This is a genomic window from Devosia sp. (assembly GCF_035944845.1).
Classification (GTDB): domain Bacteria; phylum Pseudomonadota; class Alphaproteobacteria; order Rhizobiales; family Devosiaceae; genus Devosia_A.
This window is the reverse complement of the sequence record NZ_DASZAW010000081.1, coordinates 1-47,741: the sequence shown is the minus strand read 5'-3', so window position 1 is coordinate 47,741 and position 47,741 is coordinate 1. Positions and strand designations below refer to the sequence as shown.

The window sequence follows — 47,741 nt, the reverse complement described above, 5'->3', positions numbered from 1 at the left end:
GATCAACTTCTACATGGGTGGCCCGACCACCGCGATCGACGCGGTCAAGGAAGGCATTCCGACCATCACCATCGCCTCGATCTTCCAGAAGGACCCGCAGGTGCTGCTGGCCCATCCGGATGCGGGCTTCAAGACCTTCGCAGACCTCGCAGGCGCCTCCAAGTACATCCTCTCCAAGGATGGCTTCATCTCGTATTTCAGCTGGATGAAGACCGCTTACGAGGGCTTCGTCGACGAGAAGTTCGAGCCCTATACCTTCAACCCGGCGCCGTTCATCGCCGACAAGATGGCGATCCAGCAGGGTTATCTGACCTCGGAGCCCTACGAGATCGAGAAGCAGGCCGGCTGGGTGCCGCAGGTGTTCCTGCTCGCCGATAACGGGTTCGAGCCCTACTCGACCACCATCGAAACGATGAAGCCCTGGTATGACGCCAACAAGGACGTCGCCAAGCGCTTCGTCGAGGCGACCATCATCGGCTGGTACAACTATCTCTATGGCGACAACGCCGCGGCCAATGAGCTGATCAAGAAGGATAACCCGGAGATGACCGACGGCCAGCTCGCCTACGGCCTCGCCAAGATGAAGGAGTACGGCATCGTGGTTTCCGGCGACGCGGAAGCCAACGGCATCGGCTGCATGACCGACGCACGCTGGAAGAGCTTCTACGAGCAGATGAAGGCGGTGGGGCTGTTTGCCGACGGCATCGACTACACCCAGGCATTTACCACTGAACTGGTGTGCCACGGGCTTGGCAAAGAGCTGGTGAAGTAAGCTAAGACCTCCGCCAACCAACTCGGCGCGGGCAATCCCGTCCGCGCCGTTCGACCCTAACGTGGGCTAACGCACTTGACTGATCTTTCTCTCGCCGAGCCGGCGACCGCAGCGAAAGCGACACAGACCGTCGTCTCAATGCGCAACGTCTCGAAAGTCTTCTCCAATGGCACGCTGGCGCTCAAGGACATGTCGCTCGACGTCGCGCGCGGCGAGTTCCTGAGCCTGCTCGGCCCATCGGGCTGCGGCAAATCCACGGCGCTCAGGATCATTGCCGGCCTCGGCGGCCCGAGCTCGGGCAGCATCGACTGGCCCTCCTCCAAGATCAATTCGCGTGGCCTGCCCGAAGGCGATGTCGGCTTCGTGTTCCAGGAGCCGACGCTGATGCCTTGGCAGACGGTGTTCGGCAATGTCTACCTGCCGCTGCGCCTCGAGGGCATCGGCAAGACTGCGGCACGCCCCCGCGTCATGGAAATGCTGGCCTCTGTCGGCCTTGCCGATTTCGCCGATGCCTATCCCCGGGAATTGTCGGGCGGCATGAAGATGCGCGTCTCGATCGCCCGCGCCTTGGTCACCAAGCCGAAACTGCTGCTGATGGACGAGCCATTCGCGGCGCTCGACGAGATCACCCGGCAGAAGCTCAACGACGATGTGTTGCGGCTGTGGAAGCAGTCGGGTGTCACGGTGATCTTTGTTACCCACTCGGTGTTCGAGAGCGTCTACCTTTCCAATCGCATCGTGGTGATGAAGGCCCGCCCGGGCCAGGTGTTCGCCGACCTGCCGCTCAAGACCAGCGGAGCGCGCGATGCAGAATACCGCACCTCGGAAGAATACCGAGCCGCTACGCATGACGTGTCGCACGCGCTGCACGAGGCCATCCACGCCGGCGGGGGGACGCACTGATGAGCAACGTCGTGCAAACCGCCCCCGACGACGAAGCCGGGACTGACAGCGCCGTCGCCATTCTGCGGCCGCGCACCTCCAACACGGAGCGGGTGCTGCGCGTCGTGGTGCCAATCGCCATGCTGGTGCTGGCGGTGATCGCCTGGCACTTCACCGTGGTGCTCAACGGCATCCCGAAATACATCCTGCCTACCCCGGGCGATGTGGTGAACTCGCTGCTCAACGACTGGCCGACGCTGCTACCCGCCCTGCTGGTGACGCTGCGGATCACCTTCACGGCGCTGATCCTCGCTCTGATTGGCGGCGTCGCCATGGCGATCATCCTCGTCCAGAGCAAGTGGGTGGAACTGGCGCTGTTCCCGTTCGCAGTGATCCTGCAGGTGACGCCGGTCATCGCCATCGCGCCACTGCTACTGATCTATGTGCCCGACACCCAGACGGTACTGCTGATCATCGCGTTCCTCGTGGCGTTCTTCCCAATCCTCTCCAACATGGTGACGGGTCTGAAGAGCGTCGACCATAACCTGCTCAACCTCTACGATCTCTATGGCGCGTCGCGCTGGCAGACGCTGGTGTTCCTGAAGCTACCGGCCTCCCTGCCCTACTTCATGGCGGGGCTCAGGATCGCGGGTGGCCTGGCGCTTATCGCAGCAGTGGTGGCCGAGTTCGCCGCCGGTGCTGCCGGCCAGGGCTCGGGCCTGGCGTTCCGGCTGCTCGAATCGCAATACCGGCTCAACATCCCGCGGTTGTTCGCCGCGCTGATTCTGTTGACCGGCACCGGCGTCGCCATTTTCGGCATCACCTCGTTCATCGCCTGGCTGTCGCTGCACCGCTGGCACGAGAGCGCGGTCAAGCGGGAGAACTGAGCGTGCTGACTGAGAGAGACGGCCCCCTCCCATCCTCCCCCACAAGGGGGGAGGTGCCGCATCCAGTGTTTGGTACGATCGAGCCACGGCCCCAACTCTTCACCTCCCCCTTCATGGGGGAGGCCGGGAGGGGGCCGTCTGCTTCAGTCGGCAGTGACGCGACTCCGGAAGTCTCCTGATGCACGGCACCCCTGCCCTTTCCACCGGCACAGTGACCCTGCGCAACGCTCGTGTGCCGAGCGCGGCGCGCGGCAAGATCGGTAGCGGCGACATCGAAACCGTCGATCTCGACATCGTCGACGGCCGCATCGCCGCCATGCGCCCCGCCGGCTCGGCGCCGGTCACCGGCCCGAGCCACGACCTCGATGCCGGTCTGATCCTTCCCGCCTTCGTCGATATCCACACCCATCTCGACAAAGGCCATATCTGGCCGCGCAAACCGAACCCTGACGGGACCTGGCTGGGTGCCCTGCTCGCCGTCGGCGCCGACCGCGAGCGCAACTGGGCCGCTGCCGATGTCGAGCGGCGCTTCGATTTCGCGCTCCGCTGTGCCTATGCGCACGGCACCGCCGCGATCCGCACGCATCTCGACAGCGCGCCACCGCAGCACGAGATCAGCTGGGCATTGTTTGAAGAGATGCGCAGGCGCTGGGCCGGCCGCATCGAACTACAGGCGGTGTCCATTGTCGGGCCGGACACGCTGGTGAACCCCGGCGAGCTCGATGCCGTGGCGCAGCAGGTCAAGGCCTCGGGCGGTATCCTCGGCGGCTCCGTCGCCGAATATGCCCGCTCCAAAGAAGCCATGTTGCGGGTGGTCGAGAAGGCCGGCGAGCTTGGCCTCGACCTCGACCTGCACACCGACGAGACCGGCGACCCCTCGGCGCATGCCCTGCTGCACCTTGCCGAGGCCGTGCTCGAGACCGGCTTCACCGGCAAGGTGATGGCCGGCCATTGCTGCGTGCTCACCGTGCAGGACGAGCGCACCCAGCGCCTGACCATCGACAAGGCGGTCGAAGCCGGCATTGCCATCGTTTCGCTGCCGATGTGCAACATCTACCTGCAGGACCGGGTGAACGCGAACGGCACCGTCCGCACCCCGATCCGCCGCGGCGCCACGCTGCTCAACGAGTTCAAGGCGGCCGGCGCGGTCGTCGCCATCGCCTCGGACAATACCCGCGACCCGTTCTACGCCTACGGCGATCTCGATGGTGTCGAGGTGCTGCGCGAAGGCGCGCGGATCCTGCAGTTCGATCACCCGCAGGACCAGGCCTGGGATTGGGTGCGCGCCGTCGGCTCGGCTCCGGCTGCGCATGGCGGCTTTGCCTACAAGGCAGTGATCGAGGTCGGCGCACCGGCCGATCTCGTGCTGTTCCGGGCCCGCAGCTGGACCGAACTCAACGCCCGCCCGCAACATGACCGCATCGTGCTGCGCGCCGGCAAGGCGATCGACACGAGCCTGCCCGATTACCGCGAACTCGACGACCTGATGGAGTAGACCATGGATATTACTGGCTTTCGCGCCGCGCTCGGCGACATTCCGGTCGAAGACAACCCGCGCATCGTGCAGCAGAAGAGCCGCGACCACTACTGGTATTCGCCGCGGCTGAAGCAGCAGCTCGAAGGCGTCACCGCCGAGATCGTGGTGTCGCCGCGCTCGGTCGACGAGGTGGTCACCGTGCTGCGCGAGGCGTTCAAGTATGAAGTGCCGGTGACGCCACGCGGCGCCGGCACCGGCAACTACGGCCAGGCGATGCCACTCTCCGGCGGCGCCATGCTCAACCTGATGAACCTCAACAAGGTGATCAAGATCGAGCAGGATCGGGTGCGCGCCGAAGCCGGGGTGATCCTCGAGCAGCTCGACGAGCAAACCATCCATGCGGTCAATGGCGAGCTGCGCTTCCACCCCTCGACCTATCGCATGGCCTCGCTCGGTGGCTTCATCGCCGGTGGTTCGGGCGGGGTGGGTTCGATCCGCTGGGGCGGGTTGCGCAATTTCGGCAACATCCTCGGCCTGAAGGTCGTGACCTGCGAGGCCGAGCCGCGGGTGCTCGATCTGCGCGGCCCCGATATCCTCAAGGTCGCGCACGCCTACGGCACCAACGGCATCATCGTCGAAGCCGAAATGCCGCTGACCGCCCATTACGACTGGGTCGACATGATGGTCGGCTTCGATTCGATCATCGATGCCTGTGCCTTCGCCGAGCAGGTGGCGCTGCAGGATGGCCTCTTGTGCAAGGAAATCTCACCGGTCGCGGCGCCCGTGGCGCATGACTATTTCAACCGCCACCGCCCCTATATCCGCAGCCGCGAGCAATCGGTCGTGCTGTTGATGGCGGCGCCGGCGGCGGTGCCGGCGCTGGTCGATTTCGTCGCCTTCCACGAAGGCGACCTGCTCTATCGCGCCGATACGCTGACGCCCGAGGAAAAGGCAAAGCTGCCGCCGATCTATGAGCTCGCCTGGAACCACACGACGCTGCGCGGGCTGAAGATCGATCCGACCATCACCTACCTGCAGACCCAGTACCCCGACCTCGCCCACGTGAAGTGGGCGGTGGAGACTTTTGGCGACGAGATGCCGATGCATATCGAGATGACGCGCTTCGACGGCCGGGTGGTGTTCTCCGGCCTGCCGATCGTCCGCTACAGCTCGGAAGAGCGGCTCGAGGAGATCATCCGGCTGCACGAGGAGAATGGCTGCCTCGTCTTCAATCCGCATCGCTACACCCTCGAGGAAGGCGGCATGAAGCGCACCGACCGGGCGCAGCTGCAGTTCAAGAAGGAAGCCGACCCCAAGGGCATCCTGAACCCCGGCAAGATGATTGCCTGGGACGACCCGGATTTCGATTTCGAATCCGGCCGCACCTGGCTGTTCACCGGCCTTTACACGCTCGGCGGCGCGGCCGAATGAAGGTCCTCGTCGTCCACGCCCACCCGGTCGAAACCAGTTACAACCGCGCGCTGTTCCATGCGGTGTGCGAGGCGCTGCGGGCCAAGGGCGACGAGGTCGATGCGCTCAACCTCTACGAAGAGGATTTTCAGGCGGCAATGAGCCGGGCCGAACGGCTCGAGTATCACGACGTTCCGGGGAACCTCACGCCGCTGACCAAGCCCTATGTCGATCGGCTGCGTGCCTGCGACAAGATCGTCTTCGTCCACCCGGTGTGGAACTACGGCTACCCAGCCATCCTCAAGGGCTTCTTCGACCGGATCTTCCTGCCGGGCGTTTCCTTCGTGCTGGAAGGCGGTGACGCGCCGGACAAGGGCAAGCTGATCCCGGGGATGAAGAACATCAAGAAGGTCGCCTACGTCACCACCTATGGCGGCGATCGCCTGCGCACCATGATCATGGGCGACCCGCCCCGCCGCCTCGCCATGCGCTGGGCCTGGGCCACCTTCGGTACACTGATGCCGCCGACCTACCTGGCGCTCTACGACATGAACAATCAGACCGAGGCGGGGCTGAAGGGTTTCATCGACAAGGTGAAGCGGAAGATGGCAGCGTTCTGAGGGGATACAATCGCGCCCTCCAGCGCCCCCACTCTTGGAATTCTCCCCGCCATTTGCACTGGAGTATCAGTCGGGACTCTCCCCCTTGGCGGGGGAGAAAGCGAAAATATGGGCTTAGCGCAGTTAAGTCCTTAGTTTTCGCAAGAGAGGGGGTCTGGGGGCACGTACCCAGAATAATCTCAACCCCTTATCAGCCGAACTTCCAGCCACGCTTGAACTGATAGAAAACGTGCATGCCGATCTTCACGTTCTTCTTCATGCGGGGGGCCCAGTGCGGGTAGACGTAAGTGGCATGGTAGTGGGTCGAGTAGCCGACCTCGGTCAGGTATTCCTTGCCCGAGATCACGTCCTTGGCGATGGCCATGGCCTGCTTCCACGATTTCTGGTCGTTCACCGTCTCGGGAATGCCGTCGCAGGCGAAGGAGAACTGGCAGGCGTTGCGCTTGCTCTGGTTCTGGTAAACCACACCGCAGATGCTGTCGGGGTAGAGTTTGTGGGCAACGCGGTTCATCACCACCTGCCCCACCGCCACCTGGCCGCGATAGCTCTCGCCGCGGGATTCGAAGTAGATGGCCGTGGCCATGCACCAGACTTCCTTGTCGGAAACCTTCTTGCCCGACTTGTTCAGCACCGACCCATCAAACACGGTCGCCGGCAGGTCGGCGCGTGCGTAAGCGAGCTTCTGGGACATGGTGTGCGGCATCGGCACATCGCTGCCGGTGCCGGCAAGACCCTCGATGGCGTCGAGCGCCGGTGTGGTCCAGGCCGGGTTGAGCGCCGCGACGGCGACCGGAATGTCCGTGGGAAGCTTGGTGTCGCTCTTGGTCAGATCGGAAAGTTCCGCCTTGGCGGTCTCCACTGTCGCCGGCGTACCCCCCTTGGGGTTGCGGGCCGCGGCAATCCTGGCGCGAATGTCGGCGAAGCTCGCGGTCAGTTCCGCCAGTTCTACAGTGGGGCGGGCGCGGTCCTGCTTGATGGCGCGGTTGGCGCCGACAAAACTCTGCGACAGGAAAATGTTGTCGATCGACCCGGTGATGATCACATCGGTACCGGAACGACTGAGCGTCGGCCGCGTTAGGCTGGCTTCATAGGCCGAGAGCGAACCGCCATCAGGGGCGTGCGCAGCGCCGGTCAGGCCGGCGACGGCGAAAATCGCGAGCGCAAAACCTGCGCACAGCTTGAGCACGGCGAGCTCGTTGCGAGCCCGGCGCATCGGGGTGGTCCGGTATTGGGCCATCAGAACGCTTTACTATCCACGCGAACGCAACAAACGACGCGCCGGCAATCTAGATAAACTGTGACGCAAATGCCGGCTTTCGCGATAATGCGGGTTTAGGGTTAGCCGACCGTAAACACGGGAAACTTGGCGTCAGGGCGGGCTGGAAATGGCCGAGGCTGGGCCATATGCAGGCAAAATCGGGCAGCCAAGTTGACTTAAACTGTTCCGCATCGAAGCCGTCGCAACGCCCCCTTGCGGGAGGGAAAACGATCCTTGCGGTCCACGGTCAGTGTTATCCGCGTGCTCGCGCGGCTGCCTAGATCGTGCAACCATGCCGCCGACTTGGCGGAGCAAAGAGTGACTTGACGCAGCAATGGTGGGTCGTCAGGCGGATCAGGAACTGGGCGGCGCGCGGCCTCCGGCGCATTTCGTTGTCCCAGCGCTTCTTTCTCATCGCCCTGTCGGTCGTGCTGGCCGCGATGCTGATCCTGGGGAATTGGACCAGTAGCTATGTCAGCGAGAGTATCACCAAGGGGGTCGCCGGTACGGCCGCGGCGAGCATTGAGGCACTGATCTCGCAGAGTCTCGATGGCGCGATGCTGTCACCAGATCGACGCGCTGCACTGCAGGCAGTATTCACGGTTGGCAACAGCGCCGACGCTACCCGTCTGCTGCAGATCAGGGTCCGCGATATCGCGGGGAGCGTCGTGTTCGAGTCGCTGGGCGGCCTCGAGGATGTGGCCGCACCCGAGGATCTGAGCGACGCGGCGGCAGGCGTGTTGAACGCTCATCTGGTCGATGTTCCGCTAAAACCAGTCGGCTCGCTGCCGCGCTCGACCCTGCCGATCATCAAGATCTACACGCCGCTGCGACGGGCTGAAACCGGCGAAGTGTTCGGTGTGGCGGAGCTCTATTTCAGCGCGAGGACGGTCCGCGAACTGCAAGCGCAGGCCCGCTCAGACGTCTGGATCATCACCGCACTGATCGGGTTCGTCTCCGTCGGTACGCTGGCTCTGCTCGTCGACGTGACGGGCAATATCATCACGCTGCAACGCCAGCGACTTGCCAAAACGCTGCGAGAGACCCGCTCGCTGCTGCGACAGAACGTGGCGCTGCGCGCCGCATCGGAGCAGTTGCGGGTAGAGTCGAGCCTTGCCAACGAGCACGTGCTGGCTCAGGTGGGCTCGGACATCCACGACGGGCCGGTCCAGTTGTTGACCTTGCTGATACTTCGCCTCACCCGTTCGGGAGCGGAAGGATCAGAGCCAGATGCGCCAGCGGACCCGAGCGCCGAGCTGGCGCGTGAGGCGCTCGAGGACCTGCGGGGTATTTCGGCCGGCCTGGTACTGCCCGAGCTGGCAAAGCTAGGCGTTGGCGAGACGATTGCGCTGGCGACCTCACGCCATGAGAGCCTCACCGGAACAGAGGTCAGGCGCGAGCTGGACATCCCCAACAGCACGCGGACACCGATCGCCGCCAAGATCTGCGCCTATCGCGTGGTGCAGGAGGCCCTCAACAACGCCTACCGGCATGGGGGCGGGCAGGATCAGCGCGTGAAGGCAGCCGTCTACAATGGCTGGTTACGGTTGGAAGTGACCAACCGCGTGAGCGACGCATCGCGGCAAACGTCCTCGACAGATCAGACGGGGTTGCGCGCCATGCGCTTTCGCGTCGAGTCCCAGGGCGGCATCCTGGCGGTATCCTTTGAAGCAGAACTGGCTCGCATCGATGCCCGGATTCCGCTTGATAGCAGGGGCTAAATGTCGCCGTCGGCGCGGTTCGGCATTTCGATATCGTATGGCGCCCGCAGCCGCTGGGCCGCCAGCACCACTTCGAGGCGGCTCTTCACCTTCAGCTTGTTCATCAGGTTGGTCATGTAATGTTTGACCGTTTTTTCGGTGAGGTTGAGGGCTCGAGCAATTTCCTTATTGCTCTTGGCCTCAAACAGGCACTGCACCAGTTGCTGCTCCCTGGAGCTGAGCTTGGCGGCTGACCGCTCGCGCTCGCGGCGAGTGCGGTTGCGGAACCCCGCAATCAACTTGGCGGAGAAATCCGGCGAAACGTAGAGTCCGCCTGTCTTGACCGTCTCGATGGCGGCGAACAGGTCCTCGGACGGCCGCCCTTTGAGCACGAAGGCATTCGCACCGGCATCGAGCGCCTGCAAGGCCAGGTCGACGTCGGCATAAGCGGTAAAGATGATCAGGCGGGTGAGCGGCGACAGTTCCGAGATCGAGCGGATCGCCGCGAATACGTCGCCGGGCATGCTCATGTCGAGCGTCATAATGTCGGGCCGGCCGGACCGGGCCAGCTCCACGGCGCCAGCGGCCGAGGATTCCGTGCCGACGATGGCGTAACGGGCGTCTGACGAAAACAGCGCAGCAATTCCCATCAGCAGCGTCGGGTGATCGTCGACGAAGGCAATCCGGGTCGGCGGCGCGGCGACCGCCGTGTTGTCACTTGTTGTTGCCGTTGCCATTGCCGTTTCCATTGCCGCCGCCACCCGCGTTGCCGTTGCCGTTCTCGCCCGAGTTGCCGTTACCGTTCCCGCCACCGTTGCCGCTCCCGCCGGAGTCGCCATTCCCATTGCCGCCGGAATTGCCGTTTCCGTTGCCGCCGGAATTGCCGTTCCCGTTGCCACCCGAGTTGCCGTTCCCGTTGCCACCCGAGTTGCCGTTGCCATTGCCACCCGAGTTGCCGTTGCCATTGCCGCCCGAGTTGCCGTTGCCATTGCCGCCGGCGTTGCCGTTGCCGTTGCCGCCCGAGTTGCCACCGGCGTTGCCGTTGCCGCCCGCATTGCTGTTTGCACTGTTTCCCGGCGCTGTCGTGGCAGTGGCCTCGGTCAGTGTCACATCTTCGCCGGCGACCGCCGTCTGTTCGGCGTCGGTAACGAGATCGCGGATGACGGCCTTGCCGATCTCCACGACCACTGTCCCGGCATCGCCTGACACTCGCAGCCTCGAGTGTCCGGCACTCATGGCGACCGTCATGGCCGAGGTCCTCAACGTCAGGCGCTGGCCCGAGCGCAATTGCGCTTCGACTTCGACCGTACCGGCGAACTGAGTGATGAGCGTCAACCGCTGCGTCGGCTGATCAACCTGGACGGCGCTGTTGGGTCCGAGCTGAAGCATGACATCGCCGCGGCTGAGGGAGACACGTGCGCCCTGCAAGGTGCGCACCGGAACGCCGATGGGCAGTTCCGAGCCGGCGGGCAGCTCCGACCATTGGCTGCCAACCATGGACAACACGGTGCCCTTTACCGACTTGGCAACCCAAGCTTGCGCCGCGATCACCGGTCCCGCGAGCAGCATCAGCAGGATCAGCACCGCCGAAACGGTCACAAAATCGCGATCTAGGCGCATCGTCGATTACTGATGACGGTCAAACCACAGCAAAACTTTGTCGTGCCGTAGTGGTTTCCGCGCAGTCGATCAGTCGGACTACGCTGCGCCATGACAATCAAATCCACCCCATTGCCCGGCCATCTCGCGCGATTCCCTTCGGTTTATCTTTGATCCCGAACCCCGACCAGTCCAGCTCCCGCCTTAACCTTTACAGCGAGATATGTACCGACCCAAGACCGACCGGCCAATGGCGACCTTAGCCCGTAGCGCCGACCCGGCCAGCTTGGTTACAAAAACATTAATTCGCAACAGCCAGATGGGTATCCAGCGACATAACACCAGACCAATCCTGCCACCGACCGGAGGCCAACCCAGGCGGCAGGTATTGTCCACAATAATCTAGCGTTATTCGTTCGACGTGCGGCCGTCGTAATACTTCCACCAGCTGACACTTGTTTAGTGCTACGTCAGCGCCAGAGGTAATCATGGCCGCATCAGTTACCAGCCTAAGAACATACCCTACTGGCAGAAGCAAAATTGCAGTCGTTGCAGGCGGCGCTGGTTTTGTAGGATCACATCTCTCCGAACAGCTGCTGGGCCAGGGCTACCGCGTGGCCTGTGTCGATAACCTGCAGACGGGCCGGGTGGAGAACATCCAGCATCTGCTGGCCCACCGAGACTTCGAGCTGTTCCACCATGATGTCATTTCGCCGCTGAAGCTGCCGTTCGAGCAGGTCGCAGAGGTTTACAACCTGGCGTCCGCCGCCTCCCCGCCGCTTTACCAGCGCGACCCCATCCATACGCTGAAGACCAATGTGCTGGGCGCCCTCAACACCCTCGAGCTCGCCCGCCAGACCGGCGCCCGCATCTTCCAGGCCTCGACGTCGGAAATTTATGGCGACCCTGCGGTGCATCCTCAACCCGAGGAGTACTGGGGTAATGTAAACTCGTTCGGTCCCCGCGCCTGCTACGACGAGGGCAAGCGAGCCGCCGAAACCGCATTCTTCGAGTATCGCCAGCAGTATGGCGTCGATATCCGCATCGCCCGCATCTTCAACACCTACGGGCCCCGCATGAGCCCCGATGACGGGCGGGTGGTTTCGAACTTCATCGTCCAGGCGCTGCGAAACATCGACATCACTCTCTATGGCGACGGCCTGCAGACGCGCTCGTTCTGTTTTGCCGATGATCTGGTCGACGGCATCCTGAAGCTGATGCAGCTCGAACAGGCACCGGCGGGGCCGGTGAACCTGGGCAACCCTGCCGAGTTCACCATGCGTGAGCTGGCCGAGCTCGTCGTCGCCTTGACCGGATCGCGCTCGCGCATCGTCCACCACCCGTTGCCGATCGATGATCCGCGGCAGCGCCGCCCTGACATTTCCCGCGCCAAGGCCCTGCTCGACTGGGAGCCGCGGATTCAGCTGAGGGAAGGGCTCGAGCGGACCATCGCCTATTTCGATGTCGAGCTCGTGCGGGCTTCGTCAGGGCTGGAGGCGGCACTTTGAAGGCCACCCCTATCGTCGTAACCGGCGGCGCCGGGTTCATCGGCAGCCACACGTGCAAGCAGCTCGCCGGTGAGGGCTATCTGCCGGTCGCCTATGACAATCTCAGTACCGGCAACGGCGATGCCGTGAAATGGGGGCCACTGGTTGAAGGCGATATCTGCGACACCGAGGGCTTCGCCGCGACGCTTCGGCTGCAACGGCCCGCCGCCGTCATCCACTTTGCGGCGTCGGCCTATGTCACAGAGTCGGTGACCGAACCGGCCAAGTACTATCGCAACAATGTCGAGGGCACGCTGTCGCTATTGGAAGCGTGCCACGCGGCTGGTGTCAGCAAGGTGATCTTTTCGAGCAGTTGCGCGACCTATGGCATCCCGGAAGTCCTGCCCATTGCCGAGACGTCCGGGCAGCGCCCGATCAATCCGTATGGCCGCACCAAGCTGGTCGGCGAGCAGATGCTCGCCGACTTCGAGTTTGCACACGGCTTTCGATCCGTGGCGTTGCGCTACTTCAATGCAGCCGGCGCCGATCCCGGAGGCGAGCTCAGCGAGCGGCACGATCCCGAGACGCACCTGATCCCGCGTGCGCTGCTCGCGGCCTATGGCCAGATCCCCTATCTCGAGGTGTTTGGCAGCGACCTGCCGACGAAGGATGGCACCTGTGTCCGCGACTATGTCCATGTCAGCGACCTGGCGCGGGCCCATGTCCTCGCCGCCCGTTACCTGATCGCCGGAGGAGAAAGCACGCGGCTGAACCTCGGCACCGGCCGGGGCACTTCGGTGCTCGAAGTGCTCGACGCGGTCGAACGCGCCACCGGACGACGCGTCCCTGCAGTGATGCGGCCGGCGCGTGCAGGCGATCCGCCATCGCTATATGCGGATGGCCGGCTGGCGCAGGAGGTGCTTGGCTTCGCGCCCCGCCTCTCCGACATCGACACCATCATTGGGACTGCCGCGCCCTCGTTCGCGGTCGAGCTGCGCCATGCCGGCTAATGGCGCAGACAGCCCCCGAATGGAGCCGGTGCTCAGCGGCAGAAGCCGGTGGCTGCAGACCCTGGGAGCCCTCGTCTGGACGACTTGCTTCGTGTTCTTGTGGGCATGGTGGATTCACCCCGAACATATCGGCGGCATATTTCCGTTTCTCACTGCGACAGCGACCCTGCTGTGGGTCACGCTCACCCCAGCATATTTCCTCCTCATCTTCCGCAACTCTCGCCGACCGTCGTCAGCGATCGAAATCCCGCCCGAGCTTCGCATCGCCATGGTCGTGACCAAGGCACCAAGCGAGCCGCTGGATCTGGTCATCAAAACGCTGACCGCCATGCTCGAACAGGACGTGCCGCATGACACCTGGCTTGCCGACGAGGCTCCGACCCCAGAAATCCTGAACTGGGCAGAGCTCCACGGAGTCAAGGTATCCACCCGGTTCGGAGTGACGGACTATCATCGATCGAGTTGGCCACGTCGCACACGCTGCAAGGAAGGCAACCTCGCCTACTTCTATGACCACTACGGCTATGACCTGTACGATGTGGTGGTGCAACTCGACGCCGATCACGTGCCCGAACAAGGCTACCTGCGGGCCATGGTGCAGCCATTCGCCGATCCGGCGGTCGGCTACGTCTCTGCGCCGAGCATCTGCGACAGCAACGCCAACCAGAGCTGGTCGGCGCGCGGCAGGTTGTACGCCGAGGCAAGTCTGCACGGCTCACTACAGGCTGGATACAATGGGGGCTGGGCGCCGCTTTGCATCGGCTCGCACTATGCCGTTCGTACTGCCGCATTACGACAGATCGGCGGCTTGGGCCCCGAACTGGCCGAAGATCACTCTACCACGCTCATGATGAACTCCGGCGGCTGGCGCGGAGTGCATGCCATCGACGCCATCGCGCACGGTTTGGGGCCGGCCAGCTTCGCTGATCTGGCGGTGCAGGAATTCCAATGGTCGCGCAGCCTAGTGACGATTCTGCTGCAGCACACCGGACAACACTTGGGAAACCTCCCCTTCAAACTGAAGTTTCAGTTCCTGTTCTCACAGCTTTGGTACCCCATTTTTGCGATCGTGATGCTGCTGAGTGTCATGATGCCGATCCTGGCGCTGGCGTTCGACTTCACCTTCGTCAACGTTGCCTATTTCGACTTCCTACTCCATTTCCTGCCGATGGCGGGGTTACTGATCGTTCTCGCCTTCGCGTGGCGCGCCACTGGCACATTTCGCCCCTACAACGCCAAGATCGTCTCGTGGGAGAACGCCGTTTTCGTGTTCGCGAGGTGGCCTTGGGCGATCCTCGGGACCATCGCCGCGATTGTCGATACCCTCGCGCACAGGCGTACAGAGTTCCGCGTTACGCCCAAAGCCAGCAGCGAGGCCCAAGACTTGCCCCTTAGCGTGCTCGCGCCATACGCCTGCATTTCAATCGTCTCCGGGCTAGCCGCATTTGCGATCCACGACATCCGCGCGGCCAGTGGCTACTACCTGTTCGCCGCGCTCAATGCCGCCGTCTATGCGCTGGTACTCGCGATAATCCTCATTGCACATCGCCGGGAAAACCGCGTCGAGCGACGTGATGTGCCGTGGTTGGCGCGTACCGGTACGGTCGCCGTGCTCAGCATTCTTCCTCTCGCCGCGGTGGGCCAGCACGGTCTCGATATCCTGGATGCGGTGGCCTGGAACTCAAATGTGCGGTTTACCGAGACGAAGTTCTCGGTCGCGGGCGCGGGTATGGGACAGACCGCCCGGCGTTCATTTTCCTTCAGCATCAAGTGGCCGGGAGCCGGTGATTCATGACCAAGCAATCTATCCCAGATGTCACCAAAGCGCTGCTCGCCGCATTGGGCGTGAGTCTGATGGTCGCGATACCTGCTTTGGCAGCGCCTCTTGGATTTGCGGGGCGCACCGCGACGACGAAATTCGCGATGGGCACGGGGCACGGGCTGCCAAGAGGAGCCGAGCCGTTGACCGGCCAGCAGCTGTTTGAACTCTACGTCGGAAAGACCTGGCAATGGGCCAAAGGCGGGGGCTATTTCGGGCCGCACGGCCAGTTCCGCGCCCGCACCGTCAGCGACAACGATGTCACGCTCGCCGCAGGCACATGGGGCGTCAGCGACAACGGCAGGATGTGTTTTCGAGCCGTGTGGAGCAAAAGCTCGGGCAGCTCCCGGGCGAACACCTGCTTTGATCACGCAGCGGTTGGCGCCGACATCTACCAGCGCCGGGTGCCCGACGGCGCCTGGTATGTGTTCCGGCATGGCGTGCCGGTCGAGACCGACCAGTACAACAAGCTGATCGCCAAGGACCTCGTCAGCGCCGCGGCCGTCACCTCCAAAGGGGGGGACGATAGATGATCCGACAGTTGCACCTATTACTCGTGTCGCTCGCGGTAGCAGCCTTCGCGTCCATCTCCGCGATGCCGGTGACATCGCTGGAGGCAGCAGAGGGCGATCCGCCAGCCGACGCGCTGCCCCTCAGCGCGCCGGAACTGCTGCAGCTCTATGGCAACAAGACCTGGAAATGGGGTGAAGGCGGCGGCTACTTCCAGACGGATGGCCGGGTGTTCAGAGCGCGAACCGTGGGCGAGAACGGCGTCACCACGGCGGAAGGCAAATGGAAGATTACCGACCAGGGCCGGCTTTGCTTCGAAGCCATCTGGGTGAATGCGACTAAAAGTTCTCCCGCTTCGACCTGCTTCCTGCATGTCGCAGTGGGTGAGCAAATCTACCAGAAAAAACTACCGAAGGGCGGTTGGTACATCTTTCGTCATGCCAAGCCTGAACCGGGGGACCAATTCAGCAAGTTGATCCGGGGGGATCTCGTTTCACCGGCACTTCAGAAGGCCAACCAGAACACCGACAAGCAATGATCAATGGTCCATTCGAGGTATCCAGCATGCGTAATATTTCAGGACTAGTGACAGCTCTGTTGACGATCGCCCTGCCCGCGATGGCGGCGGCGCAGGCATTGCCGGCCCAAGACGGTCGTCCGGTTCCCGGGCCCAACCCCTGGGTTCTGGGCGTCTATGATCCGCACGGCGATTTCACCAATGACACCACGCCATCGATAGAGCACCTCTTCCTGCCCTGGGAGGACATCGATCTCACCACCCTTGACCTCGCCGCAAGCTACGCCAAGGAGCGCAGCCGGGTGTTGTGGATCACGGTAGAGCCCTGGACCTGGGACCAGGAGCGGCGGATTACGCCCGAGCAGCTACGGAGCGGCATCTTCTCGGGCGCCTACGACGGCATCATCGATGGACTTTGCGGCGAGATCGGGCGGCTCAGCACACCCACGACGGTACGCTGGGCGCAGGAGATGGAAGACAAGACCGGGCGCTTCATCTGGTCTGATTGGGCGCCGGCGGATTACATCGCGGCCTATCGCCACTTCGTCGAACGCTGCCGCGCCAAGGCACCTCAGGCGCGTTTCATGTGGTCGCCCAAGGGAGAGGATGGGCTCGCAGCCTATTACCCCGGCGACGATGTCGTCGACGATATCGGGCTGTCGGTGTTCGCCCTGCAGCAATACGACCAGGACAAGTTCGGTCGCGACCGCTTCTTCGCCGAGCGGCTGAAGCCCGGATATGACTTGGTGCTGCCGTTCGGCAAGCCGATCTATGTCGCCGAACTCGGCTATATCGGCGACCTGGCCTACGTGGAGAAATGGGCCAGCGAGTCGATGGGCAAGGACCCACAGTTCCCTGAACTGCTCGGCGTTTCCTACTTCGACGACAAGGAAGTTGCACCCTGGCCGGAGCCCTACGGACTGCCGGACTGGCGCGTCACAGCCAATATTCTCGAGTAGGCCACCCGGCGCTCCGGCGTCGGCGATCAGCCGATGCTGGAGCGCAGGTAGCAGCGCGCCTTGCGACCAAAGCCGCTGGGCGTGCAGACATAGGGAGAGGAGCCGTAGAGCTTGACCGACCGGACCTTGGTGTTCGCCGCAACCTCGTAGCGCTCGCCGACGGGCAGCGGCGACTGGAGCGAAACTCCACTCGTCGTCGTCAGGAGCGTCGCGATCGCGACCGCAAGCATCATCGGCCGGGTGCCGGCCGCGTCTAGCAGTTTCATTGAGGTGCCTCCGCTGGCAGGGCGCCCCGTTCTGGAGGCCCTCACATCTGCAGAGGCTAGGCGGCCGGGGCTAAGTGCCCGTTCGTAGTATAGGGAGACGTTGATGCTTGTTGGCGATATCGCGACAACGATTCATTCACAAGTTCCTGCGGCACGGCGGACGGACGGTTTCAGGGGGGACCGCTGCACACCGTCCACTAGATCAAGTGAGGCGGCGTTGATCGACACGCTTGGTGCGGTCGGAGGAAGACAAACAATACTCTGCAAGCCGTCGGCATCGGAAACGCCAACGATCGTCACCTTAGGACACCGAGATTTGCCAACGCCAGACCTGAGAAGGGGAAACAAGATGGACTATCCAAGGCTCGTGGCCTTTGCGGCCGTTCTGACCGTCGCGAGTACAGCGCCGGCCTATGCATATCTCGACCCCGGTACGGCGAGCATGTTGCTCCAGGGGCTCATCGGTGGCGCAGTGGCGGCCGCTTCGGTTATCTCGATCTATTGGGCACGCCTTAAGGGCTTTGTCACCCGCGGCAAAGCCACGAACAAGAAGCTCGACGACGAGTGATGTCAGAGACCCCAGGCCGCGTCGCGGGTTCCTTCAGGGACCCGAAGGGCCATGTTCTGATGCGGGGCGGACGGGTCTTCAGGGTGATCACGCCGGAGGGACGTCGGGATTTTGAGAAGATGCTGCCGGTCATTGCGGATGCGGTTGCGGCTGGGCATCTGGTTCAGACTGAGATCGCTCCACCCGAACTTGCGGCGGATATCGGCCAGGATGGAGATCTGGTCGTTGAACATGAACCGATCTCTTTCATCAGCTACCCCTATGAGTGGGGATTTGAACAGCTGCGCGCCGCGGCGCTGTTTCACCTGCGGTTCCAGCTCTGGCTTCTGGAGCGAGGTGCCAGTCTAAGCGATGCGACGGCCTACAATGTCCAATTTCGAGGCGGAAAGCCGGTTTTCATAGACGCATTGTCTATCGTTCCCTACGAGGAAGGTGCGTACTGGGCCGGATACCGGCAATTTTGCGAGCAATTCCTTAATCCTCTCCTCCTGCGTGCCCTACGCGGGATTGCCCATAACGCCTGGTTTCGCGGTGCGCTGGAAGGGATAACCACCGAAGATCTGGCGGCGACCCTGTCATTGCGCGACAAGCTGTCCTTCAACGTTCTGGCACATGTGGTTTTGTTGGCGCGGCTGCAACGGTCGTCACGGGCCACACCGGACAAGGCCGTGCGTCAGGCGGGCCAGGGTAGAGGGCTCTCAGTCGCCGCATATCGTGGCATCCTCACAGGACTGAAATCCTGGATCACCCGCCTCCAGCCGAGGGGTGGGGCGGTGACGACATGGGGTGACTATGCCGCAGCCAACTCCTATCAACCCGATGAGACGACAAAGAAAGCAGCGGTGATTACGGAGTTTGTCCGCCGCCGCGAGCTTGCTCGGATCATTGATCTGGGCTGCAACTCGGGTAATTACAGCGTCGCTGCGCTTGACGGCGGTGCTCGCGAAGTCGTCGGATTTGATTTTGACCAGACTGCAGTCGACCGGGCGTTTGACCGGGCACGGAGCCTCCAGTTGCCGTTCCTGCCACTATGGCTCGATGCGGCAAATCCCAGCCCGGACCAAGGCTGGCGTCAGAAAGAACGTGACGGACTGGCCACCCGGGCGAAGGCGGACGGTGTGCTTGCCCTGGCCTTTGAACATCATCTGGCAATAGGACGGAATATTCCGCTCGATCAGGTCGTGGACTGGATCGTCGAGTTTGCGCCGCATGGCATTATTGAATTCGTGCCCAAGTCAGATCCGACCGTTCAGTTCATGCTGGCGCTTCGGCCCGATGTATTTCCTGACTATACGGAACAGACGTTCCGCGAGGCGCTGGGGCGCCGTGCGGAGATTGTATCGACAACGGTCGTTTCGGAGAGCGGCAGGGTGCTTTATGAATATAGCCGGTAGGTGGGGAGCCAGCCTCGTTGCCGCATGCGCAATTGCTTCCGGCGGCATCCTCGGGGCGTTCCTGTTGTTGCTTGCGCGCGAAAACCCCGCCGAGCTCACACAATTTGCCGTGTTCTATTGCGGCGGAATCCTCGTTGTCGCCTGGGCGATGGTGGCTGCCGTATACAGGGTTCTGGGACGGCGTCCGGCCATCGCCCTATCGCTGGTCCTCGTGGGTCTCACCGCCTTTTCCCTGTATGCGGTTCATTTGAACCTGGGCGCCATTTCGGTAGGTATTGCTGCAATAATGGCGGTATTGTTCTGGGTAGTGGTGGTGTCGACCGGGTCGACCGCCGCCGGACGACTTATCGGGGCGGCGGCGCTCGCTGTGATACCGCTTGTGCCCGTTCTAACCCAATCAAATCCCCCGGTCCCACCCGAACAGGTCGCGTTGCTGGATCGCTATGCGGCGATCCGTTTGAATGAACGCCCCAATATCTATCTGATAGGGTTTGACGCGATGATACCGCGCGAAGCCGCGTCTTTGCTTCTGGACTTAGCTCCATTGGCTTATGACGAAAGTGCGCGCGATCTCGGAATGAGTGTCGAAGACAATGTCTTCGCTGCCTTTACACCGTCCAGCGAATCCTTTGATTCCCTCATGACGCTTGACGACAAGGCGGCATTTCCCGGCGATGGCTATTTCGCGGGGCGCCGGCCGAGCCCGGTGGCGACGTTGTTCCGCGCAAACGGATACCGCGTCGAGACCGGTTCATCGCTGCCTTTCTATTTTGGCAGCGCGGGCGCGGGCGTCGATGAACATATCTTTCCGGTAAAGAATCTCTTTTCCGACAGCTCGCTGTGCCGCTTCGCATCGGAGACGGCGCGCGCGTATGGCACGTTTGGTCTGTGCCTACTATTTTCGGGTTCGGAGCCCAGCCTGTTGTTCGACGAATCCACGGACTTTAGCGACCCAGACGTACCGCTCTTTGACAGTGTCTGGCACAAGATGGTGCTCGACAGGATCGTCGCCGCTCCGGACAAGCCGCCGAAGATTGGTATCTATTACTATTATTATCCCATTGGTCACGCCCCCAATGATTTTGACAGTTTCGATCCATCTCAGCTGGCGCAGTATCGACACCGGTTCAAGGTTCAGGCCGACCTGGCGGCGCGCGTCATTCACGAGATCGTGGCGGTGGTGCGCGAACGCGATCCACATGCAATCCTGGCCTTCTTCGGCGATCACGGTGTAAAGATAAGCCGCACCATCAATTGGAAGGATGACACCGCATTCTGGGTTCGAGACAACCACGCTGTTTTCTATGCTGCAGCTAGACTTGGCGCATCCTGCGCGGTTCCGGATCAGTCTCGCTCGTATCGCGAGCCAACCTACACCACACTGGGTCGTCAGGTTGCTTCAATCGTCCGCTGCTTGTCCAGCAATCCCGAAGTTCTTGACGCTCTTGCCAATTTCACGGACAAATTCGACTTCTCGCAATACCTTCTCCCCAAGATCGAGTGAAGTGGCTGGCGCTGGCGCCTTCACCATCAGCTCCGAAAGTTGTGCCGCGTCGTGCTATCCGGGTACGCCGCTGGCCGGCGCCGACATCTACCACCGCCGGTTGCCCCCCGGGAGATCGCGTTACTGCGCCAATGTCAGGCGCGCCACGGGCACGCGATAGGGCGAGCAGCTGACGTAGTCGACGTCCAGCCGCGAGAAGAACCATAGCGAGGCCGGATCGCCGGCGTGCTCGCCGCAGATGCCGATCTTCAAGTTCGGGTTGGCGCCTTTGCCGCGCTCGATCGCCATGGTGATCATTTCGCCGACGCCCTTCTGATCCAGCGTCACGAACGGATCGAGATCGTAGAGGCCCTTGCGCTGGTAAGCCGAAAGGAAGGCCGGCGCATCGTCGCGGCTGATACCGTAGGTGGTCTGGGTCAGGTCGTTGGTGCCGAACGAGAAGAAGTCGACATGCTCGGCGATCTCCCCTGCCCGCAACGCCGCGCGGGGCAGCTCGATCATCGTGCCGAAGGCGAAGCGCTCGCGCGCTGCAGGCGGCAGGCCGGCCTGTTCGACGATGGCGTAGGTCTGGCGCTTGATCTCCACCACCTCGGAGACGGTGGAGACGAACGGCACCATCACCTCGAGCGTCACCGGCTCGGACTGCTTTGCCGACGCCGCCCGCACCCCGGCGCAGAGCGCCTCGATCTGCATCTTCAGAATTTCGGGGTAGGTGATGGCGAGCCGTACGCCGCGATGGCCGAGCATCGGGTTGATCTCGGCAATTCGGTCGAGCCTCAGCTTCAGCGCTCGCACTTCGAGGCCGAGCCCCTCGGCAGTCTCCTCGATATCCTCGTCGGTGCGCGGCAGGAACTCATGCAGCGGTGGATCGAACAGCCGCACCGTCACCGGGCGGCCCTGCATCGCCAGGAAGATCGCCGAGTAATCCTCGGTCTGGAAGTCGACGAGGCCGGTCAGCGCCTTGGCGCGATCATCGGCATCCTCGGAAAGGATCAGCCGGCGCAGCGCCACAAGGCGCTCACGCGAGAAGAACATGTGCTCGGAGCGAGCCAGCCCAATCCCCTCGGCGCCGAAGCTCAGTGCGGTGTTCACGGCCTCGACCGTCTCGGCATTGGCGCGAACCTTGATCCGGCGTGACGCGTCGGACCAGCCGAGGAGCTTGCCCATGGCGCCGCCGATATGTGGCTGGGCCAAAGGCAGGGCGCCGAGATAGACCGAGCCGTCGGTGCCATCGATGGTGATGCGGTCGCCCTGGCGAAACTCCTTCGAGCCGATCCTGCAGGTCAGCTCGGCGAGGTTGACGCTCAGCGTCCGGACGCCGGCGACGCACGGCTTGCCGGTGATGCGGGCCACGACGCCCGCATGGCTGGTCATGCCGCCACGCGCCGTGAGGATGCCGGTCGCCGCCTTCATGCCCTCGATATCGGTGGGCCCCGTCTCGGTGACGACGAGGATGCAATGGCGGCCGCGCGCCTTCATCCGTGCCGCATCCTCGGAGTTGAAGACGATGACGCCGCTGGCCGCCCCCGGGGAAACGCCGAGGCCATTGGCGAGCACCGTAGCGCTTTCGGGCGAGCGCAGCCGCGGATGCAGCATCTGCTGCAGACGGGCGGGGTCTATATGGGTCACCGCCTCGCGCTGTGTCCAACGGCCGCGCGCCACCCGATCCACCGCCGCCTCCAGCTCCGCCGCAGCCGAAGCCGGCGCGGCGCGGGCCGAGAGCAACCGGATGGTCTCGCCCTCGACGGAGACAAGGCAGCTCAGGTGCTGGCCGGCCGCGGCATCGAGCAGGTCGACGAACGCCGTGGCGGAGCTCGGCAGTGGACCGAACGGCGCGCCGTTCACTGGGGCCGGGCCCAGTGCGCCGCTCTGGGCGTCGCGGGTGAGGAACTGCCTGACATCGCCATCGGCCATGGCCTGGATGATGACGATCTGGCGCTCGGGCCGCGGGTCGAACGAGGCGTAGGAGGCGAAGGCATCGGAGATCGCCCGCGCCAGCGGGCGGGCGGGATCGACCGACTCGGACTCGTTGGCCGGCGGGTTCAGCCCCGGCCGGGCCGGCATCAGCCCGGCGCTGTGCGCGGCGCTCGAGGTGCGCACCACCAAAGCCGGCGGACGGCCGTTGCGACCGACCAGCCGGAACAGCGTCGCTACCCAGTGGACGCGCAGCCGGTCGTCATGCGCCTTGCGCTCTTCCTGCAGCGCGTTCCAGGCGGCGCGGCTGATGACGATGGTGGGGGAAACGGGCAGCCCGGCATTGGCGGCGCGGCTCAGCCACAGGGCCTTGCCCACCAGCAGCCCGTCCTGGATGGCCGAAAGGTTCGCCTTGCCCGTGGCGGGCGCGATTGCGAACATTTCCATTGCGAGGGTCACCGGGACACCTTCCGACCAACTTTAGCGAAACATATTGCCGTTCAGGCCGTTGCGCCGCAACTGCGCTCTTGAGGCCCCAGGGGGATCACTTTGGTCGCGGCTCTGGCGGCTTGACTTGCCCGGTCGTTGAACGCATCTGCTCTCCTATGCAAACAAGGCCGCACTTGGACATTACACTGTGTGCGCCGCGCGGATTCTGCGCCGGCGTCGATCGCGCCATCCAGATCGTCGAACTGGCGCTGGAGCGCTATGGCGCGCCGGTCTACGTGCGCCATGCGATCGTGCACAACAAATACGTGGTCGACGGGCTGAAGCAGAAGGGCGCGGTGTTCGTCGAAGAACTCGACGAGATCCCCGATACCGGCGCCCCGGTAGTGTTCTCGGCGCATGGCGTGCCCAAAGCGGTGCCGGCCGATGCCAAGGCGCGCAACATGTTCTTTCTCGATGCCACCTGCCCGCTGGTGTCGAAGGTGCATATCGAGGCCAACCGACATCACAATGAGGGCCGCGAGATCGTACTGATCGGCCATGCCGGGCATGTCGAAGTGATCGGCACCATGGGCCAACTGGTCGATGGCGCCATCACGCTGATCCAGACGGTCGAGGAAGCCGAAGCCTTCACGCCGCGCGACCCGGAAAAACTGGCCTACGTGACACAGACGACGCTCAGCGTCGACGACACCTCGGCGATCGTCGACGTGCTGCGGCGGCGCTTCCCCTCGATCGCGCTGCCGCACAAGGAAGACATCTGCTACGCCACCACCAACCGCCAGGAGGCGGTGAAGCGGGTGGCGCCGAATGTCGACGCGATGATCGTGGTCGGCGCGCCGGAATCATCCAACTCGGTGCGGCTGGTCGAAGTGGCGCAGCGTGTCGGCTGCGCCAATGCCTCGCTGGTCGAGCGCGCCGACAAGATCGACTGGAGCCGCTTCGAAGGCATCAGGACGCTGGGCATCACGGCCGGCGCGTCGGCGCCGGAGACCCTGGTCGACGAAGTGATCGAAGCCTTTGCGCAGCGCTTCGACATCGCCGTCAGCGCCAGTGGCGAACAGCGCGAGAGCATTGTCTTCAACCTGCCCCGCGAACTCAGAAACCAACCTGCAGCATGACCGACCTGACACTACTCGAAACCGACCGGCTGGTGCTGTCCGGCTGGCGCGCCGACCAGATCGAGGATCTCTATCGGCTGCATGGCGACCCCACGGTGGCGAAGTTCCTCACCGGCCATGGCCGGCCATGGACCACCGATGAGATGGATTCGGCGCTGGCCCATTGGATCGCGCTGTTCGAGCGCCAGAAGATGGGCAAGCTTCGCGTCACCCGGAAAGCCGACGGCGTGCTGGTGGGCCGTTGCGGCTTCGGCGTCTATGGGCCCGAGGAAATCCCCGAAATCGGCTATTCGCTCTACCCGGAATTCTGGGGCAACGGCTACGTCCTTGAAGCGGCAAGCGGGCTCAGGGACTGGTACTGGCGCGAGACCGACCGCGACCACTTCCTCGGCATGGCTGACGCGCGCAACGAGGCCTCGCTCAAGGTGCTGCGCAAGCTCGGCGGGGTCTACACCCATACCGGCGACAGCTACGACCACCCGGGTGTCGAGTTCTACCGCTATGACCGGCCGGTTGCGGCATGAACTCCGTTGTCATCCACACCGACGGTGCATGCTCCGGTAACCCGGGCCCGGGTGGCTGGGGCGCCGTGCTGCAGTATGGCGATACGGTGAAAGAGCTGAAGGGCGGCGCGCCGCTCACCACCAACAACCAGATGGAACTGACCGCGGCGATCGAGGCACTGACGGCGCTGAAACGCCCGTGCGAAATCGAGCTTCACACCGACAGCAACTACGTCAAGGACGGGCTGACCAAGTGGATCCACGGCTGGAAGAAGAACGGCTGGCGTACCGCGGACAAGAAGCCGGTCAAGAATGTCGAACTCTGGCAGGCGCTCGATGGCGCCACGCAGCGCCACAAGATCAACTGGCACTGGGTGAAAGGCCATAACGGCGACGAAATGAACGAGCGCGCCGACCAGCTGGCCAATGAAGGCATGGAGCCGTTCAAGACCAAGCGCCGCAAGCCCGAAGGCCTGATGCCGCCGGTTTAGGCAGCGGTCGCGCCGTTCGTTTCGCTTCGCAGCCGTCGGGGCTCGCGATCCGGGGCGATGCGCAGTCGCCGAGTGGGCGGGTCAATTGATGGCTCTGCGGCCCTTCCTCTCACCCGTCTCGGCCTTCGGCCGATCCACCCTCTCCCCGACGGGGAGAGGAAAGTGGTGGACACCGAAGGTCCAGGATTCTTCTCCCCGTCGGGTCGCGGGACGAGGGCGCAGCCCTCGCCCGGAGGTGGCGCGTACAGCGGACGACGGAGAAGCCGTCGCCGCGGCCGGATGAGGGATCAGGCACCGACCCTGGCGGAGTTTCACAGCAGACCTGCTCCACGCTCGGCACGAGGAGGTTCTCACTGCTCCTGCAAAAGTGGTAAGATCGCATCATGCGCCCTCTCATCGCCGCCGCCGCCATTGCCCTCTTCGCCAGCCCTGCGCTGGCGCAGTTTCCGCCGCCAGGGGTCTATGCCTGTGTCAGCGAGAACGGCGCTAATCTCGGTGAACTGACGCTGTTCGTAGCGGGCGACTATTCGTTCAAGAATGTCGACGGCAACAGCGCCAGCGGGCAAGTTGCCTCGGCCGGAACCGACGTAAACCCGCTCTCAGGCCCGCTCAAGGACATGCAACTCACCGGCGTGTTCGGTACTGACGATACCGGCAAGACAACGTTCCGCTTCACCGGCGCCGACGGGCTCGAAGTGAGCTGCCAGTAGCTGCGGCAAGCGGGCAGCCGGTCAGTCCCCAGCCTAATCAAGCAGCAAGCTTCCGCGACTCTTGCGGTTCAGCTAGCCTCGCCGTGGGTCGACATCAACTTTTGGATATTGGGGCGTTTCATGGGCGTTAGTCTGTTCGTACATTCCGTCCGCCTGGTGCTGGGCGATTGGCGCAATGCCCTGAAAATCACGGGGCTGCTCTACCTGATCTACGCCGTGCCGGCGCTGATCTTTGCGCTGCTGTTTCCAACGCCGGTGCAGCCGGAGCAGGCCATGGCGGCGCTGGGCAGCGGTGGCTTGCTGGACGTGATCACCGCGATCCTTGCTATCGTGGCGTTCGTCTGGGTGGCAGTGGCCTGGCACCGCTATGTGCTGCTCGACGAGATGCCGGCAGGGCAGCTTCCGGAATTCAACAGTAGCCGGCTGCTGTCCTATGGCGGCTATTCGCTGCTGATCGGCCTGATCGGTTTCGTTTTGTCGTTCATCGTCTCGGCTGTGGTCGGCATTGTCGCGATCCCCCTGCTCAGTATGGTCGGCGTGTTCATCACCGGCCTCTTCGCGCTGGCGGCGGTGCTGATCGTCGGCTACCGGCTCGCGCCGATCCTGCCCTCGATCGCCATCGGCAAGCCAATCACCCTGCGGCAGGCCTGGGAGGCGACCAACAGCGCCAACGTGCCGATCATCGTACTGGCCGTGCTCTCGGCGCTTGCGGCGCTCGTCATCGACATCCCGGCCTTTGTCTTTGCCATGGCCGGTCCGATCGGCGGCTTCCTCGCCGTGCTTTGGACACTGGCGGCGGGCTGGGTGAAAATGATCGTCGGCGTGAGCATTCTGACCACGCTCTATGGCCACTATGTCGAAGGCCGCGCCATCCCGGCGGCAACGGCAGGCGCCAACGGCTGACCAAAAAACCGGATGAACCGGCGCGGGCTCAGTCCGCGCCGCCGCCCGCCGTCTGCAGCCAGGCGGCGCCACATTCCTTTGCCAGTTCGCGGATTCTCAGGATGTAGCTCTGGCGCTCCTGCACCGAGATGACGCCGCGCGCGTCGAGCAGGTTGAAGTTGTGGCTAGCCTTGACGACCTGCTCATAGGCGGGGACTGCCATGGTTTGGCGATTGCCGTTGGCGCCCTTCTGCAGAATGGCGCGGCACTCGTCCTCGGCATCCCTAAAGTGCCGGAACAGCATTTCGGTGTCGGCCGCTTCGAAATTGTACTTCGAGAACTCCTGCTCGTTCTGCAGGAAGATGTCGCCGTAGGTGACCTTGTCGTCGCCCTCGCGGCCGTTGAAGTTGAGATCGTAGACGTTCTCGACGCCCTGCACATACATGGCGAGGCGCTCGAGGCCGTAGGTGATCTCGCCCGGCACGGGCTTGGTCTCGAAGCCGGCGACCTGCTGGAAATAGGTGAATTGGCTGACTTCCATGCCGTCGCACCAGCATTCCCAACCCAGCCCCCAGGCGCCAAGTGTCGGGCTCTCCCAGTCGTCCTCGACGAAGCGGATATCGTGCAGGCTGGAATCGAGGCCGATCTCGGCCAGCGACTGCAGATAGAGCTCCTGAATGTTGTCGGGCGACGGCTTCAGGATCACCTGGAACTGGTAATAGTGCTGCAGCCGGTTGGGGTTCTCGCCGTAGCGGCCATCCTTGGGGCGGCGCGAGGGCTGCACATAGGCGGCCTTCCAGGGCTTGGGGCCAAGCGCCCTGAGCGTCGTCGCGGTGTGGAACGTACCGGCGCCCATCTGCATGTCGTACGGCTGCAGGATCACGCAACCCTGCTCCGCCCAGAAGCGCTGCAGCGTCAGGATCAGACCCTGGAACGAGTTCCGGGGGTCCATGTGGGCGGGCAAAGCGTCGGGCATCAGCAAAAATCCGGGGTGCGAATGGCGCGCGGAACCTAGTTGGCGCGGCGCAACGGGTCAATTGCTCCCGTTGTAAGGGAGACCACCGACCGAAGGGGACGCCCCGACTATCTAGCGCCCATCGTCTTCGGGCGGCCGGAACTTGCCATCCTTATCGCGCTTCAGCGTGATGACATCCGGCCGCTGGCGCTCGCGCAGGTCGCGCTCGTGGCGCTCCTGGTCGAGCTGCTTGAACTGGCCGGTCCAATCGCGCCAGATCTTCCTGATCCCCCACAGGATCAGAACGATGATCGCGCCGAAGATCAGGATGCGGAGCAGCGTACCGGTCATCGCCTAGAGACCCAGCCTAGCCCAGACCGAGCGATCCTCGAGGCTGGCGGCGATATCGCCGGTCAGCGCGGCGAGGCCCAGCCGCGGCAAGGTCAACAGTCCGCGCTTGGGCGCAATCGGCAGCAGCTCGACCTTGTCGCCGAAGCGGGCGCGCAGCACCTCATGCAAGTCGCCGAGGCCATCGATCAGGCCGAGCTCGAGCCCCTTCACGCCGCTCCAGAATTCACCGGTAAACAGCTGATCGTCGGAGGCTTTCAGCCGTTCGCCGCGGCGCAGCTTCACCCAGTCGATGAAGACCTGATGGATCTCGCTTTCCATCTGCTTGATCCGCTCCACGTCCTCGGGCTTTTCCGGCAGGAACGGATCGAGCGTCGACTTGTTTCGGCCGGCGGTGTGCACGCGCCGATCGACCCCCACCTTCTTCAGCGTCTCGACGAAGCCGAAGCCGGCAAAGATCACCCCGATCGAGCCGACGATCGATGAGGGATCGGCAATGATCTCGTCGCCCGCCGTGGCAATGAAGTAGCCGCCCGAGGCCGCCGCGTCCTCGACGAACACCAGCACGGGCTTGTGGTGCTCGTCGGCAAGGTCCCGGATACGCTTCGAGATCAGCCGCGATTGGACGGCCGAACCACCCGGCGAGTTGATGATGATGGCGATGGCGGGGGCGGATTTCACCGCGAAGGCGCGCTTCAGCAGCGGCGCTACGGCCTCGATGTTCAGCCGACCGGGACGCTGGTCCGCGGCGATCACGCCATGCAGCCGCACCACCGGAACAACCGGGAAGGTCTGCCCCATTCTGCGCTTGATCCATGACCGCAAACCCATGTGACGCCTCGTTTTTGTCGGGGCACATGTATGTGCCCGGCGGCGGGATTACCAGATGAGGCGAGCCGTGCCGCGGAAGATGGCGTCGAACTCGGGCCGGAAACCGCGCCCTTCGGCTTCGTGCATCGCCCGTGCCGCGAGCAAGCGGAACGGCGCGCGCGAGCCCTTGATGCCACGGATCAGCACCCGGCTTGCCGCCTCGCCATGGCGCGGCAGCAGTGGCAGCACGGTGACCGCGCCGAAGCGCTGGGTGAACGCCGCAAGGAGCAGCGGCAACGCCTCGGCAACGTGGATGAAGATCACTTCGCCGCCCGGCGCTGCGTGGGTCGCCGCGGTCTTCACCCATTTGTCGAGCGCAGCGTCATCCATGTGCCGCGCGCCGGCCCGGGCGCGCGTCGGCGCGGAGCCCCGCCCCGGATCGAAGAACGGCGGGTTGGCGATAACGCAGCTGAAATGATCGGCGGCGAGCCCTGCATCGGCGCGCAGCCGCCCCGGTGCGGTCAAATCGAGCGCCAGCACCTTGCTGCGCTCCGCCACGGCATTGGCCACGAGGTTCAGCGCTGCAATTGCGGCCGTGGCGGCATCGGCCTCGAGCAGCGTCGCGCTGAGCCGCGGCAGGTCTGCCATGGCCACCAGCGCAGCGGTGCCGGCCCCGGCTCCCAGATCGAGCAGACTATGCGCATCGGCGCGTACTGCGGCCCCGAGCAACACCGAGTCCAAGCCGGCCCGAAACCCCTTTGCCGGCTGCGACACGGTGAGGCGGCCACCCAAAAAGGCGTCGCGCGTCAGCGTTTGTTGTTTTACAAGATCAGTGGCTTCGTCTAGGGACATCGCACCATCGCGACAGTTCGCAGGCACCCGACTATAGGGTGCCGGATGCGCAGCTCAAACCGGGGATTTCATGGCTCTATCGGCGGCAGCGGCAAACGAGGCGATGACCAGCGCCGGCGCGCTCGACCGGCTGCTTGACGCGACCCGGCCGGGCATGGATCGGGTCAATGTGATGATCCTCGAAAAAGCCAGCTCGCATGTCGAACTGGTGCCCGAGGTGGCGCGCTACCTGATCGATTCCGGCGGCAAGCGGCTGAGGCCGATGCTGACGATCGCCGCGGCGATGTTGTTCGGCAAATCCAATGGCAGCGAGGTCAACTTCGCCGCCGCCGTCGAGTTCATGCACAATGCCACCCTGCTCCACGACGACGTGGTCGACGAGAGCGACATGCGCCGCGGCCGCGCCGCGGCACGCATGAAATGGGGCAACCAGGCCAGCGTCCTGGTCGGCGATTTCCTGCTCGGCCAAGCCTTCATGATGATGGTCGATACCGGCAACATCGCGGCCCTCAAGGTGATCTCCCAGGCTGCGACCGTGATCGCCGAGGGTGAAGTGCTGCAGCTCGCCAAGACCCGCGACCTCAGCGCCAGCGCCGCCGACTATGACGAAGTGATCGGCGCCAAGACGGCAAAGCTGTTCGAAGCGGCGACCGAAGTGGGCGCCATGGCCGGTGGTGCCGACGCTGCTGGCCGGGAGGCGCTCCGCCGCTATGGTCGCGAGCTCGGCTTTGCTTTCCAGTTGGTCGATGACGTGCTCGACTATCGCGGCGAGGCCGGCACGCTCGGCAAGAACACCGGCGACGACCTGCGCGAGGGCAAGATGACCCTGCCGGTGATTCTCGCCCTGCAGCAGGCGACCCCAGCCGAGCGCGAGATCATCGCCAAGATCCTCGGTGCCGTCGATGCCGGCGAAGTACAGCTCAAGCAGGTGGTGTCGATCTTCGATCGCTACGACACGCTGGGCCGCACCATCGAGCAGGCGTTCACCCACGCCCGCCACGCTCGCGAAGCGCTGAAGCCGCTGCCGCCGAGCGAAATGAAGGCGCTGCTCGGCGATATCGCCGAGTTCACCGTCGCTCGTGCGTATTAAAGTCGGCCACTGGCGTTAATACTTAGCAATATCGGGTTGTGGGGCCGAATGTGGCAGGCAATGTGGCCAACCAGCAACATATGACCACGGTTCTACCCGCGTCACGCCACATGTGAATAGACACCTCCAATATCCTCCCGTAGTCGACGGATATTGAATTTAAGGAGACGTCTATGTGGACCAAGACGAAGATTGCATTGGCTAGCATTATGCTGTTGGGCGTGGCCGGTGTGGCGAACGCGGCAGACCTGATTGTCGACGATGTCCCGGTTGCTGATATTCCGGTCGCTGGTGATTGGACCGGGGCCTATGTCGGTGGGCACATCGGTTGGGTCAGCGGCAACGTTGACTGGGAACTGGTCCCGCAGCCCGGCCCCGCGGACAGCTATGGCATCGACGGTTGGTTGCTCGGCGCTCAGGCCGGCTACAACTGGCAGATGGACACTTTTGTGCTCGGCATCGAAGGCGATGTCTCCCTCGGCGACGTGACGGCTGATCTCGACGAAACCGGCTTCATCGAGCGCCAGGTCAACTGGGAGGCCTCGCTCCGCGCTCGTGCCGGTGTGACGTTCGATGCCATCCTGCTCTACGCTACGGCCGGTGTTGCAGTTCTGAACTCCACCAGCGAGCTCTTCGGCATTCTCGACGACACCCAGACCCACTTCGGCTGGACCGTCGGTGCGGGCGTCGAAGCGATGGTTGCGGACAACGTGTCGGCCAAACTCGAGTACCGCTACAGCGACTACGGCTCGCAGGAGTACGAGTTCTTCCCCGCGCCGATCGTCTCGGACTCGAGCATTACCGCTCACAGCATCTCAGCTGGCGTGAACTTCCACTTCTGATCGTTCCGATCAGCAAGTTTGCAGCGGCCCCCTCGGGGGCCGTTGTCGTTTCAGGCAATCACCGGGGCCGCGGCCACCCAGAACTGCGGGTATTTGGCGCGCATGTCGTGCGCGGCCTGGTGCGCCTGGGCGGCCGAGCCGAACAGCCCGAACACCGTACCGCCCGAGCCTGACATGCGGGCGAGCGCGCAGCCATCGAGCACTCGCATCTGGCGCAGCAATTCGCCGATTGCCGGCACCAGGGAGATGGCCGCCGATTCGAGGTCGTTGCGTGTTTCGGCCAGCCACAGCCCGAGCTGAGCCGGGCGGGTCAGTGGTTGCGGCAGGGCCGGCATCGGCGGGTTGCTGCGCTGTTCGAGCCGGCGGAACACATCGGCCGTCACCACCGGCACCAGCGGATTTACCAGTACCAGGTAGGTCGCGGGAAAGCCGCGCAGCGCATGGATGATCTCGCCGACGCCGCGCACTTCGCAGGGCTGCGACAGCAGGCAGGCGGGTACGTCCGCACCAAGCGTCAGCGCCAGCGCGCTGAGCTCGACAAGTTCGAGGTCGCCCCCCGCCATGCTCGACAGCAGGCGCAGCATCGCGGCGGCATCGGCAGAGCCGCCTCCTATTCCTGCCGCCACCGGCAGGTTCTTGGTCAGCGCGATATCGAGACCATCCGGCAGGCGACCCGGCCAGCGCGTACGGAACGCCTTCACGGCGCGCATCACGAGGTTGGAGTCACTACTCCCCGCTGCCGCTGCGAACGGGCCGGTGACACGCAACCGATCGGCCTTGGCCGGATGCGCAGTCACCTCGTCGGCGACATCGACGAACACCACCAGGCTTTCGAGCTCATGATAGCCGTCGGCGCGCCGGCCGGTGACGTGCAAAGCGAGATTGACCTTGGCGGGAGCCGCCTCGGAGACAGTGCCCTGCAGCATGCTACTGCGCGGGCGCGGCCTGACCCTCCGCCACCGGGCCAGCATCCGGGGCTGGCGCCACTGCATCGAGACCGTCGGCGAGTTTCTTCGCCACCCGCTCCTTCACGGCGCCTTCCTGATCAACCGCAGCGGCGATGTTCCACTGGAACCGTGCCTCGAGCTTGCGACCGGCGCGCCAATAGGCGTCGCCGAGGTGGTCGTTGATCTCGGGGTCGGTCGAGCGCAACTGCACAGCCATTTCGAGTTGCGTGACCGCCTCGTCGAAGCGACCAAGGCGGAAGAAGGCCCAGCCCAGGCTGTCGATGATGTAGCCGTCGTTCGGCGAAGCGGCGACGGCCTTCTCGATCATTTCGAGCGCCGGCATCAGGTTAACGCCCTGATCGACCCAGCTATAGCCGAGATAGTTCAGCACCTGCGGCTGGTCGGGGTTGAGCTCGAGTGCCCGCTTGAAATCGAGTTCGGCCTTGTCCCACTGCTTGGCGCGCTCGAAGGCGATGCCACGGACATAGTAGAACCGCCAGTCGCCCGGGGCGTCGCCGCCGGCGACACCCAGCGCCTTGGTGTAGGTGTCGGCTGCCTCGGCATATTTCTGCGCGGCGCGCTGCATGTCACCGAGCACCGAAAGGGCTTCGAGGTCATTGGGGTTGGTCGCGACGATGTTGCCAAGCCGGCGCAGCGCCTCGTCGCGGTTGCCGGTGGCGCTGAGATTCTCGGCGACGCGCACCACCGCCATCGGCTTCATCGGCGAATCCACCGGCAACTTGTCGTAGATGGCATTGGCCGCGTCGTGCTGGCCGGCGCCATCGAGCAACTGGCCATAGACCAGATCGATGACATCGGCCTTGGGATCGAGATACATGCCGAGCTGCAGGAACACGGCCGAGACATCGGGACTGCCCTCGCGCGCCAGCGCCACGCCCACCGAATGGAACATTTCCGCCGCGCCCGACTGCACGTCGGCAGCAAACACGCCCGGCCGCTGCTTGTTGTCGATCTTGGCCTTCACCGCGGCGATCAGCGGATGGTCGAGCCCCTGGGCCTCGAAATTGGCGATCACCTTTTCGGCTTCATCGAAGCGGCCGGCATTGCCCAGCATGCGCGAGTAGGCTTCGACAATGCGGGCGACGAACGGGTCGGCCTCATAGGCCTTGGCGGCGAACTCAAGCGCCGTCTTGCTGTCGCCTTCGACGTCGGCCATCAGGGCGCGATGGAAGACGAGAAAGTCCTCGAGCCCGCCCTGCCCGATCTCGTCGAGCACCTTGTTGGCTTCGGCCGGCTTGCCTTCGCCAACCAAGGCCCAGGCGTGCAGCAAGCCACCGGTGATGCCGGCGAACGTGTCGCCGCCGACATTCTCGAGTTCCTTGGCTGCGGCAGCGTAGCGGCGCTGCTTAACCGCCTCGGTGCCGATGACGAGGCTTGCAAGATCATTGGGCGCGCTCAGCTCCAGCAGGTGCTTGGCGACGCGCGCCGCATCCGACACCTGCCCATTGGCGGCGTAGGCGATGAAACTGCGCTCGACGATGATCGGGTTGTTCCAGTCACCTTCCGCAGCGGTGCGGAAATAGCGGGCCGCATCTTCCGTCCTCAGGTCCGAAAGTGCCTGCCGGCCGGCCAGGTAGCTGCCGGTCACGCTTTGATCCATCAACGGAAAGGTCGCGCCCGATTCGAGTGCTGCGGCGCTACCGATGGTGAGCGCGACGGCGAGAAGGATGCCGGAAGCAAGACGGGCTTTGTGGGTCACGAGGCTCGATATCTCCGAGGAGGGTTCTAGGCGGCTGACTAGCCCAAGAAACATGGGCGATTTTGCGACTGCGCCGCAAGAGGCAGGCACAATGAAGTGAGGGATTGGACGTCGTGGGGCGATGCTGCCTGCCACGGCTTGGTTGCCCCATCCACCGGCGTCATTCCCGCGCAGGTGGGGACCCGGTGGGATCTCTCAGCCTCGGCGGGTACCGCAGCATCCCACTAGGTTCCCGCCTGCGCGGGAATTGCGGCGGTGGGTGGGAGCATTGCCTTTGGCGGCACCTCACATCCCCGAATAGTTCGGTCCCGAGCCGCCTTCGGGCGGCACCCAGGTGATGTTCTGGGCGGGGTCCTTGATGTCGCAGGTCTTGCAGTGGACGCAGTTGGCGGCGTGGATGCGGAAGGCCGGTGCGCCGCCCTCCTCGGCCACCTCGTAGACCCCGGCCGGGCAATAGAGCGGCGCCGGCTCGCCATAGCGCGGCAGGTTCTCGCGCACCGGCAACTCGGGATCGGCGAGCTTCAGATGCACCGGCTGATCTTCGTCATGGCTGAGATTGGCGAGATCGACCGACGCCGCACGATCGTAGGTCGTCGCGCCATCCGGCCGCGGATAGATCCGGGGCGTCACCTCGGCGATCGGCCTCAGTGTTTCGAAATCCGCCTTGCCGTGCCGCAGCATGCCGAACGGGGAGAGACGAAACAACGCCTCGCACCACATGTCGAACCCGCCAAGCACCACACCGAGATAGGTGCCGAAGCGCGACCAGAACGGCTTGACGTTGCGGACCCGCCTCAGTTCCTCGCCGATGCCGGTGGCGAGGACGCTGTCATTCAACCCCGCGAGCGTATCATACGCGCGCGCCTCGCCGATTGCCGCCGCAACCCGCTCGGCCGTTGCCATGCCGGAGCGGATGGCATTGTGGATGGCCTTCAGCGCCGGGACATTCATGAAGCCGGCGGCGCAACCGATCAGCGCACCGCCGGGAAAGGCCAGATCGGGGATCGACTGCAAGCCGCCCGAAGTCATTGCCCGCGCGCCGTAACTCAGGCGCCGGCCGCCTTCGAGCAGCCGGGCGATCGAGGGGTGGGTCTTGAAGCGCTGGAACTCGCCGAAGGGTGAGAGGGTGGGGTCGCTGTAGCCAAGATGCACAGCGATCCCGAGATAGAGCTTGTTGCCGGCGGCATGGTAGGCGAAGCCGCCGCCCGAGGTGGTGTTGTCGAGCGGGAAACCCAGATAGTGGTCGACGCGGCCAGCCTCGTGCCGGTCGGCCGCAATCTCCCAGACTTCCTTGATGCCAAGCCCGTAAAGCTGCGGGTCGTGGCCGTCGGCGAGACCGAAATGATCGATCAGGTGCCTGGCCAGCGAGCCGCGCGCCCCTTCGCCGATCAAGGTGTATTTGGCTTTGAGCGCGATGCCGGCGGCATAGGTGGACTTGGGGTTGCCGGCATGATCGACGCCGAGATCGCCGGTGATGACGCCCTCGACCCTGCCACCTTCGCCGGTCAACACATCCACCGCCGCGGTCATCGGGAAGATATCGACGCCGAGACCCTGCGCCTGTTCGCCGAGCCACTTCACCAGGTCGCCGAGGCTGACGATCACCGCGCCAGGCGTTTGCATCTGCGGCGGAATCATCAGCTGCGGCAGCGCGATATCGGCGGTGGCGGTGAGAAAGTGGAAGGTGTCGCGGGTCATGGCCGGTCCGACCGGCGCGCCCAGGTCGCGCCAATTCGGCAGCAGCGCATCGAGCCCCACCGGGTTCATCACCGCGCCCGAGATGATGTGACCGCCCAGTTCGGCAGACTTTTCCACCACTGTGACAGACAGGTGCGGTGCCACCTGCTTCAGCCGGATCGCAGCGCTGAGGCCCGCCGGACCAGCCCCAACGATCAGCACATCGGTCTCGATGATCTCGCGATTGCCGGCGTCGGCCAAGGTCAGGTCCATTCACGGATGGCGGGAGAAAGCCGGCTGTGACATAACAGAACCCATGTCCGAAAATCGACCGCTAAATGACGCCGAAGCCCGGGCGGCGCTCGACTGGTATCGCGCCGTCGGGGTCGATTTTGCGGTCGGTGAAGAGCCGGTCGATCGCTTTGCCACGTCCGCCGCGCCATCGCGCGCCCGCCCCGCACCGGCGGCAGAAACGGCGGTTTCGGCTATAGCGGCTCCGGTCACTGCGCCCATCGCGATCTCGCTGACTTCCGACCCGACCGAAACCACATCGCTCGCCGCCGGTGCCCGGACGCTCGACGAGCTCAAGGCCATAATGAACGCCTATGAGGGGTGCCTGCTCAAAAAGCGCGCCACGCAGTTGGTGTTCGCCGACGGCAACCCCGAGGCGGAGATCATGCTGGTAGGGGAAGGTCCGGGCGAGCAGGAAGACCTGCAAGGCAAACCGTTCGTCGGCCGCGCCGGGCAGTTGCTGGATCGGATGCTGGCGGCGATCGGGCTCGACCGCAGCAAGGTCTACATCGCCAACATGGTACCGTGGCGCCCGCCCGGCAACCGTGACCCCTCGCCCGAGGAAATGGCGCTCTGCACCCCGTTCCTGTTGCGGCAGGTCGAACTGGTGGCGCCGAAATTGCTGGTGACGCTGGGGAACGTCCCCACCAAATCGCTGTTCCAGACCCAGAACGGCATCACTCGCATGCGTGGCCAGTGGCGCGACCTGACGATCAACAGCCACCAGACCCGGGCGCTGGCGACGCTGCATCCGGCCTATCTGCTGCGGACCCCCGCCAGCAAGGCGCTGGCCTGGCGCGACATGCTGAGCCTCAAGCAGGCGATCGGCGCGTGACGGTGTAGCGGCCCGGCTGGAGCATCAAGCCGGGCCCGAACGCGTCGCGGTTGCGCGTGGGAGCTGCCCCGACCTTGACCCCTACTTAAGACTATCCAGCCAAGAATGTTGATGGCGCTTGATTGTGCCGCCCGAATTTGGTCCGACTCCAAGGGCAAGCGCCTCAGGACCTCAAACCCATAGAAAGCGCCATGTCCTCCGCCCTCAAGATCTATGCGCTGTTCATCGGCTCGGCACTTCTGATGTTCGGAGGCGGCCTGCAGGGCCTCCTGCTGTCGGTGCGCGGCGCCGAGGAGGGGTTCTCGCTGACGGCGCTCGGCCTGATCGGTACCGGTTGGTCGGTCGGCTTCGTAGCCGGCTCGATCACCGTGCCGCTGCTGGTCAAACGCGTGGGCCATATCCGCGCCTACTCGATCATGGCGGCGATCGGTACGGTCACAATCCTCCTTAACCTGCTCTGGGTTCAGGACATCGGCTGGATCGTGTTGCGTGCCTTCTCGGGCTTCTGCTTTGCCGGCGCGGCGATGATCGTCGAGAGCTGGCTCAACGAGGTGGCCGACAATCGCAGCCGCGGCACGATCTTCTCGGTCTACACCACCATCAACATGGCTGCATCGACAGTCGGCCAGCTGGCCATGGCCGTCACCGGTACCTTCGGCCATATCCCGTTCGTGGTCGGCGCCATCGCCTTCATCTGCGCCCTGTTGCCCAGCGCCCTGACCTCGACGCCGCAGCCGCGGCCGATCTCGTCGGCGCGGCTCGACGTGGTGCTGCTCTACAAGACCTCGCCGCTCGCGGTGATCGCGGCCTTCGCCTGCGGCATGGCCAACGGCACCTTCGGCACTCTGGCGCCGGTCTACGGGTTCGAGCAGAAGCTCGATGCCTCGACCATCGCTTACCTGTTCGCCGTCACCGCGGTGGTCGGCGCCGTGGCACAAACGCCGTTCGGCCGACTTTCGGACAAGATCGACCGCCGGCTGGTCATCGTCGGGCTCAGCGGCTTTGCGGCGGTGATTGGGCTCCTCACCGTCCTGCTCAACCCGAGCAGCGGGCTGTTGATGTTCATACTCTTCGGCCTTTACGGCTTTGGCGCTTATCCGCTCTATGCCATCGCCGTGGCGCATGCGAACGACTTCGCCAAGGACGGCGAGTTCGGCCGCGTCGCGGGCGGTATGCTCCTGATCCTCGGCATCGGCCTCGCCATCGGCCCGATCATCGCCAGCTGGGTGATGAATGCCATCGCGCCGGTCGGCCTGTTCATCGTCACCGCCACGTTCCACGGCGCATTGGCGGTGACCGCGTTCCTCCGCATGAAGATCCGCCCGGTGCGCGATGCCGCGGGCCGCGTCCGCTTCCGCGCCATGAGCGCCGAGAAGGGCGTGTCGCCCGGCACCGTGACGCTCGACCCACGCGTCGACGAGAAGCCGACGCCCCGCCCCGCCGCGCCGGCGGCAGCACCGCAGGCTGGGGAAACCGAGCTGCTGGTTCCCGACCCGATCGAGCCGACGGTGATCGTCGAACGGCACGTGAAGGGCGACGTGCCTGGTGATAGCGAGACGTCGGACAAGCCCAAGCCAGAGTAACCATCATGTTCAAATCCGAGCTCGATCAGAGCAGACCGTTCACGCCGCTGGCGATCGCCGTGCTCGCGGTATCCGACACCCGGACGCTCGAGACCGATACGGCCGGCGCATTGCTCAAATCGCTGATGGAAGCCGATGGCCATCGTTGCTTCGAGCGCGCGGTGGTGCGCGACGACATCCACCAGATCCGCGCCAAGGTGATGGAATGGGTGGTGAACCCGGATGTCGACGCGATCATCACTACCGGGGGGACCGGCTTTTCCGGCCGCGACGTCACCCCCGAAGCGCTGGAGCCGTTATTCCAGAAGCGCATGGACGGGTTCTCGGTGCTGTTCCACCAGTACTCGTCGACCACAGTGGGCACCTCGACGCTGCAATCGCGCGCCACTGGCGGGCTGATCGGCGAGACCTTCATATTCGTGCTTCCCGGGTCGCGCGGCGCCTGCCGCGACGCTTGGGAAGGCATTCTCCGCGCCCAGCTCGACAACCGGCACAAGCCCTGCAACTTCGTCGAGTTGATGCCGCGGCTCGCCGAGCGCTAGGAACGGCTGCGGATCGCCGGCGTTTTCCTGCACAAAGGAGTCACCCGATGATCCGCAAGCTCAAATCCGGCGAATACCGGCTCTACTCGAAAAAGACCGACCGCAAGACCGGCAAGCGCCGTAACCTCGGCACCTTCGACACCCGCGCGGCGGCGGAGAAGCACGAGCGCGAAGTGCAGTACTTCAAGCAGCACTGAGATCGCGTTATTGTCCGACATGGCCAAGGAGCAGAAGATCACCGTTACCCTGACGCGCAGGCAGACAGCGCCGCGCAACGTTGCCGCGAAGTCGTTGCGCGAGGGGCAGTTTCAGCCCAAGGTCGAGGATGATCCCAAGGCGTATTCGCGCAGGAAAAAGCACAAGGTCGATCCCGTGCTCGAGGCCGAAAGGCAAGAGGGCGACGTAGAATAACCAGTATTTGGTTCATTCGATGGGCTTGCTGACCTCAAGTTCATCCTGAGATTCAGACGGATCTGCGAAGCCCTTCCAGAAACACGTTCATTTCCCATTCAGCCGGCGCAATTCAATTGCGATGCCTACGCGCTGGTGCCACGTTGCAGCACTCAGGGTGTCACATGCGGAGGGCTCCATGACTGGGTTGATCATTCTGGCGATCGTCGTCGCCGCCATCGGCTACGCGATCTTCGTCTATAATGACCTGGTATCGAAGCGGCAGCTCAAGGAAGAGGGCTGGTCGGGCATCGACGTGCAGTTGAAGCGCCGCACCGACATGATCCCCAACCTGATGGAGACAGTGAAGGGCTATATGGGGCATGAGCGCGAGACGCTCGAGGCCGTCACCCAGGCGCGGGCTGCCGCAACTGCCGGCGCCAATGCCGGACCGGCTGAGCGCAGTGCGCTCGAAGGCGCGCTCAGCGGTGCGCTGGGAAAGCTCCTTGCTATCGCCGAGGCCTATCCCGACCTCAAGGCCAACACCACCTTCCTCGAATTCCAGGGCGCGCTGCAGAACGTCGAAGACGAGATCCAGCTGGCGCGCCGCTATTACAATGGCTCGGTGCGCAACCTGAACACCGCGGTCGAGAGCTTTCCCTCCAACGTCGTCGCCAATGCCTTCAAGTTCGAAAAGGCCGAGTATTTCGAGTTGGAAAATGAAGCCGACCGGGCTGTGCCTTCGGTGAAATTCTAGGTTCGTTGAAGGTACGTGGAGGATCTGGTGGCTGTGGACCCCCACCCCTGTCCCCTCCCCGCAAGGGGGACGACAAGAGGTCGCCCCGAGGGGAGGGAGACCAAGACACCGTCACAGCAGTACGCGTCCGGGGACAGGGGTGGGGGTCAACTGACCACGAGGGTTGCGGCAGTTCTGCTGGCCCTCCTCACGCTGCTCTTCGCCCTCCCCGCGTCTGCCCGCGAAGCCATCACTTCTTTCTCGTCCGCAGTCACCCTCAACGCCAATGGCTCGGTCGACGTGATCGAGACCATCGAGGTCAATGCCGAGGGCTATGAGATCCGCCGCGGTATTTACCGCGACATCCCGCTGATCCTGATCAACCCGGACAATTCGCGGCTGCGCTCGGACCTCAAAGTGCAGTCGGTGACCCGCGACGGGCGGGCCGAGCCGTTCTCGCTCGAGAACCTCGCGGCCGGCTTCAAGCGCATCCGCATCGGCGATGCCGACGTGCTGCTGAGCGACGGCAAACACACCTACACCATCCGCTACTCGATGAGCCGGATGGGCCGGAGCTTTGCCGATCACGACGAGCTGTTCTGGAACGCCACCGGCAACTACTGGAACTTCCCCATCGATCAGGCCGTCGCCTCCATTACCCTGCCCAGGGGCGCGGTGATCGATCGGCTGATCGGCTATACCGGCGCCGCCGGCTCGACCGAGCAAGCCGTCACCATCACCCGCACCTCGGACAACACGGCGATCTTCCGGGTGAACCGTCCGCTTGCCTCAGGCGAAGGCGTCAGCGTGGCAGCGTCGTTTCAAAAGGGCATTCTCACCGAGCCGGAGGGACTAAACGGCCTTCTCTACTGGCTGAGCGACCACCGCGACATCGTAGCACCCGGCATCGCAGTTGGTCTGGTGCTGCTCTACAACCTTCTCGCCTGGAGCGCGGTCGGCCGCGACCCCAAGAAGGGCACGATCATCCCGCTGTTTCATCCGCCCAAAGGGTTCTCGCCGGGGCTCGCCGAATATGTCGACGGTATGGGTTGGCAAAAGGGCGGCTGGACGGCATTCACCGCCTCGATCTTCGACCTTGGCGTCAAGGGGTTGGTGAAGATCGACAACCCGGGCAAGACGCTGAGCGTAACGGTGACCGGCAAAGCGCCGCCGGACGATCTCGGGGCAGCCGAGCGCCTGCTGTTCGATTACTTCAGGTCGCAGGGCAAGGTAACGGTCAACACCACCACCGGCCCCAAGCTCAACGAGACGCGCGGCCAGTTCGTCGCGGCCATCGAGACCGAGAACCGGCTGGTCTATTTCAGAAACAATACCGGCTACGTCGTGCTGGGCGTGGTGCTGTCGGTGGCGGTCCTCGGCGCCATGGTGGTGTTCGACATGGTCGATCCGGTAACGCTGGTGTTCGCCGCGGTCGGTGCGACCTTTCTCGGCGTCTTTGCCGGCATCCTGCGGGGATTCTGGTCGAGTTCGGTCATTTCCAAGGTCATCCTGGGATTCTGGGTCATCATCTTCGGCGGCAACCTGCTCACGGCGGGCCTCAGCCTGCTGAGCGAGGTGCAACTCGACACCTCGATCCTCGGCGCGGCCTCGATCATCTTCATCAACGTGGTGTTCGCCGTGCTGATGCGGGCGCCGACGGTGCAGGGTCGCAAGATCATGGACCAGCTCGACGGGTTCAAGATGTACATGAACACCGCCGAGAAGAACCGGCTGAACATGACAAACGAGCCGCCAATGACGGTGGAGCGCTTCGAGCGCATCCTGCCTTATGCCATCGCACTCGGTGTCGAAAAGCCTTGGTCGGAGCACTTCGAGGGCGAGCTGGCGCGAAACGCCGTGGCCGATGCGCAGGGCAGCAGCTATTCGCCCGGCTTCTATAGCGGGCGTAACTGGTCGAGCAGTTCCGGTGGTTTCGCAAACTCGGTGTCGTCGGTCGCCTCAGGGATGAGCGCCGCCATGGTCGCGGCACAACCGAGTTCGTCGTCGGGCTCGGGGTTTTCCGGCGGCGGTGGCGGCGGCGGCGGTTCGGGTGGCGGCGGGGGCGGTGGCGGCGGCGGGGGCTGGTAGGGCGCCTGATCCGTGCTGCCGCTGCCGGTCTAGATCTGTCCTACCCACGATCGTGCCCAGCCTCCTACACCCCGCAATGGACAATCTCCCCTGCCCTTGCTAGGCAAACCGCGCTTTCAAACGCCCGGTCCTAGAAGATGCCCGAACTCCTCGTCGAACTGTTCTCGGAAGAAATCCCGGCGCGCATGCAGCGCAAGGCCGCCGAGGACCTGAAGAAGGCCGTGACCAATGCGCTGGTCGATGCCGGCCTCGTCTACGAGGGCGCCAAGGCGTTCGTGACGCCGCGACGTCTTGCATTGACGGTAACCGGCTTGCCGGCCCGCTCGCCCGATACGCGCGAAGAGCGCAAGGGCCCGCGCGTCGGCTCGCCGCAGCAAGCGATCGACGGCTTCCTCAAGGCGGCCGGCCTGAGCTCGATCGCTGAGGCCAAGATCGAGAGCGACCCCAAGAAGGGCGAGTTCTATGTCGCCCATATCGACAAGCAGGGCGCCGACGCCACCGATATCCTCGCGACTCTCCTCCCCAAGGTGATCACCGGCTTCGATTGGCCAAAATCCATGCAATGGGGCAATGGCGGGCTGACCTGGGTGCGGCCGCTGCGCGCCATCACTGCGACCTTCGGCACCGACAATGACGAGCCGGTGGTCATTCCGTTCAAGTCGAACACCGTCGCTTCGGGCCAGACAACCTTCGGCCACCGTTTCCTCGCGCCCGACGCGATCCGGGTGAAGCGCTTCGACGACTATGTGCAGGCGCTGGAAAAGGCCAAGGTGGTCCTCGACATCGACCGGCGCAAGGAAATCATCAAGGCCGACGCCGACAACCTCGCCTTCGCGCAGGGGCTGAGCGTCATCCACGACGAAGGCCTGCTCGAAGAAGTCGCCGGCCTCGTCGAATGGCCGGTGGTGATGATGGGTTCGTTCGACCCCGCCTTCCTCGAAGTGCCCGAGGAAGTGATCATCGCCACCATCCGCGTCAACCAGAAATGCTTCTGCCTGCGCGACAGCTCGGGCAAGCTCGCGCCGTTCTTCATCATCACCTCGAACCAGGTCGCGACGGACGGCGGCAAGACCATCGTCGCCGGCAACGAGCGCGTCATCCGCGCCCGCCTGTCGGATGCCCGGTTCTTCTACCAGACCGATCTGGCGCTGCCGCTCGAGCATGGCCTGCCCAAGCTCGAAGAGAGCGTGTTCCACGCCAAGCTGGGCACGCAGTTCCAGCGCGTCGAGCGCCTGGTGAAGCTTTCGGGCGAGATCGCGCCCAAGGTCGGGGCCAACCCCGAACTGGCCAAACGTGCCGCGATGCTGGCCAAGGCGGACCTGACCACCGGCATGGTCGGCGAATTCCCGGAGCTGCAGGGCATCATGGGCCGCTACTACGCGCTGGCCCAGGGCGAACCGCTGGCCATCGCCAACGCCATCGCCGACCACTACAAGCCGCTCGGTCCCACCGACCTGGTGCCGGGCGAGCCGGTCGCCATCGCGGTAGCCCTGGCCGACAAGCTCGACACCCTCAAGGGCTTCTGGTCGATCGACGAGAAGCCGACGGGGTCGCGCGATCCGTTCGCGCTGCGCCGCGCGGCGCTCGGCGTGATCCGGATCGTCACCGACAATAACCTGCGCTTCCCGCTTGAAGTCGAGCCGGATCTGCTGAGCTTCTTCCACGACCGGCTGAAGGTGACGCTGCGCGATGCCGGCGCCCGCCACGACCTGGTCGACGCGGTGATCGGCAAGGACAGCAACGACATGCTGGAGATCACCGAACGCGTCGAGGCCCTGTCGAAGCTGCTCGGCTCGGAAGACGGCAAGAACCTGCTCGCCGGCTACAAGCGCGCTGCCAATATCCTCGCCGCCGAGGAGAAGAAGGACGGCAAGTCCTACGACACACCGGTGGCCGAGGAGCAACTGAAGCTCGATGCCGAGATCGCCCTCGCCGACGCGATCATGAAGGCTGACGCCGCCGTCGCCGGCAAGGTGGGCGCCAACGACTACCGGGGCGCGATTGCCGCGCTCGCCACGTTGCGGCAGCCGGTCGATGCATTCTTCGAGGCGGTGCTGGTCAACGATGCCGATCCGGCAGTCCGCGCCAACCGGCTGAACCTTCTCGCCAAGCTCCGAGACACTATGCGGCTCGTGGCGGATTTCTCGAAGGTCGCAGGCTAACCTCACCGTCCTGGCTTCGCTGGTACCTCGCCGACGAGGCCGCTGGGGTTGCGTGCAGGGGACTCTCGGTGTCCTCCACCGGTGGGGAACCGCCGAAGGCGGTGGAGGCAGGAGACGCCGGTGTTTGTGGCCGCCCCCTCCATCAGCTTCGCTGCCCCTCCCCTGCTGCGCGGTGGAGGACCACGGTGAGCCCGGTGGCTTTTTCGCCTGCGGTAGCGCTGCCTTACCGACGCTGAGCCGGCCGAGACGTTCGGCCTCAACCTCGTGCGGTTGGCGCAATGGGCTTCGTGCTGTGGGGGGCCGCGGCGCGCCGGGCCTCTGAGGATGCGGCGCGGGGCCAGGACCTCGCCCTGACGTACCAATTCGACAGCGGAACGCCTTTCTGCCAGCCGGTGCTATCGGCTCTATGGCGCAGCGGTTTCTTTCCGCTGGTTTGTTCTTGTTCTGTTCTCATGCAACTGCTATTCCTAATGGAACGCTACCCGGGTGGCGAGTCGTCCCCCGGACCGTTGGAGACGCTTCATGGCAATGCGTGTGGCCCCGTCGTTCGAACAACTGGAGAAGCTGAGCGGGACCCGCGACGCGGATCTGATCGCGCGGCGTTACGTCGACCCGGCGCTCAATCGCGGGCGCGGCGCCCAAACCAACAAGGGCAGCCGCTTCGATCGCCAAAGCCGCGAAGAGTTCGACGACGGCTGGGGGCAGGTAGAAGACTTGAAGCCGTTCGAAACCATCGAGCATGTCGAGCGCGCCAAGTCGATCATTACCCGCAACGAGAGCCCGGATATCGGCTTTGATCGTTCGATCAATGCCTATCGTGGCTGCGAACACGGCTGCTCCTATTGCTTTGCGCGGCCAACGCACGGCTATCTCGGCCACTCGGCCGGGCTGGAATTCGAGCGCGATATCTATGTGAAGGCCAACGCCGTCGACCTCTTGCGGCGGGAACTGGCGGACAAGCGCTACAAGCCGAAGCCCATTGCCATGGGCACCAATACCGACCCGTACCAGCCGGCCGAGCGCCAGCACAAGCTGACGCGCGGCATCCTCGAACTGCTGCTCGAAACCCGGCACCCGGTGACCATCACCACCAAATCGGCTCTGGTGGTGCGCGACCTCGATATCCTCAAGCCCTTGGCCGAGCAGAACCTCGTGCGCGTGGCGCTGTCGATCACCAGCATGGATCACATCCTTTCCCGCAAGATGGAGCCGCGCGCCTCGACACCGGAGAAGCGGCTCGAAGCGGTGCGGCTGCTGTCGGAAGCTGGCATTCCGACCACTGTAATGGCGGCGCCGATGATCCCGGCGATCAACGACATGGAACTCGAGCGCATCCTTGATGCAGCGGCGGCGCAGGGCGCGGTTGGCGCCAATGCGATCCTGCTGCGGCTGCCCGGCGAAGTGCGCGACATCTTTCGCGAGTGGCTGCTGCGGCATTTCCCCGATCGGGTGAGCCACGTGATGAGCCTCGTGCGGGACACCCGCGGCGGCAAGGACAACGATCCGAATTTCGGCACGCGCTTCGTCGGCGAGGGTCCGTATGCGACGCTGCTGCGGCAGCGCGTCGACCTCGCCAAGGCGCGCTACAAGCTCGACCGGCCGATCGCGCCGCTGCGCACCGACCTGTTCACGCCGCCGACGGTGGACGACGGGCAGATGACGCTGTTCTGAGCGGGCTCGGTGACCCAGTCATCTCTCCCGTTGGGGATCGCGGAGGGCACTACCTGCCCTCCTCACCTGCGGTGGGTGTGGGATTAGTGTGCCTCCCACGCCCCTTTTGCGGCGAGAGTGGTCGGTAACACAGATGCCACTTGCCGAGCGCCCGCGCATGGCGATGCTTGAGGACATGCCGTCCGATTCGCCTGTCATCATCAGCAAGCCGACGCTCAAGTTCGAACGCGCCGCGATCAAGCGCGGGGCAAAGTTCGTGTGTGGCGTCGACGAAGTCGGCCGCGGACCGCTGGCCGGGCCCGTGGTGGTGTCGGCGGTGATCCTCAACCATCGCAAGGTGCCCGAAGGGCTCAACGACTCCAAGGTGCTGAGCGCGGCCGAGCGCGAAGTGCTGTACGAGAAGATCATGGCGTCGGCGATCGTTTCGATCGCGGTGGCGCCGCCCTCGATCATCGCCGAACTCAACATCCTGCAGGCGTCGCTCTGGGCGATGCGGAAGGCCGTGCTCGGCCTGCAGGTGAAGGCGGACCACATCCTCGTCGATGGCAACAAGCTGCCCAAGGATCTGCCCTGCCCCGGCGAGGCAATCGTCGGCGGTGACGGGCGGTCGGTGTCGATCGCCGCCGCCTCGATCGTCGCCAAGGTGACGCGCGACCGGATGTGCCTGATCATGGATTGCGAGGAGCCGCAGTTCGGCTTTTCGAGCCATAAGGGCTATGCCGCGCCGCAGCATCTCGAGGCGCTCACCACGCACGGCCCGGGCCGGCATCATCGCATGGACTTCGCCCCATGCATCCAGGCGCAGCGGATGAAGACGATCGCCGCCTGAGGTTACGCCTCCACACCGCCGTCATTCCCGCCAGTGCGGACGCGCGTCGTGTCGGTCTAGGAGCCGTAGGTGCCCCGCACGCAGCTCCGCGGCTTACCCCTCATCCGGCGCTACGCGCCACCTTCTCCCCGACGGGGAGAAGAATTCGGAGAGTGCGGTGCCCCACTGTTCCTCTCCCCGTCGGGGAGAGGGTGGATCGGCCGAAGGCCGAGACGGGTGAGGGGTGCCAGCCACGGAACTGAACAGCGCGTTGCACCTGACGCGCGGATATTCGCGAAGGCGGGCCCCCGCTGTCGTCGCGGCATTCCCTAGGTTCCCGCCTTCGCCACAATGACGCGGGAGGCATACGTAAGACCTCCTTGGCGACCCGAACACGTATCGGCGCCTTAACTTCTTGCTAACCTCGACGCTTAAATCCCCTTTAACCCTAACGCCTTACAACCGATCCCGTTAGTACTGCGTCAGGGTTCGAGTTATGTTGCGTACCGCGCGTATGGCGGCTTCCGCCAATGCGGAGGGGAGCCAGCTCCCCATCGACACCATCCTTGTGGGCGATTGCATCAAGCACATGAATGCCTTGCCGGCCGGCTCGGTTGACCTCGTATTCGCAGACCCGCCTTACAACCTGCAACTGGACCAGGGCCTGACCCGGCCGGACCAGTCGCG

The 47,741-nt window shown here is 64.2% G+C and carries 45 protein-coding genes and 1 pseudogene; 34 read left to right on the top strand and 12 right to left on the bottom strand.

The genetic code is table 11. The features are described from left to right. From VGV07_RS16190 to VGV07_RS16165, 6 genes are all read left to right on the top strand, one after another. The coding region (locus VGV07_RS16190; protein ID WP_326869758.1) for an ABC transporter substrate-binding protein at positions 1-772 on the top strand (772 nt) is incomplete at its 5' end. 138 nt (positions 773-910) lie between these two features. Continuing rightward, complete coding sequence (locus tag VGV07_RS16185; protein ID WP_326869760.1) at positions 911-1,675, top strand: ABC transporter ATP-binding protein; 765 nt, start codon at positions 911-913, stop codon at positions 1,673-1,675. Beyond that, complete coding sequence (locus VGV07_RS16180; protein WP_326869757.1) at positions 1,675-2,541, top strand: ABC transporter permease; 867 nt, start codon at positions 1,675-1,677, stop codon at positions 2,539-2,541. Before VGV07_RS16185 ends, VGV07_RS16180 begins: the two co-directional genes overlap by 1 nt. A 178-nt stretch (positions 2,542-2,719) precedes the next feature. Next, entirely contained in the window at positions 2,720-4,036 is a 1,317-nt protein-coding gene (locus tag VGV07_RS16175; RefSeq protein WP_326869756.1) for a cytosine deaminase, read from the top strand. A 3-nt stretch (positions 4,037-4,039) separates the two neighbouring features. Beyond that, on the top strand, positions 4,040-5,449 hold the full coding sequence (locus VGV07_RS16170; RefSeq protein WP_326869755.1) for an FAD-binding oxidoreductase: 1,410 nt from the start codon (positions 4,040-4,042) through the stop codon (positions 5,447-5,449). After that, the gene (locus VGV07_RS16165) at positions 5,446-6,048 is read left to right on the top strand and encodes an NAD(P)H-dependent oxidoreductase (protein WP_326869754.1); all 603 of its coding nucleotides are present in this window, start codon (positions 5,446-5,448) and stop codon (positions 6,046-6,048) included. Before VGV07_RS16170 ends, VGV07_RS16165 begins: the two co-directional genes overlap by 4 nt. 190 nt (positions 6,049-6,238) lie before the next feature. On the opposite strand, the gene VGV07_RS16160 is transcribed toward VGV07_RS16165, so the two are convergent. Then, entirely contained in the window at positions 6,239-7,285 is a 1,047-nt protein-coding gene (locus VGV07_RS16160; RefSeq protein ID WP_326869753.1) for a cell wall hydrolase, read from the bottom strand. Between the two features lie 344 nt (positions 7,286-7,629). Between VGV07_RS16160 and VGV07_RS16155 the strand changes: the two genes are divergently transcribed. Further along, on the top strand, positions 7,630-9,027 hold the full coding sequence (locus VGV07_RS16155; RefSeq protein ID WP_326869752.1) for a hypothetical protein: 1,398 nt from the start codon (positions 7,630-7,632) through the stop codon (positions 9,025-9,027). Here VGV07_RS16155 and VGV07_RS16150 read toward each other — a convergent pair. Next, the gene (locus VGV07_RS16150) at positions 9,024-9,743 is read right to left on the bottom strand and encodes a response regulator transcription factor (protein ID WP_326869751.1); all 720 of its coding nucleotides are present in this window, start codon (positions 9,741-9,743) and stop codon (positions 9,024-9,026) included. The two genes, VGV07_RS16155 and VGV07_RS16150, sit on opposite strands and share 4 nt — an antisense overlap. Further along, positions 9,721-10,626 carry a hypothetical protein gene (locus VGV07_RS16145; RefSeq protein WP_326869750.1) on the bottom strand — a complete coding sequence of 302 codons (906 nt, stop codon included), beginning with the start codon at positions 10,624-10,626 and terminating at the stop codon, positions 9,721-9,723. Before VGV07_RS16145 ends, VGV07_RS16150 begins: the two co-directional genes overlap by 23 nt. Before the next feature lie 467 nt (positions 10,627-11,093). Between VGV07_RS16145 and VGV07_RS16140 the strand changes: the two genes are divergently transcribed. The 6 genes from VGV07_RS16140 to VGV07_RS16115 are packed head-to-tail and all read left to right on the top strand — an operon-like array spanning position 11,094 to position 16,907. Further along, positions 11,094-12,113 carry a UDP-glucuronic acid decarboxylase family protein gene (locus tag VGV07_RS16140; RefSeq protein ID WP_326869749.1) on the top strand — a complete coding sequence of 340 codons (1,020 nt, stop codon included), beginning with the start codon at positions 11,094-11,096 and terminating at the stop codon, positions 12,111-12,113. After that, on the top strand, positions 12,110-13,102 hold the full coding sequence (gene galE / locus VGV07_RS16135) for a UDP-glucose 4-epimerase GalE (protein WP_326869748.1): 993 nt from the start codon (positions 12,110-12,112) through the stop codon (positions 13,100-13,102). The genes VGV07_RS16140 and galE overlap by 4 nt, the downstream gene beginning before the upstream one ends. A gap of 19 nt (positions 13,103-13,121) precedes the next feature. Further along, positions 13,122-14,897: a glycosyltransferase family 2 protein gene (locus VGV07_RS16130; protein WP_326869747.1), complete on the top strand. Its 1,776-nt coding sequence runs from the start codon at positions 13,122-13,124 to the stop codon at positions 14,895-14,897. Continuing rightward, positions 14,894-15,454 (top strand): DUF995 domain-containing protein, encoded by a 561-nt coding sequence (locus tag VGV07_RS16125; RefSeq protein WP_326869746.1) that lies wholly within the window; start codon positions 14,894-14,896, stop codon positions 15,452-15,454. The genes VGV07_RS16130 and VGV07_RS16125 overlap by 4 nt, the downstream gene beginning before the upstream one ends. After that, positions 15,451-15,969: a DUF995 domain-containing protein gene (locus VGV07_RS16120; protein WP_326869745.1), complete on the top strand. Its 519-nt coding sequence runs from the start codon at positions 15,451-15,453 to the stop codon at positions 15,967-15,969. Before VGV07_RS16125 ends, VGV07_RS16120 begins: the two co-directional genes overlap by 4 nt. A 26-nt stretch (positions 15,970-15,995) precedes the next feature. Further along, positions 15,996-16,907: a glycoside hydrolase family 26 protein gene (locus tag VGV07_RS16115; protein WP_414649965.1), complete on the top strand. Its 912-nt coding sequence runs from the start codon at positions 15,996-15,998 to the stop codon at positions 16,905-16,907. Positions 16,908-16,933: 26 nt separating this feature from the next. Here the strand turns inward: VGV07_RS16115 and VGV07_RS16110 are convergent, their stop codons facing one another. Then, on the bottom strand, positions 16,934-17,173 hold the full coding sequence (locus tag VGV07_RS16110) for a hypothetical protein (RefSeq protein WP_326869743.1): 240 nt from the start codon (positions 17,171-17,173) through the stop codon (positions 16,934-16,936). 349 nt (positions 17,174-17,522) lie between these two features. On the opposite strand from VGV07_RS16110, the gene VGV07_RS16105 reads away from it, so the two are divergent. The 3 genes from VGV07_RS16105 (at position 17,523) to VGV07_RS16095 (ending at position 20,639) form a co-directional block, all read left to right on the top strand. Continuing rightward, positions 17,523-17,741 (top strand): hypothetical protein, encoded by a 219-nt coding sequence (locus VGV07_RS16105; RefSeq protein ID WP_326869742.1) that lies wholly within the window; start codon positions 17,523-17,525, stop codon positions 17,739-17,741. Between the two features lie 119 nt (positions 17,742-17,860). Then, positions 17,861-19,135: a 50S ribosomal protein L11 methyltransferase gene (locus tag VGV07_RS16100; protein WP_326869741.1), complete on the top strand. Its 1,275-nt coding sequence runs from the start codon at positions 17,861-17,863 to the stop codon at positions 19,133-19,135. After that, on the top strand, positions 19,119-20,639 hold the full coding sequence (locus VGV07_RS16095; RefSeq protein WP_326869740.1) for a hypothetical protein: 1,521 nt from the start codon (positions 19,119-19,121) through the stop codon (positions 20,637-20,639). Before VGV07_RS16100 ends, VGV07_RS16095 begins: the two co-directional genes overlap by 17 nt. Before the next feature lie 120 nt (positions 20,640-20,759). Here the strand turns inward: VGV07_RS16095 and VGV07_RS16090 are convergent, their stop codons facing one another. Further along, positions 20,760-23,000 carry a putative PEP-binding protein gene (locus VGV07_RS16090; protein WP_326869739.1) on the bottom strand — a complete coding sequence of 747 codons (2,241 nt, stop codon included), beginning with the start codon at positions 22,998-23,000 and terminating at the stop codon, positions 20,760-20,762. 158 nt (positions 23,001-23,158) lie between these two features. Between VGV07_RS16090 and ispH the strand changes: the two genes are divergently transcribed. The 5 genes from ispH to VGV07_RS16065 all read left to right on the top strand — a co-directional run bounded on the left by ispH (position 23,159) and on the right by VGV07_RS16065 (position 26,728). After that, positions 23,159-24,121: a 4-hydroxy-3-methylbut-2-enyl diphosphate reductase gene (gene ispH / locus VGV07_RS16085; protein WP_326869738.1), complete on the top strand. Its 963-nt coding sequence runs from the start codon at positions 23,159-23,161 to the stop codon at positions 24,119-24,121. Continuing rightward, positions 24,118-24,645: a GNAT family N-acetyltransferase gene (locus tag VGV07_RS16080; protein ID WP_326869737.1), complete on the top strand. Its 528-nt coding sequence runs from the start codon at positions 24,118-24,120 to the stop codon at positions 24,643-24,645. The genes ispH and VGV07_RS16080 overlap by 4 nt, the downstream gene beginning before the upstream one ends. Then, the gene (rnhA, locus tag VGV07_RS16075) at positions 24,642-25,115 is read left to right on the top strand and encodes a ribonuclease HI (protein ID WP_326869736.1); all 474 of its coding nucleotides are present in this window, start codon (positions 24,642-24,644) and stop codon (positions 25,113-25,115) included. Before VGV07_RS16080 ends, rnhA begins: the two co-directional genes overlap by 4 nt. Positions 25,116-25,498: 383 nt before the next feature. Then, positions 25,499-25,825 carry a hypothetical protein gene (locus VGV07_RS16070; protein WP_326869735.1) on the top strand — a complete coding sequence of 109 codons (327 nt, stop codon included), beginning with the start codon at positions 25,499-25,501 and terminating at the stop codon, positions 25,823-25,825. A 120-nt stretch (positions 25,826-25,945) separates the two neighbouring features. Next, on the top strand, positions 25,946-26,728 hold the full coding sequence (locus VGV07_RS16065) for a hypothetical protein (protein WP_326869734.1): 783 nt from the start codon (positions 25,946-25,948) through the stop codon (positions 26,726-26,728). Between the two features lie 28 nt (positions 26,729-26,756). Here VGV07_RS16065 and VGV07_RS16060 read toward each other — a convergent pair whose 3' ends face one another. From VGV07_RS16060 to VGV07_RS16045, 4 genes are all read right to left on the bottom strand, one after another. Further along, complete coding sequence (locus VGV07_RS16060; protein WP_326869733.1) at positions 26,757-27,683, bottom strand: glycine--tRNA ligase subunit alpha; 927 nt, start codon at positions 27,681-27,683, stop codon at positions 26,757-26,759. 111 nt (positions 27,684-27,794) lie between these two features. Next, entirely contained in the window at positions 27,795-28,013 is a 219-nt protein-coding gene (locus VGV07_RS16055) for a hypothetical protein (RefSeq protein ID WP_326869732.1), read from the bottom strand. Between the two features lie 3 nt (positions 28,014-28,016). After that, the gene (locus tag VGV07_RS16050) at positions 28,017-28,841 is read right to left on the bottom strand and encodes a S49 family peptidase (protein ID WP_326869731.1); all 825 of its coding nucleotides are present in this window, start codon (positions 28,839-28,841) and stop codon (positions 28,017-28,019) included. A 48-nt stretch (positions 28,842-28,889) separates the two neighbouring features. Beyond that, entirely contained in the window at positions 28,890-29,672 is a 783-nt protein-coding gene (locus VGV07_RS16045; RefSeq protein WP_326869730.1) for a tRNA1(Val) (adenine(37)-N6)-methyltransferase, read from the bottom strand. A gap of 70 nt (positions 29,673-29,742) precedes the next feature. Here VGV07_RS16045 and VGV07_RS16040 point away from each other — a divergent pair, with 70 nt between their 5' ends. Further along, the gene (locus tag VGV07_RS16040; RefSeq protein WP_414649964.1) at positions 29,743-30,762 is read left to right on the top strand and encodes a polyprenyl synthetase family protein; all 1,020 of its coding nucleotides are present in this window, start codon (positions 29,743-29,745) and stop codon (positions 30,760-30,762) included. A 173-nt stretch (positions 30,763-30,935) separates the two neighbouring features. Next, on the top strand, positions 30,936-31,604 hold the full coding sequence (locus VGV07_RS16035; RefSeq protein ID WP_326869729.1) for an outer membrane protein: 669 nt from the start codon (positions 30,936-30,938) through the stop codon (positions 31,602-31,604). Positions 31,605-31,654: 50 nt separating this feature from the next. On the opposite strand, the gene VGV07_RS16030 is transcribed toward VGV07_RS16035, so the two are convergent. From VGV07_RS16030 to VGV07_RS16020, 3 genes are all read right to left on the bottom strand, one after another. Further along, positions 31,655-32,530: a 4-(cytidine 5'-diphospho)-2-C-methyl-D-erythritol kinase gene (locus VGV07_RS16030; protein WP_326869728.1), complete on the bottom strand. Its 876-nt coding sequence runs from the start codon at positions 32,528-32,530 to the stop codon at positions 31,655-31,657. A gap of 1 nt (position 32,531) precedes the next feature. Beyond that, positions 32,532-34,271 (bottom strand): tetratricopeptide repeat protein, encoded by a 1,740-nt coding sequence (locus tag VGV07_RS16025; protein WP_326869727.1) that lies wholly within the window; start codon positions 34,269-34,271, stop codon positions 32,532-32,534. A 285-nt stretch (positions 34,272-34,556) separates the two neighbouring features. Continuing rightward, positions 34,557-36,221 carry an electron transfer flavoprotein-ubiquinone oxidoreductase gene (locus VGV07_RS16020; RefSeq protein WP_326869726.1) on the bottom strand — a complete coding sequence of 555 codons (1,665 nt, stop codon included), beginning with the start codon at positions 36,219-36,221 and terminating at the stop codon, positions 34,557-34,559. Positions 36,222-36,264: 43 nt separating this feature from the next. On the opposite strand from VGV07_RS16020, the gene VGV07_RS16015 reads away from it, so the two are divergent. The 11 genes and pseudogenes from VGV07_RS16015 to VGV07_RS15965 all read left to right on the top strand — a co-directional run. Further along, positions 36,265-37,074 (top strand): uracil-DNA glycosylase, encoded by an 810-nt coding sequence (locus VGV07_RS16015; protein WP_326869725.1) that lies wholly within the window; start codon positions 36,265-36,267, stop codon positions 37,072-37,074. Between the two features lie 191 nt (positions 37,075-37,265). Continuing rightward, positions 37,266-38,657: an MFS transporter gene (locus VGV07_RS16010; RefSeq protein ID WP_326869724.1), complete on the top strand. Its 1,392-nt coding sequence runs from the start codon at positions 37,266-37,268 to the stop codon at positions 38,655-38,657. A gap of 5 nt (positions 38,658-38,662) precedes the next feature. After that, complete coding sequence (moaB, locus tag VGV07_RS16005) at positions 38,663-39,199, top strand: molybdenum cofactor biosynthesis protein B (protein ID WP_326869723.1); 537 nt, start codon at positions 38,663-38,665, stop codon at positions 39,197-39,199. Between the two features lie 47 nt (positions 39,200-39,246). Beyond that, entirely contained in the window at positions 39,247-39,396 is a 150-nt protein-coding gene (locus tag VGV07_RS16000) for a hypothetical protein (RefSeq protein ID WP_326869722.1), read from the top strand. Between the two features lie 19 nt (positions 39,397-39,415). After that, positions 39,416-39,610, top strand: coding sequence for a DUF7230 family protein (locus VGV07_RS15995; RefSeq protein WP_422653326.1), 195 nt, complete (start codon positions 39,416-39,418; stop codon positions 39,608-39,610). A 187-nt stretch (positions 39,611-39,797) separates the two neighbouring features. Then, on the top strand, positions 39,798-40,346 hold the full coding sequence (locus tag VGV07_RS15990; RefSeq protein WP_414649966.1) for a LemA family protein: 549 nt from the start codon (positions 39,798-39,800) through the stop codon (positions 40,344-40,346). Positions 40,347-40,361: 15 nt separating this feature from the next. Beyond that, a complete protein-coding gene (locus VGV07_RS15985) occupies positions 40,362-42,413 on the top strand; it encodes a DUF2207 domain-containing protein (protein ID WP_326869719.1) in 2,052 nt (683 codons plus the stop codon). Between the two features lie 137 nt (positions 42,414-42,550). After that, the gene (glyS, locus tag VGV07_RS15980; RefSeq protein WP_326869718.1) at positions 42,551-44,575 is read left to right on the top strand and encodes a glycine--tRNA ligase subunit beta; all 2,025 of its coding nucleotides are present in this window, start codon (positions 42,551-42,553) and stop codon (positions 44,573-44,575) included. A gap of 522 nt (positions 44,576-45,097) precedes the next feature. Beyond that, on the top strand, positions 45,098-46,246 hold the full coding sequence (locus tag VGV07_RS15975; protein ID WP_326869717.1) for a PA0069 family radical SAM protein: 1,149 nt from the start codon (positions 45,098-45,100) through the stop codon (positions 46,244-46,246). A gap of 133 nt (positions 46,247-46,379) precedes the next feature. After that, a complete protein-coding gene (locus tag VGV07_RS15970) occupies positions 46,380-47,075 on the top strand; it encodes a ribonuclease HII (RefSeq protein ID WP_326869716.1) in 696 nt (231 codons plus the stop codon). A gap of 475 nt (positions 47,076-47,550) precedes the next feature. Next, a pseudogene (locus VGV07_RS15965) lies at positions 47,551-47,741 on the top strand (modification methylase); the annotation flags it as partial.

Coding starts and splice junctions, on each gene's coding strand:
- VGV07_RS16035 (WP_326869729.1), top strand. CDS start 30,936: ATGTGGACCAAGACGAAGATTGCATTGGCTAGCATTATGCTGTTGGGC.
- rnhA (WP_326869736.1), top strand. CDS start 24,642: ATGAACTCCGTTGTCATCCACACCGACGGTGCATGCTCCGGTAACCCG.
- VGV07_RS16065 (WP_326869734.1), top strand. CDS start 25,946: ATGGGCGTTAGTCTGTTCGTACATTCCGTCCGCCTGGTGCTGGGCGAT.
- VGV07_RS16185 (WP_326869760.1), top strand. CDS start 911: ATGCGCAACGTCTCGAAAGTCTTCTCCAATGGCACGCTGGCGCTCAAG.
- VGV07_RS16150 (WP_326869751.1), bottom strand. CDS start 9,743: ATGGCAACGGCAACAACAAGTGACAACACGGCGGTCGCCGCGCCGCCG.
- VGV07_RS16070 (WP_326869735.1), top strand. CDS start 25,499: ATGCGCCCTCTCATCGCCGCCGCCGCCATTGCCCTCTTCGCCAGCCCT.
- VGV07_RS16000 (WP_326869722.1), top strand. CDS start 39,247: ATGATCCGCAAGCTCAAATCCGGCGAATACCGGCTCTACTCGAAAAAG.
- VGV07_RS16140 (WP_326869749.1), top strand. CDS start 11,094: ATGGCCGCATCAGTTACCAGCCTAAGAACATACCCTACTGGCAGAAGC.
- VGV07_RS16170 (WP_326869755.1), top strand. CDS start 4,040: ATGGATATTACTGGCTTTCGCGCCGCGCTCGGCGACATTCCGGTCGAA.
- ispH (WP_326869738.1), top strand. CDS start 23,159: ATGCAAACAAGGCCGCACTTGGACATTACACTGTGTGCGCCGCGCGGA.
- VGV07_RS16090 (WP_326869739.1), bottom strand. CDS start 23,000: ATGGAAATGTTCGCAATCGCGCCCGCCACGGGCAAGGCGAACCTTTCG.
- VGV07_RS16120 (WP_326869745.1), top strand. CDS start 15,451: ATGATCCGACAGTTGCACCTATTACTCGTGTCGCTCGCGGTAGCAGCC.
- VGV07_RS16010 (WP_326869724.1), top strand. CDS start 37,266: ATGTCCTCCGCCCTCAAGATCTATGCGCTGTTCATCGGCTCGGCACTT.
- VGV07_RS16175 (WP_326869756.1), top strand. CDS start 2,720: ATGCACGGCACCCCTGCCCTTTCCACCGGCACAGTGACCCTGCGCAAC.
- VGV07_RS16050 (WP_326869731.1), bottom strand. CDS start 28,841: ATGGGTTTGCGGTCATGGATCAAGCGCAGAATGGGGCAGACCTTCCCG.
- moaB (WP_326869723.1), top strand. CDS start 38,663: ATGTTCAAATCCGAGCTCGATCAGAGCAGACCGTTCACGCCGCTGGCG.
- VGV07_RS16015 (WP_326869725.1), top strand. CDS start 36,265: ATGTCCGAAAATCGACCGCTAAATGACGCCGAAGCCCGGGCGGCGCTC.
- VGV07_RS16115 (WP_414649965.1), top strand. CDS start 15,996: ATGCGTAATATTTCAGGACTAGTGACAGCTCTGTTGACGATCGCCCTG.
- VGV07_RS16020 (WP_326869726.1), bottom strand. CDS start 36,221: ATGGACCTGACCTTGGCCGACGCCGGCAATCGCGAGATCATCGAGACC.
- VGV07_RS16100 (WP_326869741.1), top strand. CDS start 17,861: ATGCTGCCGGTCATTGCGGATGCGGTTGCGGCTGGGCATCTGGTTCAG.
- VGV07_RS16105 (WP_326869742.1), top strand. CDS start 17,523: ATGGACTATCCAAGGCTCGTGGCCTTTGCGGCCGTTCTGACCGTCGCG.
- glyS (WP_326869718.1), top strand. CDS start 42,551: ATGCCCGAACTCCTCGTCGAACTGTTCTCGGAAGAAATCCCGGCGCGC.
- VGV07_RS15970 (WP_326869716.1), top strand. CDS start 46,380: ATGCCACTTGCCGAGCGCCCGCGCATGGCGATGCTTGAGGACATGCCG.
- VGV07_RS16080 (WP_326869737.1), top strand. CDS start 24,118: ATGACCGACCTGACACTACTCGAAACCGACCGGCTGGTGCTGTCCGGC.
- VGV07_RS15995 (WP_422653326.1), top strand. CDS start 39,416: ATGGCCAAGGAGCAGAAGATCACCGTTACCCTGACGCGCAGGCAGACA.
- VGV07_RS16130 (WP_326869747.1), top strand. CDS start 13,122: ATGGAGCCGGTGCTCAGCGGCAGAAGCCGGTGGCTGCAGACCCTGGGA.
- VGV07_RS16160 (WP_326869753.1), bottom strand. CDS start 7,285: ATGGCCCAATACCGGACCACCCCGATGCGCCGGGCTCGCAACGAGCTC.
- VGV07_RS16180 (WP_326869757.1), top strand. CDS start 1,675: ATGAGCAACGTCGTGCAAACCGCCCCCGACGACGAAGCCGGGACTGAC.
- VGV07_RS16165 (WP_326869754.1), top strand. CDS start 5,446: ATGAAGGTCCTCGTCGTCCACGCCCACCCGGTCGAAACCAGTTACAAC.
- VGV07_RS15975 (WP_326869717.1), top strand. CDS start 45,098: ATGGCAATGCGTGTGGCCCCGTCGTTCGAACAACTGGAGAAGCTGAGC.
- VGV07_RS16095 (WP_326869740.1), top strand. CDS start 19,119: ATGAATATAGCCGGTAGGTGGGGAGCCAGCCTCGTTGCCGCATGCGCA.
- VGV07_RS16125 (WP_326869746.1), top strand. CDS start 14,894: ATGACCAAGCAATCTATCCCAGATGTCACCAAAGCGCTGCTCGCCGCA.
- VGV07_RS16030 (WP_326869728.1), bottom strand. CDS start 32,530: ATGCTGCAGGGCACTGTCTCCGAGGCGGCTCCCGCCAAGGTCAATCTC.
- VGV07_RS16040 (WP_414649964.1), top strand. CDS start 29,743: ATGGCTCTATCGGCGGCAGCGGCAAACGAGGCGATGACCAGCGCCGGC.
- VGV07_RS16045 (WP_326869730.1), bottom strand. CDS start 29,672: ATGTCCCTAGACGAAGCCACTGATCTTGTAAAACAACAAACGCTGACG.
- VGV07_RS16055 (WP_326869732.1), bottom strand. CDS start 28,013: ATGACCGGTACGCTGCTCCGCATCCTGATCTTCGGCGCGATCATCGTT.
- VGV07_RS16110 (WP_326869743.1), bottom strand. CDS start 17,173: ATGAAACTGCTAGACGCGGCCGGCACCCGGCCGATGATGCTTGCGGTC.
- VGV07_RS16060 (WP_326869733.1), bottom strand. CDS start 27,683: ATGCCCGACGCTTTGCCCGCCCACATGGACCCCCGGAACTCGTTCCAG.
- VGV07_RS16145 (WP_326869750.1), bottom strand. CDS start 10,626: ATGCGCCTAGATCGCGATTTTGTGACCGTTTCGGCGGTGCTGATCCTG.